The sequence below is a fragment of the Rahnella sp. WP5 genome, assembly GCF_000745615.1.
In the GTDB taxonomy this organism is placed as follows: domain Bacteria; phylum Pseudomonadota; class Gammaproteobacteria; order Enterobacterales; family Enterobacteriaceae; genus Rahnella; species Rahnella aceris.
This window is the reverse complement of record NZ_JQJR01000012.1, coordinates 1-57,671: the sequence shown is the minus strand read 5'-3', so window position 1 is coordinate 57,671 and position 57,671 is coordinate 1. Positions and strand designations below refer to the sequence as shown.

At 53.4% G+C, this 57,671-nt stretch carries 50 protein-coding genes, 1 rRNA gene and 1 riboswitch (1 of these 52 running past the window's edge); of the genes, 14 read left to right on the top strand and 37 right to left on the bottom strand.

Annotated features, from left to right (window positions below):
* Positions 1-120: the final stretch of an HNH endonuclease family protein gene (locus EX31_RS11980; RefSeq protein WP_037034975.1), read on the top strand. Its footprint begins 513 nt before the window's first position; the window shows 120 of its 633 coding nt (coding positions 514-633); the start codon falls outside the window, past its left edge; its stop codon occupies positions 118-120.
* A 63-nt stretch (positions 121-183) separates the two neighbouring features.
* On the opposite strand, the gene EX31_RS11975 is transcribed toward EX31_RS11980, so the two are convergent.
* Entirely contained in the window at positions 184-1,365 is a 1,182-nt protein-coding gene (locus EX31_RS11975; protein WP_037034974.1) for an esterase, read from the bottom strand.
* A 115-nt stretch (positions 1,366-1,480) separates the two neighbouring features.
* Complete coding sequence (locus tag EX31_RS11970) at positions 1,481-2,398, bottom strand: LysR family transcriptional regulator (protein ID WP_013577345.1); 918 nt, start codon at positions 2,396-2,398, stop codon at positions 1,481-1,483.
* A gap of 101 nt (positions 2,399-2,499) precedes the next feature.
* On the opposite strand from EX31_RS11970, the gene EX31_RS11965 reads away from it, so the two are divergent.
* Together EX31_RS11965 and EX31_RS11960 are read left to right on the top strand one after the other, a co-directional pair.
* Entirely contained in the window at positions 2,500-3,120 is a 621-nt protein-coding gene (locus EX31_RS11965) for a glutathione S-transferase (RefSeq protein ID WP_037034973.1), read from the top strand.
* A gap of 6 nt (positions 3,121-3,126) precedes the next feature.
* A complete protein-coding gene (locus EX31_RS11960) occupies positions 3,127-4,047 on the top strand; it encodes a pyridoxamine 5'-phosphate oxidase family protein (RefSeq protein ID WP_037034972.1) in 921 nt (306 codons plus the stop codon).
* On the opposite strand, the gene EX31_RS11955 is transcribed toward EX31_RS11960, so the two are convergent.
* The 7 genes from EX31_RS11955 to yihU all read right to left on the bottom strand — a co-directional run bounded on the left by EX31_RS11955 (position 4,029) and on the right by yihU (position 12,472).
* Positions 4,029-4,382, bottom strand: coding sequence for an MmcQ/YjbR family DNA-binding protein (locus EX31_RS11955; RefSeq protein WP_013577348.1), 354 nt, complete (start codon positions 4,380-4,382; stop codon positions 4,029-4,031). The genes EX31_RS11960 and EX31_RS11955 overlap by 19 nt on opposite strands.
* A gap of 77 nt (positions 4,383-4,459) precedes the next feature.
* The gene (locus EX31_RS11950; RefSeq protein ID WP_037034970.1) at positions 4,460-5,875 is read right to left on the bottom strand and encodes an MFS transporter; all 1,416 of its coding nucleotides are present in this window, start codon (positions 5,873-5,875) and stop codon (positions 4,460-4,462) included.
* Positions 5,876-5,921: 46 nt separating this feature from the next.
* Complete coding sequence (locus EX31_RS11945; RefSeq protein WP_037034968.1) at positions 5,922-7,307, bottom strand: MFS transporter; 1,386 nt, start codon at positions 7,305-7,307, stop codon at positions 5,922-5,924.
* A 56-nt stretch (positions 7,308-7,363) separates the two neighbouring features.
* Positions 7,364-9,400, bottom strand: coding sequence for an alpha-glucosidase (locus EX31_RS11940; RefSeq protein WP_037034965.1), 2,037 nt, complete (start codon positions 9,398-9,400; stop codon positions 7,364-7,366).
* Positions 9,401-9,417: 17 nt separating this feature from the next.
* Complete coding sequence (gene yihS / locus EX31_RS11935; protein WP_037034964.1) at positions 9,418-10,659, bottom strand: sulfoquinovose isomerase; 1,242 nt, start codon at positions 10,657-10,659, stop codon at positions 9,418-9,420.
* Between the two features lie 15 nt (positions 10,660-10,674).
* On the bottom strand, positions 10,675-11,553 hold the full coding sequence (yihT, locus tag EX31_RS11930) for a sulfofructosephosphate aldolase (RefSeq protein ID WP_037034963.1): 879 nt from the start codon (positions 11,551-11,553) through the stop codon (positions 10,675-10,677).
* Positions 11,554-11,575: 22 nt separating this feature from the next.
* A complete protein-coding gene (gene yihU, locus EX31_RS11925) occupies positions 11,576-12,472 on the bottom strand; it encodes a sulfolactaldehyde 3-reductase (RefSeq protein ID WP_037034962.1) in 897 nt (298 codons plus the stop codon).
* Between the two features lie 172 nt (positions 12,473-12,644).
* On the opposite strand from yihU, the gene EX31_RS11920 reads away from it, so the two are divergent.
* Positions 12,645-13,541, top strand: a complete 897-nt coding sequence (locus tag EX31_RS11920; RefSeq protein ID WP_037034961.1) for a sugar kinase — start codon at positions 12,645-12,647, stop codon at positions 13,539-13,541.
* A 36-nt stretch (positions 13,542-13,577) separates the two neighbouring features.
* The gene (locus EX31_RS11915; protein WP_013577356.1) at positions 13,578-14,363 is read left to right on the top strand and encodes a DeoR/GlpR family DNA-binding transcription regulator; all 786 of its coding nucleotides are present in this window, start codon (positions 13,578-13,580) and stop codon (positions 14,361-14,363) included.
* 103 nt (positions 14,364-14,466) lie between these two features.
* Here EX31_RS11915 and EX31_RS11910 read toward each other — a convergent pair whose 3' ends face one another.
* Positions 14,467-15,660 (bottom strand): amino acid aminotransferase, encoded by a 1,194-nt coding sequence (locus EX31_RS11910; RefSeq protein WP_037035117.1) that lies wholly within the window; start codon positions 15,658-15,660, stop codon positions 14,467-14,469.
* A gap of 225 nt (positions 15,661-15,885) precedes the next feature.
* Between EX31_RS11910 and EX31_RS11905 the strand changes: the two genes are divergently transcribed.
* Entirely contained in the window at positions 15,886-16,635 is a 750-nt protein-coding gene (locus EX31_RS11905) for a 3-oxoacyl-ACP reductase family protein (protein WP_037034960.1), read from the top strand.
* Between the two features lie 61 nt (positions 16,636-16,696).
* On the opposite strand, the gene EX31_RS11900 is transcribed toward EX31_RS11905, so the two are convergent.
* Positions 16,697-17,329, bottom strand: a complete 633-nt coding sequence (locus tag EX31_RS11900) for a YitT family protein (protein WP_013577359.1) — start codon at positions 17,327-17,329, stop codon at positions 16,697-16,699.
* Positions 17,330-17,574: 245 nt separating this feature from the next.
* Entirely contained in the window at positions 17,575-18,039 is a 465-nt protein-coding gene (locus tag EX31_RS11895) for an Lrp/AsnC family transcriptional regulator (RefSeq protein ID WP_013577360.1), read from the bottom strand.
* Positions 18,040-18,173: 134 nt separating this feature from the next.
* Between EX31_RS11895 and EX31_RS11890 the strand changes: the two genes are divergently transcribed.
* On the top strand, positions 18,174-18,953 hold the full coding sequence (locus EX31_RS11890) for a transporter substrate-binding domain-containing protein (protein ID WP_037034959.1): 780 nt from the start codon (positions 18,174-18,176) through the stop codon (positions 18,951-18,953).
* 3 nt (positions 18,954-18,956) lie between these two features.
* On the opposite strand, the gene alr is transcribed toward EX31_RS11890, so the two are convergent.
* A complete protein-coding gene (alr, locus tag EX31_RS11885) occupies positions 18,957-20,036 on the bottom strand; it encodes an alanine racemase (protein ID WP_037034958.1) in 1,080 nt (359 codons plus the stop codon).
* Positions 20,037-20,208: 172 nt separating this feature from the next.
* Positions 20,209-21,615, bottom strand: a complete 1,407-nt coding sequence (dnaB, locus tag EX31_RS11880) for a replicative DNA helicase (RefSeq protein ID WP_013577363.1) — start codon at positions 21,613-21,615, stop codon at positions 20,209-20,211.
* Between the two features lie 182 nt (positions 21,616-21,797).
* Between dnaB and EX31_RS11875 the strand changes: the two genes are divergently transcribed.
* Entirely contained in the window at positions 21,798-22,781 is a 984-nt protein-coding gene (locus tag EX31_RS11875) for a quinone oxidoreductase (RefSeq protein WP_037034957.1), read from the top strand.
* Between the two features lie 396 nt (positions 22,782-23,177).
* Here EX31_RS11875 and pspG read toward each other — a convergent pair whose 3' ends face one another.
* Positions 23,178-23,414: an envelope stress response protein PspG gene (gene pspG / locus EX31_RS11870; RefSeq protein WP_013577365.1), complete on the bottom strand. Its 237-nt coding sequence runs from the start codon at positions 23,412-23,414 to the stop codon at positions 23,178-23,180.
* A gap of 192 nt (positions 23,415-23,606) precedes the next feature.
* The gene (gene dusA / locus EX31_RS11865) at positions 23,607-24,614 is read right to left on the bottom strand and encodes a tRNA dihydrouridine(20/20a) synthase DusA (RefSeq protein WP_037034955.1); all 1,008 of its coding nucleotides are present in this window, start codon (positions 24,612-24,614) and stop codon (positions 23,607-23,609) included.
* A 263-nt stretch (positions 24,615-24,877) separates the two neighbouring features.
* On the opposite strand from dusA, the gene zur reads away from it, so the two are divergent.
* Positions 24,878-25,387 (top strand): zinc uptake transcriptional repressor Zur, encoded by a 510-nt coding sequence (gene zur / locus EX31_RS11860; RefSeq protein ID WP_037035116.1) that lies wholly within the window; start codon positions 24,878-24,880, stop codon positions 25,385-25,387.
* A gap of 158 nt (positions 25,388-25,545) precedes the next feature.
* On the opposite strand, the gene EX31_RS11855 is transcribed toward zur, so the two are convergent.
* The 4 genes from EX31_RS11855 to EX31_RS11840 all read right to left on the bottom strand — a co-directional run bounded on the left by EX31_RS11855 (position 25,546) and on the right by EX31_RS11840 (position 28,704).
* Complete coding sequence (locus EX31_RS11855; RefSeq protein ID WP_013577368.1) at positions 25,546-25,755, bottom strand: CsbD family protein; 210 nt, start codon at positions 25,753-25,755, stop codon at positions 25,546-25,548.
* 189 nt (positions 25,756-25,944) lie between these two features.
* The gene (dinF, locus tag EX31_RS11850) at positions 25,945-27,309 is read right to left on the bottom strand and encodes an MATE family efflux transporter DinF (RefSeq protein ID WP_037034954.1); all 1,365 of its coding nucleotides are present in this window, start codon (positions 27,307-27,309) and stop codon (positions 25,945-25,947) included.
* 298 nt (positions 27,310-27,607) lie between these two features.
* The gene (gene lexA / locus EX31_RS11845) at positions 27,608-28,216 is read right to left on the bottom strand and encodes a transcriptional repressor LexA (protein ID WP_013577370.1); all 609 of its coding nucleotides are present in this window, start codon (positions 28,214-28,216) and stop codon (positions 27,608-27,610) included.
* A 119-nt stretch (positions 28,217-28,335) separates the two neighbouring features.
* Entirely contained in the window at positions 28,336-28,704 is a 369-nt protein-coding gene (locus tag EX31_RS11840) for a diacylglycerol kinase (protein ID WP_013577371.1), read from the bottom strand.
* Positions 28,705-28,821: 117 nt separating this feature from the next.
* Here EX31_RS11840 and plsB point away from each other — a divergent pair, with 117 nt between their 5' ends.
* Positions 28,822-31,305: a glycerol-3-phosphate 1-O-acyltransferase PlsB gene (gene plsB, locus EX31_RS11835; RefSeq protein WP_013577372.1), complete on the top strand. Its 2,484-nt coding sequence runs from the start codon at positions 28,822-28,824 to the stop codon at positions 31,303-31,305.
* A gap of 100 nt (positions 31,306-31,405) precedes the next feature.
* Here the strand turns inward: plsB and ubiA are convergent, their stop codons facing one another.
* From ubiA to pgi, 4 genes are all read right to left on the bottom strand, one after another.
* Positions 31,406-32,272 carry a 4-hydroxybenzoate octaprenyltransferase gene (gene ubiA / locus EX31_RS11830; RefSeq protein WP_037034952.1) on the bottom strand — a complete coding sequence of 289 codons (867 nt, stop codon included), beginning with the start codon at positions 32,270-32,272 and terminating at the stop codon, positions 31,406-31,408.
* A gap of 41 nt (positions 32,273-32,313) precedes the next feature.
* The gene (ubiC, locus tag EX31_RS11825) at positions 32,314-32,853 is read right to left on the bottom strand and encodes a chorismate lyase (RefSeq protein ID WP_013577374.1); all 540 of its coding nucleotides are present in this window, start codon (positions 32,851-32,853) and stop codon (positions 32,314-32,316) included.
* A gap of 89 nt (positions 32,854-32,942) precedes the next feature.
* A complete protein-coding gene (gene psiE / locus EX31_RS11820) occupies positions 32,943-33,350 on the bottom strand; it encodes a phosphate-starvation-inducible protein PsiE (protein ID WP_013577375.1) in 408 nt (135 codons plus the stop codon).
* 251 nt (positions 33,351-33,601) lie between these two features.
* Positions 33,602-35,248 (bottom strand): glucose-6-phosphate isomerase, encoded by a 1,647-nt coding sequence (pgi, locus tag EX31_RS11815; protein ID WP_037034950.1) that lies wholly within the window; start codon positions 35,246-35,248, stop codon positions 33,602-33,604.
* A gap of 228 nt (positions 35,249-35,476) precedes the next feature.
* A riboswitch (Lysine riboswitch) is annotated at positions 35,477-35,666 on the top strand.
* A gap of 106 nt (positions 35,667-35,772) precedes the next feature.
* On the opposite strand from pgi, the gene lysC reads away from it, so the two are divergent.
* On the top strand, positions 35,773-37,161 hold the full coding sequence (gene lysC / locus EX31_RS11810) for a lysine-sensitive aspartokinase 3 (RefSeq protein ID WP_037034949.1): 1,389 nt from the start codon (positions 35,773-35,775) through the stop codon (positions 37,159-37,161).
* A gap of 90 nt (positions 37,162-37,251) precedes the next feature.
* Complete coding sequence (gene panS / locus EX31_RS11805; protein ID WP_037034948.1) at positions 37,252-38,169, top strand: ketopantoate/pantoate/pantothenate transporter PanS; 918 nt, start codon at positions 37,252-37,254, stop codon at positions 38,167-38,169.
* A 65-nt stretch (positions 38,170-38,234) separates the two neighbouring features.
* On the opposite strand, the gene EX31_RS11800 is transcribed toward panS, so the two are convergent.
* From EX31_RS11800 to EX31_RS11770, 7 genes are all read right to left on the bottom strand, one after another.
* The gene (locus EX31_RS11800; protein WP_013577379.1) at positions 38,235-39,887 is read right to left on the bottom strand and encodes a Na/Pi cotransporter family protein; all 1,653 of its coding nucleotides are present in this window, start codon (positions 39,885-39,887) and stop codon (positions 38,235-38,237) included.
* A 15-nt stretch (positions 39,888-39,902) separates the two neighbouring features.
* Positions 39,903-40,559: an HAD family hydrolase gene (locus EX31_RS11795; protein ID WP_013577380.1), complete on the bottom strand. Its 657-nt coding sequence runs from the start codon at positions 40,557-40,559 to the stop codon at positions 39,903-39,905.
* Positions 40,556-41,548, bottom strand: a complete 993-nt coding sequence (locus tag EX31_RS11790) for an ABC transporter ATP-binding protein (RefSeq protein ID WP_013577381.1) — start codon at positions 41,546-41,548, stop codon at positions 40,556-40,558. Before EX31_RS11790 ends, EX31_RS11795 begins: the two co-directional genes overlap by 4 nt.
* Before the next feature lie 2 nt (positions 41,549-41,550).
* Positions 41,551-42,336: an ABC transporter permease gene (locus EX31_RS11785; protein ID WP_013577382.1), complete on the bottom strand. Its 786-nt coding sequence runs from the start codon at positions 42,334-42,336 to the stop codon at positions 41,551-41,553.
* Between the two features lie 22 nt (positions 42,337-42,358).
* Entirely contained in the window at positions 42,359-43,201 is an 843-nt protein-coding gene (locus EX31_RS11780) for an ABC transporter permease (RefSeq protein WP_037034946.1), read from the bottom strand.
* 26 nt (positions 43,202-43,227) lie between these two features.
* Positions 43,228-44,025: an alkaline phosphatase family protein gene (locus EX31_RS11775; protein WP_013577384.1), complete on the bottom strand. Its 798-nt coding sequence runs from the start codon at positions 44,023-44,025 to the stop codon at positions 43,228-43,230.
* Between the two features lie 81 nt (positions 44,026-44,106).
* Positions 44,107-45,165 (bottom strand): ABC transporter substrate-binding protein, encoded by a 1,059-nt coding sequence (locus EX31_RS11770; RefSeq protein WP_013577385.1) that lies wholly within the window; start codon positions 45,163-45,165, stop codon positions 44,107-44,109.
* 204 nt (positions 45,166-45,369) lie between these two features.
* On the opposite strand from EX31_RS11770, the gene EX31_RS11765 reads away from it, so the two are divergent.
* The gene (locus EX31_RS11765) at positions 45,370-46,080 is read left to right on the top strand and encodes a UTRA domain-containing protein (RefSeq protein ID WP_037034945.1); all 711 of its coding nucleotides are present in this window, start codon (positions 45,370-45,372) and stop codon (positions 46,078-46,080) included.
* 149 nt (positions 46,081-46,229) lie between these two features.
* Here EX31_RS11765 and metH read toward each other — a convergent pair whose 3' ends face one another.
* The gene (metH, locus tag EX31_RS11760; protein WP_013577387.1) at positions 46,230-49,931 is read right to left on the bottom strand and encodes a methionine synthase; all 3,702 of its coding nucleotides are present in this window, start codon (positions 49,929-49,931) and stop codon (positions 46,230-46,232) included.
* Positions 49,932-50,178: 247 nt separating this feature from the next.
* On the opposite strand from metH, the gene iclR reads away from it, so the two are divergent.
* Entirely contained in the window at positions 50,179-51,021 is an 843-nt protein-coding gene (gene iclR / locus EX31_RS11755) for a glyoxylate bypass operon transcriptional repressor IclR (protein WP_013577388.1), read from the top strand.
* A gap of 45 nt (positions 51,022-51,066) precedes the next feature.
* Here iclR and aceK read toward each other — a convergent pair whose 3' ends face one another.
* From aceK to rrf, 5 genes are all read right to left on the bottom strand, one after another.
* Positions 51,067-52,779 (bottom strand): bifunctional isocitrate dehydrogenase kinase/phosphatase, encoded by a 1,713-nt coding sequence (aceK, locus tag EX31_RS11750; protein WP_037034944.1) that lies wholly within the window; start codon positions 52,777-52,779, stop codon positions 51,067-51,069.
* 52 nt (positions 52,780-52,831) lie between these two features.
* Positions 52,832-54,154: an isocitrate lyase gene (gene aceA / locus EX31_RS11745; RefSeq protein ID WP_013577390.1), complete on the bottom strand. Its 1,323-nt coding sequence runs from the start codon at positions 54,152-54,154 to the stop codon at positions 52,832-52,834.
* A gap of 40 nt (positions 54,155-54,194) precedes the next feature.
* Positions 54,195-55,793: a malate synthase A gene (gene aceB / locus EX31_RS11740; RefSeq protein WP_037034943.1), complete on the bottom strand. Its 1,599-nt coding sequence runs from the start codon at positions 55,791-55,793 to the stop codon at positions 54,195-54,197.
* 364 nt (positions 55,794-56,157) lie between these two features.
* Positions 56,158-57,087, bottom strand: a complete 930-nt coding sequence (gene metA, locus EX31_RS11735; RefSeq protein ID WP_037034942.1) for a homoserine O-acetyltransferase MetA — start codon at positions 57,085-57,087, stop codon at positions 56,158-56,160.
* Positions 57,088-57,379: 292 nt separating this feature from the next.
* A 5S ribosomal RNA gene (gene rrf, locus EX31_RS11730) occupies positions 57,380-57,495 on the bottom strand.
* Positions 57,496-57,671 lie beyond the last annotated feature (176 nt).

Below are 57,671 nucleotides of genomic sequence, written 5' to 3'. Positions count from 1 at the left end.
CTGGAGGACGATGATCTTTTGCGAGCGGTTATAGAAGATATCTCAGCACCCGCGGACGGTCATCTTGAGGCATTCTCCCCCGTAATGGTTAATATTTTAAGACAATGGATCACGGCCTGAATACCTCATTAAGCTGATTTGGATAAGTATAAACAACGCCACTTCCGCGACGTTGTTCATATGTTACTTAAATATCTTCTGCACAAACTCCGCATAGGCCGGGCGCCAGACGTCCATTTCATGGCCGAGATTCGGGAATTCGTGGTAATCGAATTTAATCTTTTTCTCTTCCAGCTCGGTTTTCAATCCGGCAATGTCCTTCCCTGTTACCACATCTTTCTCGCCGACAACCACGGTGAAGTTTTTCAGCTGTGCATTGATTTTTTCCGGTTCAGCGAAGCGTTTCGCCACATCCGCATTGGGTACGGTGGTGGTGCTGACACCGCTGAGTGTCGCCAGCCAGCCAAACTGGTCGAGATGCGTCATGCCACTGACCAGCGTCTGATAACCGCCTTGTGAAAGCCCGGCCAGCGCGCGTCCGGTTGCGTCATCACGCACACGGAAGGTTTTAGAAATCAGCGGGATAATATCACCGGTCAGCTCTTTATCTGCGGCGGCAGCATTGCGCGGATAAAACTCTTTGCGGCGATCTTTGGTGACGTAATCTTCCGGCACCACACCTTTGGCGTCGGTTTCGGTATCCGGAATGACCACCAGCATCGGCACGATTTTTTTCTCCGCCAGCAGGTTATCCATGATTTGCGGAATGCGCCCCTGATCCAGCGCCGAGCGACCGGTGTCGCCAAAGCCGTGATAGAAATACAGCACCGGCAACGGCTGTGAAGCATCGGTGTAACCCGGTGGCGTCCACACCGCGACCTGACGCTCGGAATTCAGCGCGGCGGAATGATAGGTCAGCGTGCGGACTTCGCCGTGCGGCACGTTTTTCACATCAAGAATACTGCCGGGCACCAGGATCAAACTGGTATTCACCTGACGCTGTGGCTTGGGCATTGCACTGCCCGGATCGGCAATCCTCAAGCCATCCACGTTGAAGAAATATTCATACAGATCAGGCTTCTGTGCACCCGATGTCCAGCTCCAGACACCTTTATCGTCCTTGGTCATCTGATGCGGAATGTAGGTCACCGGCGTGGCACCGGTCACCACATCGACATGTTCGGCAGTCGGCGCATACAGCCGGTAAGTGATGGTTAAATCAGGATTCACCGCCGTGATGTAATTTTTGGCAGGCACCGACGCATCAGGATCCTGCGGCAAGCTTTGCGCAGAGACGGTCAGCGGGAACGGCGCGCTGAGCGCCAGAATCAAAAGCGTGGCAAGATTCAGCCGGTTACGGGTCATCATCCTTTCCTTCTGGGTTGGCGTGAGCAAACGGACAACCTGTCCTCAAGTAACTCACTGTTTTTGCACAACTCTCAGAGTAGGTTATTTTTACCGCCCGCGAGCGTGATCGGCGTCACTGTTCCGAAGATGCATCTAAAGCATGAAGCTGCGGCAGTGCACTCAGCCGCTGATAAGCAAAATCCCAGAAAGTCCGTACCTTGCGTGGCATTTGCTGTACCTGCTGCGCCACCAGTTGTACCGGCAACGGCAAAGGTTCGAAATCCTTCAGCAGCCGCACCATACGGCCTGCCTGCACATCATCCCTGACCTGATACGACAATAACCGTGCGATCCCCTGCCCGCTGCGCACCGCCAGCAGTTGCGATTCCACATCGTTGGAAAGCAAACGTGGCGACAGCCGCACGCGCAAATCGTCCTCATTCGGCCCGAAACGCCATTCACGGATTTGGGTACGCAGCGTGCCCATCACCGTCTGATGAGAAGCGAGTTCCGACGGATGCTGTGGTTCGCCATGCTGCGCCAGATACGCCGGACTGGCGACCAGAACGCGGGTGACTTGCGCAACCTTACGGGCGACTTTGCCTGAATCTTCCTGATGACCGATGCGCACCGCCAGATCTAACCCTTCGTCAATCAGATCCAGATTACGGTCATTTAACATCATTTCGATTTGCATATCAGGATGTTGCGCCAGAAATTCCATCACCAGCGGCGCGACGTGTTTACGACCAAACTGTACCGGTGCGGTGATGCGCAGCAGGCCGCTGAGCTGGGTTTCCGCGGTATCTTCTACCGCGTTCTGATACTGGCTGAGCAGCAGTCGCGCTTTTTCCGCCAGCCGTGCGCCTGCTTCTGTTGGCGCCAGACTGCGCGTGGTGCGCTCGACCAGCCTTGCGCCGAAACGGTGTTCCAGCGAGGCAATGGCGCGGGTGATCGCCGGAGGAGAACGGTGAAGTTTACGGGCAGCTTCCGCCAGGCTGCCATACTGAAGTACAGCGACAAAAATCGCCATTTCGTCTAAACGGTCCATAGATTCTTCCACCAGGTGAAACGCTCAATTTCAATCTTCGTGGATCCCAATCATTTGATGCAAGAGTAATCTTGACGCCAGACCCATAAAGGAGACATTCCATGCCAGCCATTCAACTTTACAGCACACCGCTTTCCGGCCATTGCCACCGCGTAACTCTGTTGCTGAACATGCTCAGCCTGCCCTTTGAGAACAAAGACGGCGGCAAAGACATTCGTCAAACCGCCGAATTCGCGCAGTTAAATCCGCTGCAGCAGGTGCCGGTGCTGACCGACGGCGAACTCGTTGTCACCGACAGCAATGCGATTCTGGTGTATCTGGTGAAACGTTACGCGCCCGACAGCCACTGGTTGCCGGAAGATCCGGTGCAGGCCGCTGAGGTGCAAAAATGGTTGTCCCGCGCCGCCGGTGAAGTGCGTTACGGCCCGGCATCTGCCCGTATGGTGAAACAGTTCGCGGCCCCGGAATCTTATGAAAGCGCGCTGGCCGTGACAGCAAAGTTTCTGCCACAGCTTGAACAGCATCTGGAAAGCCGCGAGTTTCTGGCGACGGAGCGGGCAACGATTGCCGATCTGGCCTGTTACAGCTATGTGGCGACGGCACCGGAAGGCGGCGTTTCACTGGCGGATTACCCGGCGATTCGCCGCTGGCTGAAACGGGTGGAAAGCCTGCCGGGCTTTACGCCACTTCCGGCGTTGCCACTGCCTGAAATGGCGGGGTAAAACGCGATGAACAATCCTTTCCATGCAGACGAAATCCTGGCACAGGACATGGCAGGGTTTGATGTTTCCGCACACGGCATCCGCGATGCGATGCCGGAACAGCACCGGCTTTTTTTCGCCGCGCTGCCGTATCTGTTTATCTCAACACTGGACGAAAACGGCTGGCCGGTGGCAACTCTGCTGACCGGCCCCGCCGGGTTTATCAGTACGCCGGATGACATCCATTTGCGGATAAATGCGCCGCGACGGGCGGACGATCCGGCCCTGGCCGCTTTACAGCCGGGGAAACAGATTGGCGGGCTGGGGATCGATTTTTCCAACCGGCGGCGTAACCGCGTGAACGGCAGGATCGGGCGCATGGATAAAAACCGCATTGAGATCGTCGTCGATCAAAGTTTTGGTAATTGTCCGCAGTATATCCAGATACGCAAACTGGCCGATGTGCCCGTCAGTTTGCCGCTGGCTGCGCGGGAGGATATGACCGAACCGGATGCTGACGCCCGCGCACTGATTGCCCGCGCCGATACGTTTTTTATCGCCAGCCACGCGCACGGCGGTGCCGATGTGTCGCATCGCGGCGGCCAGCCGGGATTTGCGCATCTGGTGGGAAACCGCTTGTGGGTGCCTGATTTTCGCGGCAACCGTTATATGAATACGCTGGGGAATTTGCTGGCAGAACCGCGTGCAGCGCTGCTGTTTATCGATTTCGAAAACGGTGACCTGCTGCATCTTCAGGGACACACGCTAATCCACTGGCAGCCGGAGGATATTCCCGGGCCAGCAGGCGCAGAACGTTACTGGAGTCTGGACATCACCCGCGTGTGGCGCTTTCGCGGCGCACTGCCGTGGCGGGCAGAGGTGGCGGACTTCTCTCCTGCAACCCTCAGCAGTGGCAACTGGCCGGATAATCAGCGGCCAATTTCCTGACGCACCGCCTCCGGCAGACCGGATACCACCAACTGGTAGGAATCATCAATCAGATAATAAAACTGTGAATCGGGCAGCGAGCCGTCGAGGAACACGGTATTCCAGTGCGCTTTGTTGAGATGATCTCCCGGCACAATATCCGGATGTGCTGCCCGTAATTGCTCTGCCAGTTCAGGGCTGGTTTTCAGCGAAATAGCCTCGCGGCCATCAATTTCACACACCATGGCAAACATCGCGTCGCCCACTTTTACCTGATTTGCACCGCGCTGATTTTCAACACTTTGCTCCGCACCGGGTTTTCCCATGCAATAGGTCAGCAATTCCGAACTGGTCATGTTTGGGTTTCTCCTTGTAACGTGATGGCTACGTAGCACGAAAGTGCCCTCGGTTAACCATAGCAAACCTGAACGATTTACAGGCTTAACACAGACGTCTTTTCTTTGCCGGTGACCGGATCTGAAATCTCCCCTTTTTTGCGCGCACCGATTTCCTCAATGATTCTGGCAAAGCGTTCCTCATTGAGTTTGTAAAATACGCCCATAATGATCGCCGCACTGATAGCCAGTGCACAGGGCCAGATAAAGATCAGCTGACGCAAACCGAGTAAGGTCGCGCTGCCCTGCACCACATTCGGGATATAACCGATTTGAGTCAGCATAATTCCCGGCAGGAACCCGGCAAGCGCGGCAGATATTTTCCGTGAAAAGGTATAACCGGTATACACCGAGCCTTCGGCACGAATACCGGTTTTCCATTCGCCGTAATCCACGGTATCTGGCACCAGCGCCCAGTTCAGGCTGTTGACAAATGCGGTGCCAAAAAATGCCATGCAGGAAAACAGCACAAAGCTTAACGAGCTGTTTCCCCACAGGAAATTAAGCATATCGCCGGTTGCCCATAACAGTAATCCCCCCAGGTACACCTGTTTTTTGCCAAAGCGTTTCACGCAACCCGGCACCAGAAAGACACCGACCAGAATGCAGCCCATGCTGAAAAACCCCATCCACGACAACAGATGAATATCATTAAGCACGTACTGCGTGTAATACACCTGGATCGCCAGTTTGATGTTAAACGCCGCCAGCGTACACAGATTGGCGAGGCACAGTACCAGCAACGGCGGATTACGAAATATGGCGCGAAACGACCGCAGGATGCCGGATTTATGTCCCGCAGGCGTGAGTTCAACGTAACGTTCCCTGACGCCGCGATAGCACCAGCCCATACACAGAATGCCGCAGGTGGCGAAAATCAGGGCAGCGGAGAAATACCCCACCGAAGGGGAATTGCCGAACAACGCCTGTACCGGCATAAACCCGACGGTACACAACAATAATCCGAGCGTGGCACCGCCCTGGCGCCACGCGGCAAGCTGCGCCCGTTCATGGGGATTTTTGGTGATAGCGGGCACCATCGCGCCGTATGAACAATTCATCAGGCTGTAGAACAAGCCGAACAACATAAACAGTACGGTGGCGAGTGCCGTTTTCACCGGCAGGCCAAAATCATTCGCCATAAACTGCGCCGTCGCGATCAGCCCTACCGGGACGGAGGCATACAAAATGAACGGTCTGAACTTACCCCGCGCACCAATATGACGGCGGGAATCAAGTAACACGCCCGTCAGCATATCGGTGAAAGCGGTGAAAAACTTCGCCACCAGGAAGATGATGCCGCCATAAAACGCCGGCATGCCCAGTTCATCGGTATAAAACTTCAGGAGATACAGCGTCCCGATACATAACATCAGGTTCGAGCCAAAATCGCCCATTCCATAGGCGCACTTCTCACGCAACGTCAGCGGATCAGGGTGATGACAATCCTTCATAGGCGATCCTCAAAGCGCCCCGCAGGGCGCTGTTACAGTGAATGCATTATGCCGTCTGCTTACGCTGCTCAATTTCCGCAACGATGCGCACGTACATTTTCTCGTTGAGGTTATAGAAACAGCCCATCGCCACGATGGTGATTGCCGCCAGCGCACAGGGATAAATGAAGATCAACTGGCGCAGCCCTTCCTGCGTGTGCGCCGACTGCACCACGTTAGGCACATAGCCGATTTGCGTCAGCATCAGGCCGGGGAAGAACCCCGCCAGTGCCTGTGAAACTTTGCGAAAGAAGGTGAAACCGGTGTAGACCGTGCCTTCCGAACGCACGCCGGTGCGCCACTCGCCGTATTCCACCGTGTCGGACACCAGCGCCCAGTTCAGGCTATTGACGAACGCCGATCCGAAGAACGCCAGACAGGAGAACGCGACAAAGCTGACCGAGCCGCTGCCATAGAAGTAGTTAAGGATGTCGCCGACAATCCACAGCGTCAGACCGCCGATATAGACTTTTTTCTTACCGAATCGCCGGACGGCGGCAGGCATCAGGAACACGCCAATGAAAATGCATCCCATGCTGAAAAAACCCATATAAGAGAGCAGGATCGGGTCATTCAGCACGTACTGTGTGTAATACACCTGAATCGCCAGTTTGACGTTAAACGCCCCCAGCGTGCAGAGATTGGCGATGCACAGAATGAACAGCGGACGGTTACCGGCAATCGCCCGGAATGACGGCAACAGCCCCGGTTTTTGCGTATCACTGGCGGGCTGCGCCTCGACATAACGCTCTTTCACCCCGGCATAACACAGCCACATAAACAACAAGCCCACCAGCGAGAACAGCGTCGCCGCAAAGATATAACTGCGCTGCGAACTGCCTTCGAGCAGATTCATCACCGGCACAAATCCAACGGTACACAACAACAGCCCCAGCGTAGCACCACCCTGCCGCCATGCCGCGAGTGACGCCCGCTCGTCCGGGTTTTTGGTGATATCAGGCACCATCGCGCCATACGAGCAATTCATCATGCTGAAAAACAGCCCGTACAACATAAACAACAGTGTTGCCACGACGGTTTTACCGGTGATCTCAAACGGTGTGCCGACGAAATTGGCGACGGCCAGCAACGTCACCGGAAACGCGGCGTACAATACGAAGGGGCGGAATTTGCCCTTTGGCCCGATCTTACGGCGCGAATCCAGCATGATGCCGGTGCCCATATCGGTAAATGCGGTAAAGAATTTGGCGATCAAAAAGATAATGCCGCCGTAAGTCCCCGGCAGGCCGAGCACGTCAGTGTAAAATTTCAGCAGGTACAGCGTGCCAATATCGAGCAGGATATTGGAGCCTAAATCCCCCATGCCGTAGGCCAGTTTCTCCCTGAAAGGCAGGCGCAGGGTCGCGGGGTTTTCCGATGTTGTCTGACTCATTATTATTCTCCTTCACCCGCCGGGGCGATGTATTCCCCCCCGGCGGGCAAGCCTTATCAGAGGTGACGTAATGCACCGAACAGCGCTGCCCACTCGCTGTCTGCACGATAAAAGACCGGCGGCTGTCCTAACGGCGCGGCCACCGTAATATCGCCGCCGTGATGCGTTTCCCCGGTCCAGGCGTTGATCCACGTATCCTGCGGCAGATACAGCGACCAGTCGCTGCGCCCTTCTTCATGCACCGGTGCCACCAGCAGATCGCGGCCAAACAGGTACTGATATTTCAGGGCATACGTGCGGGCATCGTCTTCGTAATGCAGGAACAACGGACGCATCACCGGTAAACCGCGCTGACTGTTTTGTTGCACGGCCTGCCGGATATACGGTTTGAGATGAGTGAACACGCCGGTCATGCGGGCGAAATGCGCAATGGTTTCCGCGTCGCCGTCAAACTGCCAGTTATCGCCCGGACGGTTGCCTTCGTGAGTGCGCATCATCGGGGTGAAGGCGCTGAAATCGCACCAGCGCAGCAGCAGTTCTTTGCTGCGTTTCATCTCGAACAGCGTGGTGTAACCGCCAATATCGCTGTGATGCAGACCGTGGCCGCTCATTGCCAGCGACAAGGCCGCCGGGATCACCGAGGCCAGCCCGTCGTCCAGGCTCCAGTCAACGTTCTGATCACCCGCCCACATCATCGTCGAATATTTCTGGCTGCCGGTGTAACCGGCGCGCATAAAGAACAGCACCTCGCCGAGCTTGCCGGTTTCCTGCAAGGCTTCGTAGTTACATTTCGCCCACAGTGCGGGCCAGGCGTTATGCATGATTTCCGCACTGACGCCGTTGTGCAGGAAAGTATCGGTTGGCAGATATTCACCGAAATCCGCCATCCAGCCGCCACATCCCAGTTCAATCAGGTTCTTTTTGATGACGTTTTTGAACCAGTCATAGGCAGCAGGATTGGTCAGATCGACCACGCCTGCGTAAAACTCGCCGAACTCGACGTGATAATCGCCCCCCGTGGCATCTTTGGTCAGATAGCCTTTTTTTGAGGCTTCGGCACACAAATCCCGATCGCTGGCGACATACGGATTGATGTAAGAAAGGAACTGCACGCCCTCTTCTTTCCACTGAGGAATACGCTGGTCGAGTTGCGGATACAGCTCACTGTTCCACTTCCAGTTCCACATCACGCGTTTGCCGAATGAGGTCATGCGGATACCGGACCAGTCCTGCGCCCAGATGCCGTTGACCTTCACGCCGCCTTCGCGCATCACGTCGAGTTTCTGCTGGCAGACTTCCGTGCCGCCCTGAATACCCAGCGTCACGCCGTCGTATACCCAGTCCGGTAATTCCGGCTGGCGGCCCAACAGCGCAGTGAGTTTTTCCAGCAGGCTGATATAGTCGTCGGCGCATTCAAAACGCAGCGTGGCGCTATCTTCCCAGAAGGCCAGTTCGTGGTAGTCCGGCGCGCTGAAATCGAAATTCATATAACCGCTGTTTTCAACATGGCAGTAAACCTTCTGCGTGCTGACAAAGGTCGGCTGGGGGAAGAACGTCCAGTAATAGTCGCCGCCTGCGTTCTCTTTGCAGTCGGCCTGCCAGGTCACATAGGTTTGTTTGTTGCGCCCGACGCCCTGCTCGCTGGTCCACAGCGGGAAAGGTTTGCCGCGCAAATCAAAGTAAGAGAATTGTTCACCGCAGCCGTAAATATGATCTTGCGGTTGCGCTGCCAGCCGCAGCCAGATGCGGTTATGTGCGCGGTTATCATTTTGCAGGTTGAGCTGTAAACGCCCGTTATCATCGGTGGTGATAACCAGCGTGGCGCTGAGCGTATTGCCACGGCTGAAATGTAAGTGCCATCCCGCGGGTTGCGCAGTGATCTTAACGTCTGTCAGGGCGACCTTTTCATTCAGACGATCTTTAATACTGAAATTACCGCGAAACATATCGATATCCGCTTCGCCGCCGCCAATCCACAAACAAGGCGCTTGCGCGGTATGACGTAAAATCAGACGCTGCTGATAAATCAGCGAAAATTCGTTATTACCGGCGATAAATTCAATCTGAGTATTTTTATTTTGTAGGGTACTCATGATGGTCTCCGTGATTTTTATTTTGCATTAACGTCCAGCAGACCCGCAGCCACGGCAGGCGCCAGCCCAGGTGCCAGCGGCAGACGCGGGATCACCAGACAGTGCAGCAGATGATAAATATCCTGTTTGCCGTCCCAGACTTTGGTGGTGACGTTGTTGTCAGTGTCCAGCTCCTGCCACCACGAACCATTTTCGTAGTCCATCAGGTATTTCACGCAGTAATCCCACCAGGTCTGATACCAGGTTTCGTATTGCGCCTCACCGGTCACGCAGTGCAGTGCATACGCGGTGCCCATTGCCTCAACAACCGGCCAGCGCACGCGTTCACGCACGATGGGTTTCCCGTCCCAGTCAACGGAATAAACAAAACCGTCTGCGCCATCCGGTGCCCAGGCATCGCGGAGGGTGGCGTGGAACAGCCCTTTGGCATCTTCCAGCAACCAGGCTGGTGGCGTTTCAAAACGGGCTTCCAGCGCGGCATGCAGATGCAGCATCAGCCGTCCCCATTCGATCCAATGCCCCGGCGTGCCGCCGTAAGCGCGGAAACGGTGCGCCGGATTATCTTTGTTGTAATCGCGGATCGGGTTCCACTGCGTATCGAAATGTTCATTAACGCGATACTCGCCAGGCCGGGCGACGTCATGAATAATGACCGAGGCAATTCTCAGTGCGCGATCCAGCCATTTGCGTTCGTGCGTGACGTCATAAACAATCAGGAAAGCTTCGACGGCGTGCATATTCGCATTGCCGCCGCGATAGGCTTCGGTTTCGCTGAACGCTTCATCCCACGACTCGAGACACATCTGTTCGTCTTCACTCCAGAAATACTTTTCGATCACGCCGATGGCCTGATCGAGTAACGCTCCGGCCTCAGGATGGCCGGTGGTGACCGCGCTGGCGGCGCCCAGCAAAACAAAGAAATGCTGATAACCTTGTTTCGAGGCATCCACCACGCCTTCATCATTTACGCAGGCGTACCAGCCGCCGTATTGTTTATCCGCCAGCGCGCCATTGAGGGCACGAATGCCGTGATCCACCAGCGCATACGCACCGGGACGCCCCATGCCTGCGGCAACGGAATAGACGTGCAGCATGCGGGCAGTGATCCACAAATGGGTGCCCATCTCTGCCCGGACCTGGCCGTTATTGCCCAGCCAGCCAAAGCCGGTGGCCACAGCGGCATTTTTGCCAAAATCGAAGATCCGGTCGGTTTCCTGCTCAAGCCAGCGATGGTGGCTCAACGTGTTAAACCATTTCATTTTCCACTCCTTTCGTTAGCGGCGGCGCGCCATCATCTCGTCCACAATGTCGCCCAGACGCTGTAATTTCGGCGCGGAAACATCCCTGAGCATGAGTTCGGTATCAGGTAAACCGACCACGGATGACCAGACCGCACGGCCTGCGAGGAAACCGGACGCGCCCGCCGTCATGGCGACGCTGACCGCGCGCGGGAAGAGTTTTTCATCAACGCCGGAGGAGAGGATCACCCACGGCATATGAATATGTTCATTGAGGTGTTGCGATGCACGTAGCAGTTCAGCCTGCGTACCGCGTCCGCTGAGTGGCATTTCGACTTTATAAAGATCAGCGCCGCTGTCGCCGAGTTCTTTTGCGGCATCGATAATCGCCTGTTCGCGGTCAAATTTATCGCCACGGCGCGGCGGCCTGACCACCGGCTCGATAATGCTCAGCAGCCCGTGTGCATGGCAGCGTTGATTGAAGGCTTTCACCATCGCCAGACGTTGCTGCGGATCTTCATCGCTGCGCCACAGCACCAGTAATTTCAGCGCCTTACCGCCGTTTTCCCGGACCTGTTGCGGATCCACACTTTTATCGATCACCACGCTGTCCACCGGAATGCCGTTGCCCGGAATAAATTCGTCAGCCGCGACAATCATGGCGCAGCTTTTCGCGATGGCCTGTTGCTCAACAATCTGGCGGTAACAGAACTGCTGATCGACCAGAATCGCGGAGGCGTACGGCGATAAAATCCGCGCGGCATTGACTTTAAAATCAGTCAGCACCTGATCGGCGACCGGGGCTTTTGCGCCTGCGGCCATGAACATTAAGCGCATCGCTTCCCGCTGATCGACCGCCAGCATGGCGAAGCCGCCGGACGGACGGGTGATATCGTTAAGGCTGTAATGAGTCATTTAACTTTCCTTGGTTAATGCGTTACGGATGTGTTTTCTGAGCCAGACCGGCGCTGGTGCGCACCTGCTCAAGAATGGCGGTCCAGTCCTGACGCCCGCGCCCGGCGGCACGCGCCTGGTTGTACACTTCGCGGGAAGCCGCACCGAGCGGCATCGGCACATGTAGCTGATTAGCGACGTCCAGCGCGATACCGAGGTCTTTATGGGCGAGGTCAATCATGAAGGCCGGTGACAAATCGCCTTTCAGCACTTTGTTCGGCCACGAGGTGGTGAAGTGACCTTTTCCGGCCGGGGTGCCGCTCATTACCTGCAGCGCCACATCAAAAGAGAGATCCAGCGCTTCGCACAGCACGGCGGCTTCGGCGGAGAGCGCATTCAGGGCGATACTCATGTAGTTATTGATCAGCTTGACGCGGATACCTTTGCCCGGCCCGCCCGCATTAATCAGCTCCGAGCCCATCGCCATCAACACTGGCCTCGCGCGCTCAACCTGTTCTGCCGTGCCGCCTGCCAGTAGCAGTAAGGTACCGGCCACTGCGTGATCAGAGGTTCTGCCCACCGGCACATCCATCATGCTGAAACCTTTTTCATGCATCTGCGCAATCAGCTTGTCGGTCTGTAACGGATGGATAGTCGACATATCAATAACCAGCGCGGACGGGCTCAGGGTTTCGCAAATACCATCACGGCCAAATAAAACCTCACTTACCAGATCGCCGTTGGGCAGCATAGTAATGACAAATTCTGCGCCCGCCGCCGCTTCTGCCGCGCTCTTGCTGCCCGTTGCCCCCTGCCGTATCAGTGAGTTAACCGTCTGCGGGTTGAGGTCGAACACCGCTAACCGGTGTCCCTGTTTAATCAGATTGGCCGCCATCGGAGCGCCCATTTGCCCCAGACCAATAAATGCCACGTTTGCCATCCGTCTCTCCTTTGTGCTGATCAGGCATGTCACTTTTTGATAATCAGCGGTGTCTGTGTTTGTCGTTTTTTGATCGTATTTGTAATTTAAGGTCAAAAAATTGACAGCCATCACTTTTTTAACAATTCGCTAAATTAAAATAACCCCATCAAAACACGCTTAAGGAATAGCCATGATTCGTATCGCCTGTGTCGGAATTACCGTGATGGACCGGATCTATTACGTTGAAGAACTGCCTGCGGAAGGAGGGAAGTATGTCGCTGAAAAATATCATGAAGTGGGTGGCGGTCCGGCGGCCACGGCTGCGGTGGCGGCGGCCAGACTGGGCGCACAGGTGGACTTTATTGGTCGCGTGGGCGATGACGATACCGGCAACCGGCTGCTCGCGGAGCTGGAATCCCTGGGGGTAAATACCCGCTATGTCCGTCGCGTTGAGCAGGCCCGTTCTTCGCAATCCGCCATTCTGGTGGACAACAAAGGTGAGCGGATCATCATCAATTATCCCAGCCCGGATTTACCCGTTTCCGCCACGTGGTTACAAGCCATCGACTTTTCCCAGTGGGATGTGGTGCTGGCTGATGTGCGCTGGCATGACGGCGCGAAGCAGGCGTTTACCCTGGCGCGCCAGGCCGGTGTGCTCACCGTGCTGGATGCCGATGTGACGCCACAGGATATCGCCGAACTGGTGGCGTTAAGCGACCACAGCGCCTTTTCCGCACCCGGTTTGCAGCGGCTGACCGGAAATAAGGACGCCGGTGCTGCGTTAGTTGACGCCAAAACGCTCACAAATGGTCATGTGTATGTCACGCAGGGCGGGCAAGGTTGTCTCTGGCTGGAAAATGACCGTCTGCATCATCAGCCGGGTTTTGCCGTCAACGTAGTGGACACCACCGGCGCAGGGGATGTTTTTCACGGCGCACTGGCGGTCAGTCTGGCCCAGGGAGCGTCGCCCGCCGAAGCCGTGCGCTTTGCCAGCGGTGTTGCTGCACTGAAATGTACCCGGCCGGGGGGCCGTGCGGGGATACCTGACTGTGATCAGGTCCGGTCTTTTTTGTCACTTTCTGTATAGAATACGACTCAGACGCTCATTTTAAAGGATGTATCCATGAGTCTTACTGAACTGACCGGTAATCCGCGCCACGATCAACTGCTCGCATTGATTGCCGAGCGTGGTTACATGAACATTGAAGAACTGGCGGCGTTACTGGATGTCTCGACCCAAACCGCCCGCCGCGATATCCGCAAACTCAGCGATCAGGGGCTGATCACGCGCCATCACGGTGGCGCGGGGCGGGCCTCAAGTGTGGTCAATACCGCCTTTGAGCAACGTGAGATTTCCTGGACGGAAGAGAAAAAAGCCATTGCGGAATCCATCGCCGATTACATCCCCGACGGCTCAACGGTGTTTATCACCATTGGCACCACAGTCGAGCAGGTCGCGCATTCACTGCTCAATCATAACCGGTTGCGGATTATCACCAATTGTCTGCGCGTCGCGCATATTTTGTATAAGAACCCGCGCTTTGAGGTGATGGTGCCTGGCGGCACGCTGCGCCCGCATAATGGTGGCATTATCGGCCCGGCTGCCACGGCTTTTGTCGCCGGCTTTCGAGCCGACTATCTGGTGACCAGCGTCGGCGCAATTGAAAGCGACGGTGCCCTGCTGGAATTCGATGTCAACGAGGCCAGCGTGGTGAAAACCATGATGGCGCATTCACGCCATATCCTGCTGGCTGCTGACCACACCAAATATCATGCCTCAGCGGCGGTCGAAATCGGCAATGTCTCACAGGCCACGGCGCTGTTCACCGACGAACTTCCGCCCGCCGGATTGCTCAAGGTGCTGAAAAACCATCAGGTCGAAGTGATAAAAGTCAGTACCGCGGAATAAAAAAGGCCGACATTTCTGTCGGCCTTAATCAACATCTTATCCCCTAAATAATTCGGGTTGCGGGAAGGCGGTAAGCTCACGCAGCCCGAAGTATGACGGGGATTTACTGAACCGCGGCGAAAGCCTCAGCCACTTGCTTCACATTGTGGTGATTCAGACCGGCCATGCAGACGCGGCCGCTGAGTATCAGGTAAACGCCAAATTCTTCACGCAGACGGACAACCTGCGCTTCGCTGAAACCGGTGTAGCTGAACATCCCGCGCTGTTGCAGCAGGTAGTCAAAATTACGGCCCGGCAAGGCGGTTTTCAGGCTGTCGACCAGCGTGTGGCGCATTTCGAGAATACGGGTACGCATTTTCTCGACTTCGGCTTTCCACTGGGCATTCAGCGCGCTGTCGCTCAGGACTTTCGCCACTACTTTTGCGCCGAAGCTTGGCGGGCTGGAGTAGTTACGGCGCACGGTGGCTTTCAGTTGCCCCAGTACACGTCCCGCCGCATCGCTGTCTTCACAGACCACAGACAGACCACCGACGCGTTCGCCGTACAGGGAGAAGATTTTTGAGAAGGAGTTGCTGACGAAGCAGTTCACACCTGCCGCAGCCATCGCCCGGATGGCGTAAGCGTCATCGTCAATGCCCGCACCAAAGCCCTGATAAGCGATGTCGAGGAACGGGATCAGCTCACGCTGTTTGGTGATTTCAATCACCTGATCCCACTGCGCTGGCGTCAGGTCAGAACCGGTCGGGTTGTGGCAGCAAGGGTGCAGCAGCACAATGCTTTGCGCTGGCAAGGTTTTCAGGCGGTCAATCATCGCCGGGAAATTTACCCCCAGCGTCTCCGGGTCAAAGTACGGATAGGTATGCACTTTGAAGCCTGCGCCTGCAAAGATAGCCACGTGGTTTTCCCAGGTCGGGTCGCTCACGTAAACTTCTGAATTCGGGAAATAAAACTTCAGGAAATCAGCACCGACTTTCAGTGCGCCGGAACCGCCGACGGTCTGAATGGTCGCAATACGCTGTTGTTTCAGCGCCGGATGATCGGCACCAAACAGCAATTCCTGAATGCCTGCGCGGTATGCGGGCAGACCTTCCATTGGCAGATAGACTGACGCGGCCTGTGGCCCGGCGTTCAGTTGTTGCTCTGCATTTTCCACCGCCGCCAGTTGCGGAATAATACCCTGCTCGTCGTAATAAAGACCGATGCTCAGGTTTACCTTATCTTGTCTCGGATCGGTCTTGAAGCTTTCCATCAGCGACAAAATCGGGTCACCGGCATAGGCATCGACATGTTGGAACACGGTATACATCTCCTTGGTTTGGTTAAGTGGCGCTGCGATCCACATCCGGCAACCCGGCGCATCGCAACTGTTTCACAGACTATCAAAGTTCGTTAAAAAAGATGACAACTATGTTGTCGATTTTCGGGCACTCATTGCGTATCAAACCGTCCGTTCGCCTGAGATGCTGATCCGCTCACATCAACTACGATCAAATGGACATCTCATTCTTCCCGGAGCAAACCAATGACAACTCAACACTCACTGCAAGGTAAAGCCGCTTTCGTTCAGGGCGGTTCACGCGGCATCGGTGCCGCCATCGTTCAGCGTCTGGCCCGAGAAGGCGCCAGCGTGGCCTTCACCTACGTTTCTTCTGAAGAAAAAGCGCAGGCGCTGGTGAAAACCATTGAAGCCAGCGGCGGCAAAGCGCTGGCGATAAAAGCCGACAGCGCCGATGAAAGCAGCGTCCGTACTGCAATCGACAACGCGGCGAAAACGTTCGGTAAAATCGATATTCTGGTGAATAACGCCGGTGTGCTGGCGTTCGGCGAAATCGATGTGCTGACGATGGATGATTTCGACCGTACCATCGCCATTAATGTACGAAGCGTGTTTGTCGCCAGCCAGCAGGCGGCGCGTCACATGCCTGACGGCGGCCGCATCATCACCATCGGCAGCGTCAACGCCGACCGTATGCCGTTCCAGGGAGGCGCGGTGTACGCCATGAGCAAATCCGCCATCGTCGGCCTGACCAAAGGCCTGGCACGGGATTTGGGCCCGCGCGGCATTACCGTGAACAACGTACAACCCGGTCCGGTCGATACCGATATGAATCCGGCCGACGGCGAAATGGCTGACGGCATGCGTTCATTTATGGCACTCAACCGCTACGGCAAAGACAGCGAAATCGCCAGCTTTGTGGCCTATCTTTCCGGCCCTGAAGCGGGGTATATCACCGGCGCAAATCTGACGATTGACGGCGGTTTCGGCGCGTAACACTTGCCGGTTCATTCATAAAAATGGCGCAGCTCCCTGCGCCATTTTTTTATCCATTTCGTCAGACGCTGTAGCGCCCCGGACGGTGATTCATCGCAATGATCAGGTTGACGATCACCGCGCCCAGCACCGAAGCAATCAGCATTTCAAGGCTGACCACAAACAGCGATGCCAGCACGATGCAGCAGTCCACACCCATTTGCAGTTTACCGGCTCGGATGCCGTATTTGTCCTGCAGGAACAGCGCCAGAATGTTCACGCCACCCAGACTGGCTTTGTGGCGGAACAGCACAATGAAGCCGATGCCCATAATCACATTGGCAAACAGCGTGGCGTAAAACGGCTGAAGATGATCGAAATGAACAAACAGCGGATGCAAATCAGAAAACACGGAAACCAGCGCGACAGCAGCAAAAGTTTTCAGTGTGAACTGCAAACCCATGCGACGAAAAGAGAGGTAATAAAAAGGTAAGTTGATGATAAAAAAGGCCGTACCGAACGATACCTGCGTTACGTAATGCGCCAGAAACGCCATTCCCGCCGTGCCGCCGGTCAGTGCGCCGACCTGACGCAACATCACCACACCAAAAGAGACCATCAGCGTACCGATAATGATCGCCAGCGCATCTTCAACCAGCGTGTGCCCGATGCGTGGCTGCTCAACCGGCTGTTTGATGTCGTCTACACTTGCCATAATTCCCTGTACCTCAAAATAATAATACTAAAGACTGATTTTGAGATAATTAATGAGATGGAGAGTTAAGGCAATATTCACGCATAGAATTTGCATTAAAAATCGAAAATAAGATTTTATGACGCGTTAATTATTCTTTACATGCACAGATCACGCATATTAATTCAAAATATTGCACCATTAAAGTGAGTCTGCACCAAAATAAATCACCCAAACAGTGCACCTGAAATACGCCCTTATTTTTCTCAGCTCAGCGTCAATAAGCCGTTTTCTTTTAAACGGTTAAGCACTACCGATGTTTTTACGTGGGCGACACTTTTATGGACTGACAGAATTTGGCTGATCAACATGCTTAAACCGGCTAAATCTTTCACCGCAACTTTCAGCAAATAATCCGCATCGCCAGTGGTTTTATAGGCATCAATAATGGAATCGACTTCGCCCAGCATGCTGTGAAATGCATCGACCTGTGCGGGCAAATGATTGATAAGCCTGACTTCAATCAGACCAATCATGCCTAAGTCGAGGGCTTCCGGTGCCAGACGGGCATGATAACCGAGAATGAGTTGTGCCTGTTCCAGACCAATCCGGCGGCGTGAACACTGTGATGCTGACAGTCCGACCAGCTCGCTTAGTTCCTGGTTAGTCAGTCTTCCGTTGGTTTGTAATAAGGTCAGAATTTTCAGATCGTAATCATCAATGCTGTACATGGCAGTGTTCCTGTCGCTTTAATTTTTACATGTGGATTCTTATTGCAAAAAACATTCCCACTATAACCAGTTATAAATACTTTTCGGCCGTTTTTTCTTATACTTGCGCATGATTTAAACGCAAGGAAAAAATAATGAAAAAAGTATTCTACTCTCTCGTTTTGCTGTCAGTTTTGCCCGGTCTCGCAATAGCAGAGCCGGCATCTTCACGCCTTGAACGCGTATTACAGAAAGGCTCGCTGAATGTCTGCACCACCGGCGACTATAAACCGTATACATTCTTGAAAGAAAACGGTGAGTATGAAGGCATTGATATTGCAATGGCGGAATCGCTGGCGGCGAGTCTGGATGTGAAAGTGAACTGGGTACCGGTCACCTGGAAATCTCTGCCGGACGAAATGAGCGCAGGGCATTGTGATATCGCGATGGGCGGGATTTCGGTCACGCTGAAACGCCAGCAAAAAGCCTGGTTTGCCAACGTACTGGATCAGGACGGCAAAATCCCCCTGGTGCGCTGCGAAAATGTGCGTCAGTACCAGACGGTTGAGCAGTTAAACCGTGCCTCCGTGCGCCTGATTGAACCGGCAGGCGGTACCAATGAAGCCTTCGTACACAGCCATCTGCCAAAAGGCACGCTGACCCTGAGCGATAACGTGACCATCTTCCAGAAACTGGTGGATAAGAAAGCGGATGTAATGATTACGGATGCTTCGGAAGCGCTGTTTCAGCAGAAACATTACCCGAAACTCTGTGCTGTAAACCCGAAGAAGCCGCTGCAATATGGCGAAAAGGCTTACATGCTGCCGCGTGATGACGTGAGCTGGAAGATGTATGTCGACCAGTGGCTGCACCTGAGCAAAGCCACTGGTGAATATCAGAAGATCGTCAGCCAGTGGCTGGCCGTGAAAAAGTAAGACTTAGTCGCCAATATAAACGCGGGCAACGCGCTCGCTGAGCTGGGTAATCAGCTCATAAGCACTGATACCGGTTGCCTGCGCAATGCGCTCAACCGGTAATTTTCCACCCCAGAAAATCACTTCATCGCCGACCTTATCGGTCGCATCTGGCCCTAAATCGACAGTGATCATATCCATCGACACACGCCCGGCAACCGGCACTTCCCGACCATTGACCAAAACCGGCGTGCCGTTCGGCGCACTGCGCGGATAACCGTCGCCATACCCCATCGCCACCACGCCCAGGCGGGTATCACGGTTGCTGACCCAGGTACTGCCATAACCGACCGGCTCACCGGCAATATGTTCACGCACGGCGATCAGGCTGGAAGTCAGTGTCATTGCCGGTTGCAGCCCAAAATCGCTGGCTGTACCGGTTTCCATCGGCGATACGCCGTACAAAATAATGCCGGGGCGAACCAGGTTCATATGCGATTCCGGCCACAACAAAATACCGCCGGAAGCCGCAATAGATTTTTGTCCCGGCTTGCCTTCGGCAAATTCATTAAAACAGTTCAGCTGTTTCGGTGTGGCGTCGCTTTCCGGTTCGTCCGCGCGGCAGAAATGGCTCATCATATTGACCGGCTGAACCACGTTTTTGCAGGCACTCAGACGCTGATAAAATGCATCGGCCTGTGCCGGATGAACGCCCAACCGGTGCATACCGGTGTCGATTTTCAGCCAGACATTCAGCGGACGCGCAAGGTCAGCACTTTCCAGCGCATCAAGCTGTTCGAGGCTGTGAACAGCGGTATCAAGCTGATGTTCAATCAGCAACGGTAATTCGCTGGCGGAGAAAAAGCCTTCGAGCAGGAGGATGGGTTTTACCACACCGGCTTTACGCAGCATCAGCGCTTCGCTAAGCCGGGAAACGCCGTAATAATCGGCATCCTGCAAACTATGCACCGTCTCCAGCAGACCGTGCCCATAAGCGTTTGCTTTCACTACCGCAACCAGACGACTTTGTGGCGCCAGATGACGCACCCGTTGCAGATTGTGTCGCAGAGCGCGGCGATCAATGACAGCCGTAGCCGCTTTCATTTTGAGTCCTTTGCATGAATTTGAGAGTGTTAACCTAACCGCTAATGCTTAGGGGCGTCAGCGTCGCGGCCAGTTTGGACACGGCCAGCGCGGAAAAACCGGAGCGTACACAAAGTACGTGAGGATTTTGAGCACTGCCCGGGTTCAAAATGGCAAGTAAGCTAGCTCCGCACTAGTCTTCGTCGTATTGCGGGCCGCCATAGTTATCAAACCGCGACCACTGACCGTTAAAGGTCAGGCGGACGGTACCTATCGGGCCGTTACGTTGCTTACCGAGGATGATTTGCGCGATGCCTTTTTCTTCACTGTTATCGTGATAAACCTCGTCACGATAGATGAACATGATCAAGTCGGCGTCCTGCTCGATGGAGCCGGATTCACGTAAGTCGGAGTTGACCGGGCGTTTATCCGCACGTTGCTCCAGGCTTCGGTTCAGCTGCGACAGCGCCACCACCGGTACCTGTAATTCTTTCGCCAGCGCTTTGAGCGAGCGGGAGATTTCGGCAATTTCCAGCGTACGGTTATCGGACAGCGCCGGAACGCGCATCAGCTGGAGGTAGTCGATCATGATCAGGCTCAGGCCGCCGTGCTCACGGAAGATGCGTCGGGCGCGCGAACGGACTTCGGTTGGCGTCAGGCCGGACGAATCATCGATATACATGTTACGTTTTTCGAGCAGAATCCCCATGGTGCTGGAAATACGTGCCCAGTCTTCATCATCGAGCTGGCCGGTACGGATTTTGGTCTGGTCGACGCGCGAAAGCGACGCCAGCATACGCATCATGATCTGGTCGCCGGGCATCTCAAGGCTGAAGATTAAGACCGGTTTATCCTGCATCATCGCGGCATTTTCTGCGAGGTTCATCGCAAAAGTGGTTTTACCCATCGACGGACGCGCCGCCACAATGATCAGGTCGGATTTTTGCAAGCCTGCGGTTTTCTTGTCGAGGTCAGCATAGCCGGTTGAAACGCCGGTTACGCCGTCATGCGGGCGCTGGAACAGCTCTTCGATACGGGAGACCGTGCTTTCCAGAATACGGTCGATACTTTTTGGACCTTCGTCTTTACTGGCGCGGCTTTCGGCGATCTGGAATACGCGGGATTCGGCTAAGTCCAGCAGGTCTTCGCTGCTGCGACCTTGCGGATCATAGCCCGCGTCGGCAATTTCATTGGCGACGGAGATCATTTCCCGGACAACAGCACGTTCGCGCACAATGTCAGCGTAAGCGCCGATGTTCGCCGCACTGGGGGTGTTTTTAGAGAGCTCTGCCAGATACGCAAAACCGCCGACGGAATCCAGATCGCCTTTCTGTTCCAGCGATTCGGAAAGCGTGATCAAGTCGATTGGTTTGCTCATTTCCAGCAAACGCTGCATTTCGGTAAAAATCAGGCGGTGCGGGCGGCTGAAGAAGTCATTGCTGACCACCCGTTCGGCCACATTATCCCAGCGTTCGTTATCCAGCATCAGCCCGCCCAGAACGGATTGTTCAGCTTCCAGCGAATGCGGCGGAAGTTTCAACCCTTCCATCTGGCGATCGCGGTTTTCGTTCTGTTGATTGGTCGGTTTTTTTGCTGCCATCTGTGGATTATTTCCTGCTCTAAGCGCCTGTTTTATGAGCGTCGGGTTTCCAAAAATCGGAGCCTGACTCGCGCGACAGTATAAACCATTTCAAAAGGGTATTAACCCTTAGTGCCGAAAATCTGGATTGTCCCTGACATTTAGCCTAGGGTTGAAATCAGACTCCATCACGAGGAAAAAACATGGCAAAGCGCATCCAGTTTTCTGAAACAGGCACCCCGGACGTTCTGCAATACGTTGATTATCAGCCACAAGATCCGCGGGCAGACGAAGTCCAGGTCGAGAATAAAGCCATCGGTATCAACTATATCGATACTTATGTGCGCAGCGGTCTGTACGCACCAGCCAGTTTTCCGGCGGGTTTAGGCACGGAAGCGGCGGGCATAGTCAGTAAAGTCGGTAGTGGCGTAACGGACATCAAACCTGGCGATCGTGTGGTTTACGCACAATCCGCGCCCGGTGCTTACAGCGAATTCCATAACGTACCACAGGAAAAAATCGCCCTTTTGCCGGACGCGATAAGCTTTGAACAGGCCGCAGCCTCCTTCCTTAAAGGGCTGACAGTTTATTATTTACTGCGCAAAACCCATGAAGTACAGGCCGGTGAAACCATTCTTTTCCATGCCGCAGCCGGTGGCGTAGGCCTGATTGCCTGCCAGTGGGCGAAAGCGCTGGGTGTAAAACTGATTGGCACCGTGGGCTCTGATGAAAAAGCCGAACGCGCCAGACAGGCCGGTGCATGGGAAACCATTAACTACCAGAAAGAAGATATCGCGACCCGCGTGGCGGAACTGACGAACGGCGAAAAAGTCGGTGTGGTTTACGATTCCGTCGGCAAAGATACCTTTGAAAAATCGTTAAACAGCCTGAAACGTCGCGGTTTACTGGTCAGTTTCGGCAATGCGTCCGGCCCGGTAAAAGGTGTGGATCTGGCGATACTCAATCAAAAAGGTTCGCTGTTTGTGACGCGCCCTTCCCTGAATGGCTACGTGACTAACCGTAAAGAACTGCTGGAGGCGAGCAGCGAGCTGTTCTCAATGATCGCCAGTGGCGCGATAAAAGTGGATGTCAGTGACGCGCAGAAATTCCCACTGTCCGAGGCAAAACGCGCGCATGAAACGCTGGAAAGCCGCGTGACACAGGGTTCAAGTTTACTCATCCCATAAAAGTTTCCCTGAACCAATGCAAAAAAGGCTTTCACAGTTGTGAAAGCCTTTTTTACTGCCTGACTCAGACGACCTCTGATTTCAGACGGGTACTGCTGTAGGGTACTGCCGGGTAAATCCACAGGGCGATGTCACTTAAGCGACTATTGTGTGCCTCAGCGGACTTGATGAATTCGGTTTACAGCCTGCTGGCTGCCAATGAATTCCATCCTAACAGTCACCCATGTTAAAAAATATGATTTATGCATTTTGACCGCACATTCTGACCTAGCTTGTGATCGCTAGCACATAAGCAAAAGTTATCACTGCAACGGTTACATTTTTTTGCGCTCAGAATACGGTCAGCAATCCCCATCATTTCATGCAGTTACGGAAACCGATAAAGTGAAGCTGTTATTACGGCAAGCGACGGCGACGGTATTTTGGCTCATCAGGCCGGAAAAATGTCCGGTAAATCCAGACCGCAAGCACGGCCAAAAGCAGCCACGGCAACATTTTTACAACAATCGCCAAAAACCCACCCAACATCATCAGAGCAAATGCCACGACCAGCGCCGCAACCATACCCAGTAAAGAAATGCCGGTCAGCATCAGCATAAAGAAAAAACCAAGCACGAAGAGAATTTCCAGCATCGGGTGCTCCTTAATAAGCCATGTGCGATAAGACGTAGCGTCCAAACACGCATTAACCATTACAAGAAACATGCCAGTGTGATGGGATAAATAATTGATTGAATGATAAGGAAAAAATAATTCGCAGGCACGAATGGCCTGCGAAAAGATAGTAAATTTGACTAACAGATAGCGATTTTACTCACCCTGTTTTTATGCCTGTGCCACCACTTCCTGCGGCTGAGCAACCATCTGCAACGCCTGTTCGACCACATCGATGCCCGCGCCGGCTTTATGCGCATTCTCACTCAGATGACGACGGAACTGACGCGCGCCCGGCACACCCTGGAACAGACCAAGAATATGGCGGGTAATGTGGCCGAGGTAAGTACCTTTGCTCAGTTCCGCTTCGATATACGGATACAGCGCGCGGATAATATCCGGCCCGGTTTTCAGCGGCGCATCAGAGCCGAACAGCTCGCGATCCACATTCAGCAACAGGCCCGGATTCTGGTAAGCCTCACGCCCCACCATCACGCCATCCATATATTGCAGGTGCGTTTTGGCTTCTTCGAGGGTTTTGATACCGCCGTTAATTGCCATGGTCAGGTGCGGAAAATCTCGCTTGAGCTGATATACGCGCGGATAATCCAGCGGCGGAATTTCACGATTTTCTTTCGGACTGAGGCCCGAAAGCCAGGCTTTACGTGCATGAATAATGAAGGTGTCGCAACCGCCGTTTTCTGAAACCTGACGGATGAAATCACACAGAAATTCGTAGCTGTCCTGATCGTCAATACCGATTCGCGTTTTAACCGTGACCGGAATTGAGACTACGTCGCGCATGGCTTTGATGCAGTCAGCCACCAGCGACGCCTGACCCATCAGACAGGCACCAAACATGCCGTTCTGCACGCGATCTGACGGGCAACCGACGTTGAGGTTAATTTCGTCATAACCACGTTCTTCCGCCAGTTTTGCGCAATGCGCCAGATCAGCCGGATTGCTGCCACCAAGCTGCAAAGACACCGGATGTTCTGCATCGCCAAACCCGAGATAATCCCCTTTGCCGTGAATAATGGCGCCGGTCGTGACCATTTCGGTATACAGCAACGTCTGGCCGGTCATCAGCCGGTGAAAATGACGGCAGTGGCGATCGGTCCAGTCAAGCATCGGCGCAACGGAAAAACGCTGGGCGGAAAAGGGAGTGGTCTGGGGCATTACGTGTTGAGTTTCTGACATCGGCCTGACATTCGCTGAAGGGGTTCGTGACGCTCCCCCCGGCTTCGCGCCAGAGGGAAGGTAATCGCTGATTATACCACAGAACAAAGATTCGGCATCTTGTGCCGCTGAGCAGGCGGATGCCGACGTTGCATCACATCTGAATGGCGCATAATTCGTCGTTTTGGTGCAAGCATGATAAAATCATCGGTGGTCGCATGATGTGGCCTATTCATTCCAATCTGCGCTCAGAGACCGTTGCTATGACCCTGAATAATCCGGAAAAATTACTTTCACAAGCTGAAGAACTTTGCCAGCAGCGCAATGTTCGCCTGACGCCGCAGCGGCTGGAAGTACTGCGCCTGATGACGCAACAACCCGGTGCGATCAGCGCCTATGACTTGCTGGATCTATTGCGCGTAAGCGAACCTCAGGCGAAACCACCGACCGTTTACCGGGCGCTGGATTTTCTGCTGGAACAGGGATTTATTCACCGTGTTGAATCCGCAAACAGCTATGTTCTCTGCCATCATTTTGAAGAGCCAAGTCATACTTCTGCGCTGTTTATCTGCGACCGCTGCGGGTTAGTTACCGAAAAAACCACCGACGGCATTGAAGAGCGTCTGGCAAAACTGTCATTAGAATCCGGATTTGAGCTTCGCCATTCCGTCGTTGAAGCGCATGGCTTATGTGCAGAGTGCAAAGTAGTAGAAACCTGCGACAGCCATGACCATTGCGATCACGACCACAGTATTGTGGTGAAAAAACGCTGAATGATCGGGTTTTAAGGTTTTGAAGGTGACTCGTAAGAGGGGGATGTTTTGTACAGAGAAGAGGTTGGGTACATCCGTGTACCCGTATCCTGAAGCGTTCCGGGTAGGAGCAGCTAAATCTCAGGATACGTCACTGGCACGCGAGGGGGAGTCGCGTCTTACCAGTGATATTTGTTTTTGGTTTCCCATTCATTGAGCTCTTTCTCGGCCTGATCTTTTTGATAGCCGTAACGCTCCTGAATTTTACCGACTAACTGATCACGTTTACCTTCAACCACTGTCAGGTCGTCATCAGTCAGTTTGCCCCATTGTTCTTTCACTTTCCCTTTGAACTGCTTCCAGTTACCGTCGGCTTGGTCCTTATTCATAAAATATCTCCTGTTACCTTGGGTTTTATGAACTGCATTTCGTCTTGCAGCTCGTCCTTAACACTTTAAAGGTTAGTAGAGAATCTCGATTAATCCTCCCTAAACAGGGATAAAAACCACTATTAGGATTAATCTAAAGCATGAAATAACGACAAAGCTGCGCTTATTTCTTTGAAAATAGCTGAAAAATCAGTGCGACGGAGACGAAAACCATGTGTCATGCCGCCAGTAACGACGCCATATCCAGCCCAGTGAAATCCCGCGTAACCCGAGGAATACCGTCAGCGCCAGCCACAACGCATGATTGCCCAGCAGCGGTAAAGTGAACAATGTCAGCCCGTACCCCAGCGCCGCCACCAGCATGCTGTTTCGCATATCCCGCCCACGCGTTGCGCCGATAAACATGCCATCAAGCAAATAGCACCAGACAGCCACCAGCGGCAGTATAATTTGCCAGCCAAGATATCGGTCCGCCAGCTCACGCAATTCCGGTAATGATGTCAGCGCATCAATGATCGCCCCACCCGCCAGCGCGTAAACCAGAGCAAAAAACAGCGCAACCAGCCCAGCCTGACGACACGCGGCATGCCAGACATTCAGCAGTTTTTCGCGGTTGCGGGCACCGAATGCCTCACCGGAATGCGCTTCGATAGCATAAGCAAAACCGTCAAGTGCAAACGCGGTAAATGTCAGCAGGTTCATCAACACGGCGTTGACCGCCACAATGTGGCTGCCCAGCCGCGCGCCCAGAACGGTCAGCGATGCAAAGCAAAGCTGTAACAGTAATGAGCGCAGCATGATGTCGCGGTTAAGCCCGAGAAGACGGCGCAAATTACCACGCCACGCGGAGGTGATTTCTGCGCCGGTGATACCGCGTCGTTTCATCACCCGCCAGACGAAATACAGCCCGATGAGTAGCGTGAAATACTCGGAGCTTGCCGTCGCCATGGCTGCGCCACGCACGTTCCAGCCCAGCCCGATCACCAGCCACAGATCCAGAATGATATTCAGCAAATTCCCGGCAATCAGCAAAATCACCGGCCCGCGAACGTACTGAATGCCGAGCAGCCACCCGAGGATCACCAGATTCGCCAGTGAAGCCGGGGCGCTGAACCAGCGGATTTCGATAAACAGCCTCGCCTGTTCAAGCACGGGCTGACTGCCGCCGACAATGTGAAACGCCAGCTCCATCAGCGGATGACGGAATACCACAATAATGACGCCCGCCAGCACAGCCAGAAGAAAGGGTTGTACAAAAGCACGCGCCAGAAGCTGGTTATCTTTCGCGCCCAGCGCCTGAGCGGTCATGCCGGTGGTACTCATCCGCAGAAACAGTAAGAGCATAAAAAGGAAAGTGGTGATCATCGAACCCACAGCCACGCCGCCGAGATAATCCGGGCTGTTGAGATGACCGATCACTGCGGTATCCACCAGGCCGAGGAGCGGCACCGTGATATTGGAAAAAATCATCGGCAACGCCAGCATCCAGAGCGCTTTATCGGCAGGGCTTAAAAAGGTGTTTTTGAGTGTGTGTCGCAGGGAATGATGTTGCATAGAGAATCTCATGCCGGAGGTTCAGGTTATGCCTGTAAATGACATCGCCCCGAAAGGGGCGATGATGAGAGAAACGCATTTCTCTTTGAATTCACATGGATGCCAGAGGCGGCCGCCATCCATATTCAATTAGTTTTAGTCTTGTCTATCTGACACAGCAATTTCTGACTTAGTCATATCTGACCGAGTAATTCGCGTTATATCAAGGCGGCAACTAAGCGAACGCCGGGAGCATACACAAGTATGTGACCGGGGTTCGCGAAGGCAGCCAACGCAGAGATAGCTCGAAGTACGAAGGTCAGATCCAGTCGCCGTTGCGGATAACACCTACGGCTAAGCCTTCAATGCTGAAATTCTGCTCGCGCAAATCCACCACGATCGGCTGAAACTCGCTGTTCTCTGGCAATAACTGCACCACACTGCCTTGTTTTTTCAGGCGTTTCACGGTGACCTCATCATCGATACGGGCCACCACAACCTGACCATTACGCACGTCTTGCGTTTTATGCACGGCCAGCAGATCGCCGTCAAGGATACCAATATCACGCATCGACATACCGCTGACACGCAGCAGGAAATCGGCGCTCGGCTTAAACATTGCCGGATCGATCTGATAGTGCCCTTCGATATGTTGCTGCGCCAGCAGCGGTTCACCGGCGGCAACGCGGCCAATCAGCGGTAAACCTTCTTCTTCTTCCATCAGCAGACGAATGCCGCGTGATGCACCGGAAACAATCTCAATAACACCTTTACGCGCCAGCGCTTTAAGATGCTCTTCCGCCGCATTGGGAGAACGGAACCCCAGACGTGATGCAATCTCTGCGCGGGTTGGTGGCATACCGGTGGTGGAGATATGATCGCGAATAAGGTCGTAGACCTCTTGTTGTCTGGTCGTTAAAGCTTTCATTCCGCCCCCTGGTTGTTTATACAGTCTTGCTGTGAGTATATACAGCTAAACGGTCAATGAAAACCTAAGATTGAATAAAAACAGGGCATAACGTTGATTCCTGGAATGCAGATTCCAAATCAGAACCATCGCGACCAAAAGATGCTGACCCAGACAAAAATCGCCAATATGATGGTCAGAAGTACGGCAGCAGAGCCGATATCTTTTGCGCGACCAGAAAGCACATGAAACTCAGGCCCGATGCGGTCTATTGCACATTCCACCGCGCTGTTGAGCAATTCCGTGACACAGACCAGCACGACGGATCCCACCAGCAGGATACGTTCAATGGTGCTGACATCAAGCCAGAAAGATAGCAAAATTAACGGGATAGCGACGCTGGCCTCCTGGCGAAATGCCGCTTCGTTTTGCCATGCCGCTTTGAATCCTTTCCAGGAATAGCCGGCCGCTTTATAAATTCGGGTAAATCCGGTGACTTGGTTCGCCATTTGGGGTACTGATCCTTAGAGTGTTTGCAGCATTTTAGCTTTTATATGACCACAGATCTCCACGGATCTTTCTGGTATCCTTGCGGCGAAATTGCTAACAAGAGGCTTCACGTTTTTATGTCAGGTTGGCGTAGACTTTATTACACATTATTGAATTTACCACTCTCATTGCTGGTAAAGAGCAAGGTCATACCTTCAGATCCGGTTACCGAGTTGCATTTAGACCCGACGCGGCCGATTTTGTACGTATTACCTTATAATTCCAAAGCCGATTTGCTGACGTTGCGTGCGCAATGTCTGGCGCAGAATCTGCCTGATCCTCTTATTCCGCTGGAAATTGACGGCACCCTGCTACCAAGCCATGTCTTTATAGCCGAAGGCCCGCGCGTATTCTCTTATTACACGCCGAAGCAGGAATCCGTAAAGCTGTTCCACGACTACCTTGATTTGCACCGCAATAATCCGGATTTAGACATTCAGATGTTGCCGGTGTCGGTAATGTTTGGTCGTGCACCGGGCCGTGAAGGTCAGGACGACACACCGCATCTGCGCGTGCTGAACGGTATCCAGAAATTTTTCGCTGTGCTGTGGCTGGGGCGGGACAGTTTCGTCCGTTTCTCCAATACCGTTTCCCTGCGTTATATGGCGACGGAACACGGCACAGATAAGACGATTGCTCAAAAACTGGCACGTGTGGCGCGGATGCATTTCTCCCGTCAGCGTCTGGCTGCGGTTGGTCCGCGTCTTCCGGCACGTCAGGATTTATTCAATAAATTGCTGGCCTCAAAAGCCATTGAGAAAGCGATTGAAGACGAAGCCCGCAGCAAGAAAATTTCCCACGAAAAAGCCCAACAAAACGCCATCGCCCTGATGGAAGAGATTGCCGCTGACTTCTCTTATGAAGCCGTGCGCCTCTCTGACCGTGTGCTGAGCTGGACGTGGAACCGTTTGTACAAAGGCATCAACGTCAATAATGCCGAGCGTGTACGCCAGTTAGCGCTGGACGGTCAGGAAATTGTGTATGTGCCTTGCCACCGCAGCCACATGGACTATCTGCTGCTGTCTTACGTGCTCTATCATCAGGGTCTGGTACCGCCGCATATTGCCGCCGGTATCAACCTGAATTTCTGGCCGGCTGGCCCGATTTTCCGCCGTCTGGGTGCGTTCTTTATTCGTCGAACCTTTAAAGGCAACAAGCTCTATTCGACAGTTTTCCGTGAATATCTGGGCGAACTGTTCAGCCGCGGTTATTCGGTGGAATACTTTGTGGAAGGGGGGCGTTCGCGAACCGGGCGTCTGCTGGAGCCGAAAACGGGCACGCTGGCCATGACCATTCAGGCCATGCTGCGCGGCGGTTCACGTCCGATTACGCTGGTACCGATTTACATCGGTTATGAGCACGTCATGGAAGTGGGTACGTACGCGAAAGAATTACGCGGTGCGACCAAAGAGAAAGAAAGCCTGACGCAAATGCTTAACGGGTTGCGCAAGCTGCGTAACCTCGGCCAGGGTTACGTGAACTTCGGTGAGCCGCTGCATCTGACCACTTACCTGAACCAGAACGTGCCAACCTGGCGTGAAGCCATCGACCCGATCGAAGCACAACGTCCAAGCTGGCTGACGCCGACAGTGCAGGATTTGGCAGAACAGATCATGGTGCGCATCAACAATTCAGCGGCAGCCAATGCCATGAACTTGTGTTGTACCGCGCTGCTGGCCTCCCGTCAGCGTTCACTGACACGCGAACAGCTGACCGAGCAAATCGACTGTTATCTGCAATTGCTGCGTAACGTGCCTTACAACGCGGATTCGACGGTGCCTGATCTGACCGCTGACCAGTTACTTGATCACGCGCTGAACATGAATAAGTTCCAGGTTGAGAAAGACAACATTGGCGACATCATCGTTCTGCCTCGCGAACAGGCCGTGCTGATGACGTATTACCGCAACAACATCCATCATATGCTGGTGTTGCCATCACTGATTTCAAGCATTGTGATGCACCACCGCCAGGTCAGCCGCGCGGAATTACTGCATCAGGTCGAACTGATTTATCCGATGCTCAAAGCCGAACTGTTTATGCATTTCGATACGCCTGAGCTGCCACAAGTGCTGGATGTTCTGACGCTGGAACTGGCGCGTCAGCAAATCATTCACCTTGAAGATGATGAGCTGACACTTAATCCGGCCCGTATCCGCACCCTCCAGTTGCTGGCGGCTGGCGTACGTGAAACGCTGCAACGTTACGCGATTACCTTCTCCCTGCTCACCAATAACCCAAGCATCAACCGCGGTGCACTGGAAAAAGAGAGCCGGATTATGGCGCAACGTTTATCCGTGCTGCACGGTATCAATGCCCCTGAATTCTTCGATAAAGCTGTGTTCTCGACGCTGGTCGGCACACTGCGCGCAGAAGGCTATATCAGTGACACCGGCGATGCCATTCAGGAACAAACGCGTGAGATTTACCTCATGCTCAGCGACCTGATGACACCGGATATCAAGCTAACTATCGAGAGTGCGGGAATGCCTTCTGAGCTGCCGCAAGCAACGGAGCCACCGGCTGAACCGAAGATGGATGTACGCGATACCGATCATTAACCCGTATTAGCGCCAGACATCAGATTAAAAAAAACAAAACGCCCGGACTTTTTACAGAGTCCGGGCGTTTTTTTAATTGTTGTCGCGCAGGCTAACTCACTTAAAAATTGAAGCCTGACAGGCTCATCAGAATACCGAGGAACAACACCAGCCCGACATAATTGTTCTGGCGGAAAGCCAGAAAACAGGCATCACGTTCACGTTTAGCAATCAGCTTTTGCTGATGCACAAACAGCGCAGCAGCCAGCAGCAACGACCAGTAAAACGGGGCGCTGAGCTGGGAAAGATGACCGACAATCCCCATCAGGATCAGCGTTGCCAGTTGCAGAAGGCCGATGATCAGCGTGTCAAAACGACCAAACAGAATCGCTGTCGATTTCACGCCGATCTTCAAATCATCGTCACGATCGACCATCGCGTATTGCGTATCGTAAGCCACCGTCCAGCAGATATTTGCCACGAACATTAACCAGCAGCTAAGCGGCACGCTTTCGCTCACAGCGGCATACGCCATCGGAATTGCCCAGCCAAATGCCGCGCCCAAAACCACCTGCGGCAGATGGCTGACGCGCTTCATGAACGGATAAATCCATGCCAGCGCCAGTCCGGCCAGAGACAGCCAAATGGTCATGCGGTTAAGCAACAGAACCAGCAGGAATGACACCAGCACCAGTCCGGCGAATAATATTTTCGCCTGCTTGCCGGTGATCGCCCCGCTCGGCAATGGCCGGTGAGCGGTGCGTTTAACGTGACCATCAAACTTACGGTCAGCGTAGTCATTCACCACGCAACCGGCGGCACGCATGAAGAACACGCCCAGCACGAAGACCAGCAAAATCTTCGCAGACGGCATTCCCCCCCCCGCGACCCACAATGCCCATAACGTTGGCCACAACAGCAGCAGTGAGCCAATCGGCTTATCAATGCGCATCAGGCGGCAGTAATCACGCCATGTGCCCTGCGTCATACTTCCTGACACTCTCTGTTCTCCTTGTTGATTAGTCTGACTCATGCCTTGCTCACTTTGCCCTCAGGGCGGTGAACCGGCGAATCCGGGAGGAAAATTTCGGTCAGCAGCAGCGGCTTGTCAGACAAACGCAGGCGGGAACGGCGCGCCCATAATTCTCCCTGTTCACTGTGTAACTGGCCTAAGTGAATGTAATCGCGGGACAAGTTGTTCCCGCTAAACAGATAGCGCCCCAGCGGCACCGTGCCTAAATCGACCAGCGCCAGATCCGGCCCGGTCAGCGTTTCTTCAGGAATGACCGTGCGCCCCAGTAGCCAGGGTTCGGCATCGCCAAACAGCACGATTTCTCGGATCCAGTAACGGGCACTTTCCGGCAACTGCTGTGCTTCGCTTTCACCCAGTTCTTCGCGACTGACAAAACATTCATTTTGCGGTTTCACGGTGACGGTAACACCCTGCTTTTCAAACCGGCGGGTCATGGATCCCATTTCCATCAGCCAGTCAGCCACATCCGCAGGCACCTGCGAAGGGTCGTCAAACCAGTGGATCGGGGATGGTTCGGGGGAATGGGGATCAGACATCAACGGCTCCGTAATGAAGGCATTCATACCTCCAATGAATTATCTGCCTCGCATTCTAGCGCATCAATGCGAGGCAGTAATTGCCTGATTTATTCGCGGCGCAGACGTTCGCTATTGGCCAGAAACAGTGTCACGACCAGCACAAGGATCGCGCAGGCGTAAACCAATGTGTCATAAGGACTTTTGTGGTCGACGATGATCAGGCGGATAATCGCGGTGATGCCGATGTAAATAAAATACCGTAACGGGAAATGATAGCCCGACGAAAAATATTTAATAATCAGGGCAATAAACTCAAAATAGAGGAAGTAAATTACAATCCCTTCAATGAGCAGATATGACGAAGACTGATCGTTATTCACGAACAACACCATTGCTAAATGATAGGTTTCGCGCCCGATAAAAATCATCAGAATCGCGGCCAGTCCTAATAAGAATACGTTCAAAATTCGCTGCATAATGACGGATATCATTAATGCCCGTTTTGATCCTGCCATGTGATCTACATCCCACTTTTGTTATTAATCCCCGCAGAATACCACAGAGTCAGCACAGGAAAAGCGCCATTAAAAAAGGGCCAGCCGGTGAAGGCTAACCCTTTTATTGAGAAATATTTCGACCTGTCCCTCTAAATCATTCGGGCTGGATCAAGGCGGCAAGGGAACGAAGCCCCGGGAGCTTACATAAGTAAGTGACCGGGGTGAGTTCACGCAGCCAACGCTGAAACAGTCTGAAGGATGACGAGGGATTAGCGCCAGTTTTTGAAGCGGTTGATTAAACCGTTCGTGGAACTGTCGTGGCCTGTCACTTCTGAGCTACCTTCCAGTTCTGGCAGGATACGGTTTGCCAGCTGTTTGCCCAGTTCTACGCCCCATTGGTCGAAGGTGTAGATGTTCAGGATCACGCCCTGGGTGAAGATTTTGTGTTCGTACATCGCGATCAACGCACCCAGGCTGTAAGGCGTGATTTCACGCAGCAGGATGGAGTTGGTCGGACGGTTCCCTTCGAACACTTTGAACGGCGCAACGTGTTTAACGTCTTCTGGTTTTTTACCCTGATCGGCGAATTCTTTCTCGACAACATCCAGAGATTTACCGAATGCCAGCGCTTCGGTCTGGGCGAAGAAGTTAGACAACAGTTTCGCGTGGTGATCGCTCAGCGGGTTATGGCTGATGGCCGATGCGATGAAGTCACAAGGGATGATTTTAGTCCCCTGGTGAATCAGCTGATAGAACGCGTGCTGACCGTTAGTGCCCGGTTCGCCCCAGATGATCGGGCCAGTCTGGTAATCCACCGGGTTGCCGTTACGGTCAACGAATTTACCGTTAGATTCCATGTTGCCTTGCTGGAAGTAAGCAGCAAAACGGTGCATGTACTGGTCGTATGGCAGGATAGCTTCGGTTTCGGTGCCGTAGAAATCGTTGTACCAGATGCCGATCAGCGCCAGCAGTACCGGCAGGTTTTTCTCAGCCGGCGTATTCGCGAAGTGTTTATCCATCGCGTGCGCACCGCTCAGCAACTGTTCGAAGTTATCGAAACCGACAGACAGCGCGATAGACAGACCGATTGCGGACCACAGAGAGTAACGGCCACCGACCCAGTCCCAGAATTCGAACATGTTATCGGTGTCGATACCAAACTCGCTCACCGCTTTACCGTTGGTGGACAACGCCGCGAAGTGTTTCGCCACGTGTTGGTTATCGCCAGCGGTTTTCAGGAACCAGTCACGCGCGCTGTGGGCGTTGGTCATGGTTTCCTGCGTGGTGAAGGTTTTTGATGCAACCAGGAACAGCGTGGTTTCCGGAGACAAATCTTTCAGCGTTTCAGCGATGTGCGTGCCGTCAACGTTGGAGACGAAATGCATATTCAGGTGGTTTTTGTACGGACGCAGCGCTTCAGTGACCATGAACGGACCGAGGTCTGAACCGCCGATACCGATGTTCACCACGTCGGTGATGGCTTTGCCGGTATAACCTTTCCATTCGCCACCGATAACACGTTCGGTGAAGCCTTTGATTTTCGCCAGAACCGCATTCACTTCCGGCATCACATCTTTGCCGTCCACGACGATTGGCGTGTTGCTGCGGTTACGCAGTGCAACGTGCAGAACAGCACGGTCTTCGGTGCGGTTGATCTTCTCGCCAGAGAACATCGATTTGATTGCGCCCTGAAGGTCAGTCTCTTTCGCCAGCGCCTGCAGCTTATCCAGCGTCTCTGCGGTGATGCGGTTTTTGGAGAAATCGACCAGCATCTGGTCTTCAAACGTGGCAGAGAATTTGGAGAAACGATCACCATCTTCAGCAAACAGATGGCTAATCTGCACATCTTTCATCTTGTCGAAATGCTGCTGCAGGGCTTGCCAGGCAGCGGTCTGAGTTGGATTGATATTTTTCATAGCAATGCTCTTAGGCTGAGAATAAATATGAGGTAACTGTCCCGATTGTAGCCTGAAGTTCCCGGGAAGAGATGCCTTTTCTTGCGATAGGTTAGATCTGCTTAATCACAATGACAGAGAACAATATTAGATGAGAATCGCTCAAAATGTGGCGCATGCATTGCCTGACCGTTGACAGACGGGCGATAAACGGCTATTCCTAAGCGCCTAACTCGCGCGCTCGATGCGCGAGCCAGAAGAGGCGCGTCGCCCAGGCAGTGTATCGGAGGAGCCGAAATCCTACGAAGATACATCAGGGGGAGCGGCGCCGAGATCATAAGCCCGCGGCAGGCAAATGATCGACTACAGGGGCTGAATCCCCTGGGTTGTCACCGGAACACCCAACAGGGTGTCGGCTAGGTGGGGCGCTTCTGGGTGTATCGTAGTATCTCTACGCCTGCTCCCGTTTCCCGCTCTTCCCTTTGTGCCAATTCTTATGGAATCGATGGCCGTCATGATATGGCGACCCGGACACGAGGTTTTACATGAATCACGCAGTATCCCGCAACGCCAGCCAGCAGCCTTTGGGCAATGTCATCGTCGCCAAATTCGGCGGCACCAGCGTGGCGGATTTCGACGCAATGAACCGCAGCGCGGATATCGTGCTGTCGCGCCCTGAAGTGCGTCTGGTTGTTCTCTCCGCCTCTGCGGGCGTCACCAATTTATTAGTTGAGCTGGCAGAAGGTAAAGAAACCGAACGCCGGGTGTTCCTGCTTGATGAAATTCGCCGCATCCAGAGCGCCATTATCGACCGCCTCGATAATCCCACCGTGATCCGCGAAGAAATCGGCCGCATGCTGGAAAATATCGCCATGCTGTCAGAAGCGGCGAGCCTTGCGACCTCTACCGCACTGACCGACGAACTGGTGAGCCATGGCGAACTGATGTCCACCCTGCTGTTTGTTGAAATCATCCGCCAGCGCAACGTGCCAGTGGAATGGTTCGACGTACGTAAAATCATGCGTACCAACGATCGCTTTGGGCGCGCGGAGCCGGATACGCAGGTATTAAGCGAGTTAACCGTTCAGCAGCTACAACCGCGCTTGCAGGACGCCCTGGTAATCACACAAGGTTTTATCGGCTCAGAAGGCAAAGGCCGCACCACGACGCTTGGCCGTGGCGGCAGCGATTACACCGCCGCATTGCTGGGTGAAGCGCTGAGCGTTTCCCGTGTGGATATCTGGACTGACGTTCCGGGGATTTATACCACCGACCCGCGTCTGGTGCCGGCGGCAAAACGTATTGACCGCATTGCGTTTGAAGAAGCCGCTGAAATGGCGACATTTGGTGCCAAAGTTCTGCATCCAGCCACTTTGCTGCCCGCGGTGCGTCGCGGTATCCCGGTGTTTGTAGGCTCGAGCAAAGACCCGTCAGGCGGCGGCACCTTAGTGTGTGATACCAGCGATAATCCGCCGCTGTTCCGCGCGATAGCCCTGCGTCGCAGACAAACGCTGGTCACGCTGCACAGCCTGAGCATGTTGCATTCACGCGGTTTCCTCGCCGAAGTGTTTGGCATTCTGGCACGCCACAGTATCTCTGTGGATCTGATTACAACATCCGAAGTCAGCGTAGCGCTGACGCTGGATACCACCGGTTCGACCTCTTCTGATGCCAGCCTGCTGACCACCTCGCTGCTGACAGAATTATCCTCACTGTGCCGCGTGGAAGTGGAAGAAAATCTGGCGCTGGTCGCCATCATCGGCAACAAACTGTCCCAGGCCTGTGGCGTCGGCAAAGAAGTGTTCGGCGTGCTGGACCCGTTCAATATCCGCATGATTTGCTACGGCGCAAGCAGCTACAACCTGTGCTTCCTGGTGCCGGGCAACGATGCCGATCAGGTCGTTAAAACTCTACACCGCAACCTGTTCGAATAATGACGGGCGCGGTATGTGAGAAGACCGGGCCATGTGCCCGGTCTTTTTTTGTCTGTACTTTTGCAAACAACAAAGACAAGGATCACCTCAATGTTAGCCAAAATAACCCGCCTGTTCCCGTTGTGGGCCGTGCTGTTATCCGTCGCGGCCTATTACTCGCCCGGTACGTTCACGCCGATCGGCCCGCATGTTTCTACCCTGCTGATGCTGATTATGTTCGCGATGGGTGTCACTCTCGAATTCGGTGATTTCAAACGCGTGCTTTCCCGACCTGGCCCGGTTGCTGCCGCCACGTTCCTGCATTATCTGATCATGCCGCTGGCTGCGTGGGTGCTGGCAAAGCTGTTCCATATGCCCGCCGATCTGTCTGCGGGCATGATTTTAGTCGGCAGCGTCGCCAGCGGAACGGCATCTAACGTGATGATTTACCTTGCTAAAGGTGATGTCGCGCTTTCCGTGACGATTTCTGCGGTGTCCACGCTGGTCGGCGTTTTCGCCACGCCACTGCTGACGCGTCTGTATGTCGATACGCACATTAAAGTGGATGTGGAAGGCATGCTGTTAAGCATTTTGCAGATCGTCGTCATCCCGATTTTAGCCGGTCTGATCATTCATCATCTGTTCACGAAAACCGTGAAACGTATCGAACCGCTGCTGCCGCTGTTCTCGATGGTCTGCATCGTGGCGATTATCAGCGCCGTGGTGGCGGGCAGTCAGGGCTTTATCGGTTCTGTGGGGCTGATCGTGATTGTGGCGGTGATCCTGCACAACGGCATCGGTCTGCTGAGCGGTTACTGGGGCGGGAAACTGTTTGGCTTTGATGAAACCACCTGCCGCACGCTGGCGATGGAAGTCGGGATGCAGAACTCAGGTTTAGCGGCGACGCTGGGGAAAATCTATTTCACCCCGCTGGCCGCACTGCCGGGCGCATTGTTCTCGGTATGGCACAATCTGTCAGGTTCTTTGCTGGCCGGTTACTGGTCCGGTAAGCCGGTCAAAAAAGACTGATTTCCAGACGAAAAAGAAGATGAAAAAGAAACGGGCGCCTTCCTCAGCGCCCGTTTTGATTCGTCCTACACCCGTTGCACATCATCATTCGGTTCGCGCTGCTCATCTTCCTGCTCATCCTGATCCAGCACGTTATAGGCCACCGCACAGAACAGTGAGTTCAGACGTTTCATATCCCCCAGCAACCCGAGGTGCAGCGAGCTGGTTTCGATACTCTGCACATTATGCTGATGCAGGCGATCGACGTGCGCATGCGCATAACGGCGGTCGAGAATGCGGAAACGGTGTTTGGAGCGGCGCAGACGGCGCGCACTGGTCAGATCGTTCGACAGGAAAACGCCCAGACTCAGGCGCAGGTTATCCTGCAATTTTTCATGTAAGGCATCCAGTTCCACCAGTCCTTCCGGCGAGAACGCGCGGCGGGTAGCGTGGGATTTGGCGGTGATATCGCCGGTCATGCGCTCGATAATGTCACCGGCCTGTTCGAGGTTCAGCGCCATTTCGATGATTTCAGCCCAGCGACGGGAATCATCTTCGCCAAGTCCTTCCTTGTTGATTTGCGCCAGATACAGCTTGATGGCGGTATAGAGCACATCAACGTCATCGTCGAGACGCCGCACTTCGCGATCCTGCGCCAGTTTACCGTGCATCACTTCGCGGTTGAGGATCAGCATATGTTCGACCACGTCGCCCATGCGCAAGGTTTCACGGGCGGCATTGGCCAGCGCCAGCGTCGGGGTATCAATTGCGCTGACATCCAGATGGCGCGGACGCAGACGGGGATCATCTTCAGGCACATCGGCAATCATCATCTCGCAAACCTTGGCCATCGGCGCCGTCAGCGGCACCATCGCCAGACAACGGATCAGGTTGTAGAACATGTGGAAGTAGATCACCAGTTCTTCATCCGGAATGCCAAGCCGCGCCAGTTGCGTCGACAACAGTCCGACAAACGGCAGCACAATCACCAAACCAATCAGTTTAAACAGCGTACTGCCGAGCGCCACGCGGCGACCGGCGGCATTCATTTTACTGGCGTTAATCATCGCCAGCAGCCCGCTGCCGAGGTTGGCACCGATGACCAGACAAAGTGACACTTTAAGCGAAATCACGCCGGTCGCGGCAAGGGTTGCTGTCAGCAACACAGCCGCCAGACTGGAATAGCTGATGATGGCAAACACTGCGCCGGTCAGGGCATCGAGCAGCACATCACCGGTCAGGGACGAGAATAAAACTTTAACGCCGGAGGCCTGCATGATCGGCGTCGCTGCGCCCACAATCAGTTCCAGCGCCAGTAAAATCAGCCCCAGCCCGATACCGACACGACCCATTTGCCCCGCGCGGGTCTGTTTACGACTGAGGAAGAACGCGACACCGACGAAAATCAGCAGCGGAGAAAGCCAGGAGAGATCGAAGGTCAGAATACGCGCCATCACGGCGGTCCCGACATCTGCACCGAGAATAATCACCAGTGCCGGAGCCAGTGCTACCAGCCCCTGCGATACAAACGACGTGACCAGCAGCGCGGTAGCATTACTGCTTTGCACCAGCGCAGTAACGCCAATGCCCGCCACAAACGCCAGCGGTTTTTTCTCGACACTGTTACTCAGAACACGGCGCAGATTGGCGCCAAAGACACGCATGATGCCGGTACGCACGATGTGCGTACCCCATACGAGCAGAGAAATAGCAGACAACAAATGCAAAAGGGTTAACACGAAAGAACAGCTCCATTAACGCCAGGCATAGACCGGCCATCCTGCCTGCCGGGCGTGCTGGAGCAGGATAGCGTCTGGATTCACCGCCACCGGCTGGCCCACGCGGGTCAGCAACGGCAGATCATTATGGGAATCAGAATAAAAACTGGCTGATTGCAAAAGGGATGCGTCCTGATTGATGAGCTCCAGCAACCGCGAGACTTTTCCCTCGCGATAGGTCATCGTCCCTCGTGTGGCGCCGGTAAAACGCCCGTCTTTCATTTCAACACCAATCGCCAGCGTTTCATCAACACCGAGGAAGCGGGCAATCGGCTGCACCAGATGTTCACCGGACGCGGAAATAATTACCGTCCGGTCGCCCTGTGCACGGTGAGCAGCCAGACACTCACGCGCCTGCGTGTAAACACGCGGGGCAATCACATCCTGAATATAATTCGCGACCATTGCCGCGACATCACGTTGACTGCGGCCGGACAGCGGCACCAAAGTACAACGCATGTACTCCTGCATATCCATCTGACCGACAGCATATTGCTGCATCAGCGCGGCATCTTGTTGCAGAAAAGCCTGCTCATCGGCCACCCAGCCATTTGCCACCATGTAGGCTGACCACAAACTCGAACAGTCGCCGCTAATCAGGGTTTCATCGAGATCAAACAGCGCCAGTTTCATGCAACTTCCCGTAACGTAACAAGATCTAACTGTAGACCAATATCGCTGCCATCGGCACGAAGTGAGGCCACAGAACGGTTTAAGACATCCACAGAAAGCTCAACTCCGTGTGCTAAAACGCGATAACGCACGACGTTGCCAAGCAGACTGTGGCTGATAATTTTAGCCGGAATGCCTTCAATCAGCTCGCATATTGTGACCGACTCCGGACGGATGGCGACACGGCCCGTGTAAGTTATGCCGGTCAGCGCCATCGCCTGTTCAGGGCTTAGCAGGTTGTAGCTGCCGATAAAGCCCGCAGCAAACGCATCCACCGGTTCAGTATACAGGGTTTCAGCATCGGCATTTTGGACGATTTGCCCTTTGTTCATCAGCACAATCCTGTCGGACATGGTCAGCGCTTCTTCCTGATCGTGGGTCACGAAAATCGCCGTCAGATTCATTTCACGCTGAATACGGCGGATTTGCTCACGCAGATGCTTACGGATACGGGCATCGAGCGCGGAAAGGGGTTCGTCGAGCAGCAACAGGCGCGGCTGCGTAACCAGTGAACGCGCCAGTGCCACACGCTGACACTGACCACCGGAAAGCTGATGCGGATAACGTTTTGCGTAATCGTTCATTTCCACCAGTTCCAGTACTTCACCGACGCGCCGGTGCAGCTCTGACGCCGGTATCTTTTGCATTTTCAGGCCGAACGCGACATTGGCTTCAACCGTCATATTAGGAAACAGCGCATAGCTCTGGAAGACCATGCCGATGCCGCGCTGTTGTGGCGGCAGCGGCACAATATCCTGCCCCTGAATCAGAATTTTTCCGCTGTCGACGGAAGTCAGACCGGCCAGACAGCGCAGCAACGTGGATTTTCCGCAGCCGCTTGGCCCCAGCAGTGTGACGAATTCTCCCTCTTCTGCTGAGAAATCGATGTTGTTGAAAATCTGCGTCGGACCGTAAGACTTGTTGAGTTGAGTAACCTGCAAATACGACATAATCAGCTCTTTCCTTTGTTCAGCATGTTCGCCACCCAGGTGAAAATCAGGACGACCATGAAATAGGAGATGACCAATGCGCTGGTAAAATGGCCGCTGCCATTACGCATGTTATAGAGGTAAACCTGAACCGTTTCATAACGGCTGCCCGCCAGCAGATTGGCGAACACAAACTCCCCGATCAGGAAGGAAAACGACAGCAGGACGGCAATCATTCCGCCTTTGCGTAAGTTAGGCAAAACCACCAGCAGCGCCGCTTTCCAGGTGCTGGCGCCGAGCAGATGTGCAGCATCCATCAGGTCACGCAGGTTGATCGCCTGCATGTTGTTAGAAATGGCGCGATAGATAAACGGCAGCGCGATGGTGAAGTAACAGCCAATCAGGATCCACGGCGTACCGGTGAGCGCCAGCGGTTCAGCGGAATAGAGTTGCATCAGGCCCACCGATGACACCACCGGCGGCACGGCGAACGGCAGCAGGATCAGGATGTTCATCAGTGCATCGAGCTTAGGGAAATAGTAAGCAATCACAAACATTAGGGGCAGGATCAGCACCAGCGACAGAAAAAGTGTGCCGAAACACACCAGCAGCGAATGCCAGAGCGCAATCAGGAAGCGCGGATCGCTCCACAATTCCACCAGCCATTTCAGCGTAAAGCCGCTCGGTAAAATGGTCGCCCCCCATTCCAGCACCAGCGCATAGACCAGCGTCGCCAGCAGCGGCAACATCAGGACAATCAGTAAAATCCAGATCACCACACGGTGGTAAATCGCTTCAGACCGCGACATCTTACGTTCCTTTTTCTGCCCGTCAGCTGCGCTGACTGAGATAACTTTTACGCAATAACCACTGATGGATCAGCGTGATAAAGGCCATCAGCACCACCAGCAACATCGCCAGCGCGCTGCCCATATTCGGATCGAGAGAAATATCCCCCGAGACCAACGCCGCGATACGCACCGGCACCACGTTAAAGTTACCGGTGGTCAGCGCATACACCGTGGCATACGCGCCAAGGGCATTGGCGAGCAAAATAACGAAGGTACCGAGCAAGGCCGGGAACAGTACCGGAATACCGATATGACGCCAGTAACGCCAGCGTCCCGCGCCCAGCAAGGCCGCTGACTCGCGCCAGTCCTCCCGTAACGCATCAAATGCCGGATACATCAGCAACACGCCGAGCGGGATCTGGAAATAGGTATAGAGCACAATCAGGCCATCTTTTGAATAGAGGTCGAAGTGTTCCATCAGGCCATATTTTTTCAACAGCAGCGTCAGGCAACCATTCAGGCCAAGCAGGATAACGAAGGCGAAGGCCAGCGGTACGCCCGCAAAGTTGCTGGTCATGTTAGTAAACGACATCACAAAGTCGTGCAGCTTTGTCGGGCCAAGCTGGCGAAGTGAGTAACTACCCACTAACGCAATAAGCAAACCGTATAAACTCGACCAGATGGAAATATCCAGTGAGAAACGCATAGCCTGTAAATAGAACGGTGATGTCAGAATGTCGGTGTAATTGCCCAGTCCCCAGGCTTCATAGGTTTCGCTGTAAAAGCTGCTCACCGCAATCCATGTCAGCGGCGCCAGCTGAAAAGCGATGAAAAACACCAGAAACGGCAGCATAAACAACGCCGCAATCCACTTAGCTTTCATCGGGTATCCTCTAAAAGTGACGGGATTCAGGCCAGTAATGCCGCGCAATGTGGCTTGTCGTGGGCAATATTGAGGATCTGACAAACAGTTCCGCATAACTCCGTCTGCAACGGTGCGGCCTCTTTGAAGCTGAACGCACTGCCGAAGACGAACAGCGGCACCTGACGCTCCTCCGGCAAAATACCGCCGTGGCTGCGGTCATCATTCATACCGTGATCCGCAGTCACGATCACCTGATAACCGGCGTCCAGCCAGTCGCCCAGATAGCGCGACAGGATGCCGTCTGCGGTGCGTGCTTTGTTGCGGTATTGGGGCGTCGACAGGCCAAATTTATGCCCGGCATCATCAATGTTCATCGGGTGGATCAGCAGGAAGTCGGGATCATGACGACGACGCAGGCTTTCGGCGTCATCGAACAGATGCGAATCAGGGTAACTATCATCGTAATAAAAATGGCCGTGCTGGATGGTCAGCGAGTCATCGCTGGTGTGGCGGTCACGCGGCGGGTCAAACGGCGTGCGGTTATACAGCTCACTGACCCAGTGATAAGCCGCAGCAGCCGTCGTCAGGCCAGCGTCACGGGCATAGTGGAAAATACTACGTTGAGTCGATAACCGGTCAACGTGGTTGTGAACAATGCCACTCACCACCGGCGTGATACCGGTGAGAATGCATTCATAAAGTGGCCGGGACAGCGAAGGCAATTCGCATTCCAGTTGATACAAGCGGCCGCGTCCTGCGGCACACTGGGCTTGCAGATAACCCATTGCGTCGCGGCCGACCTGATAATTCAGCCCGTCGAGTACTACCAGAATGCTCTTCATACCATGTATACCTTTCATTTCTTACAGGTGTTGTTATTAACCAATGCTTTCGCTGTCCGGTTTTTCTTATTTTTTAATCAATTACTGCTGCATGTTGATCATGACGTTTTCCTGCCACAGACGCGGCAAGGTTTTCGCGCTCTTATCCCAGGCAGCCGGATCTGCAATCGGGTGCGCATTTTTGTATTCGCTGGAAGGCAGCAGTTTGGCTTTTGCATCGTCTGGCAGCGTGATGTGATCGGCACGGATTGGACGGGCATAGCCTTGTGCCAGATTGATCTGACCGGCATCAGAGAAGATGTATTCACGCGCCAGTTTGGCGGCGTTCGGGTGTTTGGCGAATTTGTTGATGATCGTGGTGTAACCGGACGTGATAGTGCCATCAGATGGGATCACCACGTCGAAGCGGGTTTTGTCGATTTTGTCGCGATAGCTCAGACCGTTGAAGTCCCAGACTACGCCAACCTGCACTTCACCTTTTTCCAGAGACGCGATGACCGGGTTAGTCAGGCTCAGACGCCCTGCTTTCGCCAGTTTGCCAAAATATTCCAGACCTGGTTTCAGGTCCTTTTCATTGCCGCCCATCGCGTAAGTTGCCGCCAGCACGCCGTTTGCGGCCTGCGCTGCGGTGCTCACGTCACCGATAGTCACTTTGTATTTGCTGTTTAGCAGATCAGCCCAGCTGTGTGGCTCATCTTTCACCTGCGATTTATCAATGATGAAGGCGATAGTGCCGGTATAAGCAAGTGCCCACATACCCTCTTTATCTTTTGCCCAGTCTGGCACCTGATCCCAGGTGGTCGGTTTATAGGGCTGAGTCACGCCTTTTTGCACGGCAACGGGTCCAAAAGCTGCACCCACGTCGCCAATATCAGCACTGGCATTGTCTTTTTCTGCCAGGAATTTCGCGATCTCCTGTGCCGAACTCATGTCGGTATCGCTGTGTTTCAGGCCATACTTGGTGCTCAGATCACTCCAGGTTCCTTTCCAGTTCGCCCAGTCATCAGGCATACCGACACTGTTTACCGTTCCTTCGGCTTGTGCCGCTTTCAGGAGTGCAGCAGGAGGTTCAGCGGCAAATGCCGATGAAGCGGAGAGGACAAGCGCGCTGGTTAACACAGAAGCGAACAACTGTTTCATAACGGATGCTCCGGATGGTAGTGTGTGTGAAGTGCTGGTCTAGTCCAGCAAGAACCAAGCCAATCTAACGCTCAATTGTGATAATTATATGTCAGCGCGAAAAAGCAGCAGTTTTAAGCTTATTGCTGTTAACAAGCGCACATTATTTACACGATGAAAGTTCAGATTGGTGCAAAAACGCACTGAAATGAGGCTTGCTGACCGATGAGTGAATCGCAGACTACCCTTGCCGTTATCTGCAAGGCATTAAGCGAAAGTATTGCGGCCGGGGCATTTTCTGCCGAGGGAAGGCTGCCTTCTGAGCGCACGTTGAGTGAACAGTTTTCCACTACCCGTATTACATTACGGGAAGCATTGAGCCAGCTTGAGGCCCAGGGTCTGATTTACCGGGAAGTACGCCGGGGCTGGTTTGTCTCCCCGCCACGCATTGTCTACAACCCGCTACAAAGAAGTCACTTTCACGCAATGGCGAAAGATCAGGGGCGCAGCGCAAAGACCACAGTGATTGATGCGAAGCACTGTATTGCCAGCGATACGGTGTGTCAGAAGTTATTGTTGCCGTCAGAGAGTGAGGTCATTTGCATCCGGCGGTTGCGTTATATCGATAACCGCCCGGTTTTGTACGTCGAGCACTATCTTAATCCGCTGTATTTTCAGGGCATTCTTGACGCGGATCTCACGACATCGCTGACTGATTTGTACGCATCCCGCTATGACATCCATTACGGACGCGTGCGTTTCGACATGGTGCCGACATTGCTGCCTGAAGAGGCGTCACATGCACTGAAAGTGGCTCCCGGCAGCCCGGCGTTGTTTATTACGCGGACCAACCGTGACCAGCATGACCGGGTCATCGACTGCGATTTAGAATACTGGCGCTATGACGCGCTGCACATTGATGTGGAAGTGAGTTGATTTAAGTGGAAAAAAAAACCGATGGGATACCCTAAATCATTCGAGATGAATTAAGGCGGCAACTGAATGAACCCCAGGAGCTTACTGAAGTAAGTGACTGGGGTTCGTGATGGCAGCCAACGCAGAGTCAACTTGAAGGATGACGGGTATTAGTCGGCGTCGTAACCTAAGTTCGGCGCCAGCCAGCGCTCCACTTCGGCGACCGGCATATTTTTACGTGCCGCGTAATCTTCGACCTGATCACGCTGGATCTGTGCCACGGCGAAGTATTTGCTGTCAGGGTGGCTGAAATACCAGCCTGACACCGCAGCACCCGGCCACATCGCAAAGGATTCGGTCAGTTGCATACCGGTATTGGCTTCCACATCCAGCAGCTTCCAGATTTGCCCCTTTTCAGTGTGTTCAGGACAGGCCGGGTAACCGGGCGCCGGACGTATTCCCTGATAATTCTCGCGGATCAGCTCTTCGTTGCTCAGATTCTCGTTGGCGGCAAAACCCCAATACACCTTGCGCACTTTCTCATGCAGGTATTCCGCAAACGCTTCTGCCAGACGGTCAGCCAGCGCCTTGATCATGATTTTATTGTAATCATCATGCTGTTTGTCATACGCCTCGGCCAGCGCATCCTCCTCCAGCCCGCCGGTTACAGCAAATGCCCCCATGTAATCTTTCTTGCCGCTGGATTTCGGCGCGACAAAGTCAGCCAGGCAATAGTTGGCGAAATCGGTTTTTTCCGTTTGCTGACGCAGATGATGGCTGACCACCAGCACGTCTTCGCGGCGTTCATCGCTGTAGATTTCGATGTCATCGCCTTTGCGGTTTGCCGGGAAGAGGCCGACGACGCCGCGTGGGTTGAGCAATTTCTCAGCGCAAAGTTTATCGAGCAGGTCATTGGCATCTTTGAACAGGCGTTTCGCTTCTTCGCCGACAACTTCATCTTCAAGAATGCGCGGATATTTACCTGCCAGCGACCAGGTCATGAAGAACGGCGTCCAGTCGATGTAATTGCGCAGTGTTTCAATGCTGGCTTCGACTTTCTGGATGCCCAGACGATGGACCACCGGTGGCGTGTAAGCTTCCCAATCGATAAAAGTAGCGTTGTCGCGGGCCACTTCAAGACTCACTGGCGGCGTGCGCGGCTTTTTACGACCATGCTGGATACGTACAGTGTCGTACTCTTTACGTGTACGTTCGATAAACGCGTCCCGCTGATCTTTTGACAGCAACGCAGACACCACGCCGACAGAACGCGAGGCGTTTTGCACGTAGCAGGTCACACCACTGTAATTTTTTTCGATTTTCACCGCAGTGTGCGCTTTCGATGTGGTTGCGCCGCCAATCAGCAACGGCATGGTAAAACCACGCCGCTCCATTTCTTTCGCGACGTTGACCATTTCATCGAGTGACGGCGTAATCAGCCCGGAAAGCCCGATGATATCGACGTTTTCTTCGATGGCGGTTTTCAGGATTTTGTCCGTCGGCACCATTACACCGAGATCGATAATCTCGTAGTTATTACATTGCAGCACCACGCCAACGATGTTTTTACCGATGTCATGGACATCGCCTTTGACCGTGGCCAGCAGGATTTTGCCGTTGGTCTGGCCCTTTTCCTTGCTGGCTTCAATGTATGGCTCCAGATAGGCCACAGCCTGTTTCATCACGCGCGCGGATTTCACCACTTGCGGCAGGAACATTTTACCGGCACCAAACAGGTCGCCGACGACGTTCATACCGTCCATCAGCGGGCCTTCGATCACTTCGATAGGACGCGCGGCCAGCTGACGGCACTCTTCGGTATCCAGTTCGATAAATTCGGTAATACCTTTCACCAGCGAGTATTCGAGGCGTTTTTTCACGTCCCAGCTGCGCCATTCCGCCTGCTGCTTATTCGCTTCTCCATCGTCCTTGCTGCCACGGTATTTTTCAGCCAGTTCAAGCAGGCGCTCAGTACCATCATCGCGGCGGTTGAGGATCACATCTTCGACGGCGTCGCGCAGTTCAGCCGGTAAATCATCATAAATCGCCAACTGACCGGCGTTGACGATGCCCATATCCATACCGTTGCGGATGGCGTGATACAGGAAGACGGCATGAATGGCTTCACGTACCGGTTCGTTACCGCGGAAAGAGAATGAAACATTGGAAACACCGCCGGAAATCAGCGCATGCGGCAGTTGTGCTTTGATATCGGCGCAGGCTTCGATGAAATCGACGGCGTAGTTGTTGTGTTCGTCAATGCCGGTCGCCACCGCAAAGATATTCGGGTCAAAAATGATGTCTTCCGGCGGGAAGCCGACTTTTTCAGTCAACAGCTTGTAGGCACGGCGGCAGATTTCAATTTTGCGGGCGCGGGTATCCGCCTGCCCGGTTTCATCGAATGCCATGACCACAACGGCCGCGCCGTACCGGCGTACCATACGGGCGTGGTGCAGGAAGGCTTCTTCGCCTTCTTTCATGGAAATGGAGTTAACAATCCCCTTGCCCTGAATGCATTTCAGGCCTTTTTCGATAACATCCCATTTGGAGGAGTCGATCATGATCGGCACGCGGGCGATATCCGGTTCACCGGCAATCAGGCTGAGGAAACGCACCATTGCCGCTTCGGCGTCGAGCATCCCTTCATCCATGTTGATATCGATGATTTGCGCGCCACTTTCTACCTGCTGACGGGCTACAGCCAGCGCTTCCGCATACTTTTCTTCTTTAATCAGTCGCTTGAAACGAGCAGAACCGGTCACATTAGTACGTTCACCGACGTTCACAAACAGCGTCTGTGGATCGATGGTCAGCGGTTCCAGCCCTGCCAGACGACAGGCAACAGGAATGGTCGGTAAAGCGCGGGGCGGTACGCCTTCCACGGCTTTCACCATCGCCGCGATATGCGCAGGCGTGGTACCACAGCAGCCACCGACAATGTTCAGAAAGCCCGAGCGTGCCCATTCGGCAATATGTTCAGCCATTTCTTTGGCTTCGAGATCGTATTCACCGAAAGCATTAGGTAAACCGGCGTTCGGGTGCGCGGTGACATAACATTCTGCAATACGAGATAACTCAGCGACATACTGACGTAACTCATCCGGACCCAGCGCGCAGTTAAGGCCAAAGGTGAGCGGTTTAACGTGACGCAGCGAGTTATAAAAAGCTTCGGTTGTCTGGCCAGATAAGGTGCGGCCGGAAGCATCAGTAATCGTGCCGGAAACCATGACAGGCAATACGATGCCCATTGCTTCGAATTCACTTTCTACTGCGAACGTCGCGGCTTTGGCGTTGAGAGTGTCAAATACGGTTTCGATCATGATCAGATCGGCACCGCCTTCGATCAGTGCCCGGGTGGATTCGCGGTAGGCTTCAACCAGCTGATCGAAAGATACGTTACGAAATGCGGGATCGTTAACATCCGGGGAAATCGACGCCGTCCGGTTGGTCGGGCCTAAAACCCCGGCAACATAACGCGGTTTATCCGGCGTACGGGCGGTCCACGCATCGGCACATTGACGCGCCAGTCGCGCAGCTTCATAGTTAATTTCAGCCGACAGCGATTCCATATGGTAGTCAGCCATTGCAATCGTGGTGGAGTTGAAGGTGTTGGTTTCGAGGATATCTGCACCAGCAGCAAGATAACCGTTATGGATCTCGACGATCACGTCGGGTTTGGAGAGCACCAGAAGATCATTATTGCCTTTAAGATCGCTTTCCCAGTCAGCAAAACGCTCACCCCGGTAATCTTCTTCTTCCAGACGATAGCTTTGGATCATGGTGCCCATGCCGCCATCCAGAACCAAAATGCGCTGTGCCAGCTGCTTATGTAGCGCCTCAACTCGATTAGTCACTTTCACCTCATCACCCATCACGCACACCCGGCAAATTGTTCATTCATGCGCCGGAAATCATGGTCAACATCCTAGCATACCTTCCTCAGCCAAAAGCCCGCACCGACGTGAGACTTTTTCAATTCGGGAAGACATCCCGCAAACGCAGTGCAACACATCGGATGAGCGTAAAGGCAGGTTGCGATCCATACTGTAAAAACGAAAACCAATTCCAAAAATGATTTTTCTTCGCCAGCTTTTGGCGCATCTTACAAGGAACAGGCTCATGGCAACGTCCGTAACGGCTCCGGCCAAACGTGCTAAGAAAACCAAAGCCGCGGCTGTAACCGGCAGCGCCGCGACCGGGCAGGTACAGTCCCTGACACGTGGCCTTAAGTTGCTGGAATATATCGCTGAAGCCCAGGGCAGCGTGGCACTGACCGATCTCGCCCAGCAGGCGGGTTTACCCAATTCCACCACCCACCGCCTTCTGACCACCATGCAACAGCAGGGATTTGTCCGTCAGGTCGGCGATTTGGGCCTGTGGACCATTGGCTCACATGCTTTTATCGTAGGAAGCAGTTTTCTGCAAAGCCGGAATTTACTGGCAATGGTGCATCCGATGTTACGCCGCCTGATGGAAGAATCCGGCGAAACGGTGAATCTGGCGGTGCTGGATCACAGTGATTATCAGGCGATCATCATCGATCAGGTGCAGTGCAATGCCCTGATGAGGATGTCCGCGCCGATTGGTGGCAAATTACCGATGCATGCGTCGGGTGCCGGTAAAGCATTTCTTTCGACGTTGCCGGAAGAGCGTCTGGCAAAACTGCTGCATAAAATAGGCCTGCACAGCTATACGCCCCTGACAAAAACGTCTCCTGTGAATCTGAAGCAGGAGTTGGCGGATACCCGTAAACGCGGCTATGCCTTTGATGATGAAGAACATGCGCTCGGGCTGCGTTGTGTGGCGACCTGCATTTACGACGAACACAACGATGCCTATGCGGCGATTTCAATTTCGGGCCCGGTTTCACGAATCACCGATGACCGCGTGACGGAACTGGGTGCGCTGGTGATTCATGCGGCGAAAGAAATCACACAGGCCTACGGCGGTGGAAAACACTGAGAAAGATGCTGAAATCCCACCATTATCCGGGAGGATTTCAGCAAATTAACGCTGGCTAAAACGCCGGGAACGGCGATAAGCAAAAACATCTTCGACGTGCCCTTCACGGATACGCTGTTGCAAACCGCGCCAGTAACCGGCGCTAAACAAATCGTCGTGTAGCGTTTCAAAGATTTGACCGAGGCGTTTGTCGCTGCAAAGGAAATGCCGGAATTCTTCCGGGAAAACATCGCCCGGTGCAATGCTGTACCAGGGTTCGCTGGCCAGTTCATCCTCCGGGTAACGGGGTGCGGGAATATCGCGGAAATTAACTTCAGTCATGTAGCAGATTTCATCGTAGTCATAAAACACCACACGACCATGACGGGTCACGCCAAAATTCTTAAACAACATGTCGCCGGGGAAGATATTCGCCGCAGCCAGTTGTTTGATCGCATTGCCGTATTCTTCAATCACGTCATGAAGCTGCGTATCGCTGGCCTGTTCCAGATATAAATTCAGCGGCGTCATACGCCGTTCAATATACAGATGCCGGAGCGCAATGCTGTCCCCCAGATCTTCTATTTTGGCAGGGACTTCGCGCTGTAGTTCAGCCATCAGTTCGGGGCTGATGTTATTCTTTGGCAGAACAAAGTGCTCAAATTCCTGGGTATCGGCCATCCGCCCGACGCGGTCATGCTCTTTCACCAACTGATAGCAGGCTTTGACCTGTGCCTCCGTCACTTCTTTCTGCGGCGCAAAATTATCTTTTATCACCTTGAACACGCGGTCACTGCCAGGCAGGGTAAATACCAGCATGACCATGCCTTTGACCCCCGGCGCAATAATAAAAGACTCGTCGGTTTGCGCCATAAAGTGCAAATACTCACGGTAACATTCTGTTTTTGCATGCTTTTGACAACCGATAGCGCTGTACAGCTCAGCCGTGGTTTTGGCCGGTAAAATCTCACGTAACCATTCAACCAGCGCACCGGGCTGCGGGGCATATACCATAAAATATGAGCGGGCAAAGCCAAAGACTATGCTGGCATCGTTGCTTTCCGTCAGACAGGCATCAACAAATAACTCATTCTGATGACTGAGATGCACCGGCAATAACAGCGGAAATACCTGTGAAGCGCATCTGATTTTGCCGATTATCCACGCGGCTTTATTGCGATAAAAAATCTCGGTAGCGATCTCAATATCAGCATCCGCAAGCCACTCTGCGGGGAAGCGTTGCTTTAATGCAGTGGCAATATAATCCACATCACGGTTCGCATCCTCCCACGGTAAGCGCACCGGCAGGTCATCAAGGACTTTTACCAGCGTGGTAACGAAATTACCCTGAACCGGGTAGAGGCGTGACAAAGGACGGGCACAATGTTGCTGACGCCGGGAGGACTGCTCACTGAAAATAAAAAGTTTGTCCGCTGTCAGATCGCGATGTTTGAAAATCCGGCAATAGACTGAATTAAAAAAGCTTTCAGCGATTTCAGCCCTCGGATAATCAGGCAGTAATCCGGAGTAACATTCCTTTATGCGGATCAGAAACGCGGCATCATAAAAACGCTGGCCGGTAATGCATTTGAGCTGGGCGACAACCAGACCGACATGGTGGTCATACAAATGGATACGTTGCTTCATCGCTGCCTGTACTGCTGACCAGTCGGCATTTTCAAAGCGTTGCTGCGCCCCCGATGTCACTTCGAGAAAGCGGCCATACTGGGCGTCGAACCCCTGTAAAATAGTCTGCGCAATCAACAGCTCTAGAGGCATAGTGGCGACTCCCTGAGGAAAGAGACCCGGCTTTCACCAGGTCTGATGAGCATCAGTGTGACGTCGGAGAAAACTGCTGTTCTTCGGTAGAGCCGGTAAGTGCGGTGACCGAGGAGCGACCGCCCTGAATAATGGTGGTGACTTTGTCGAAATAGCCGGTTCCGACTTCCTGCTGATGAGAAGCAAAGGTATAGCCGCGATCTATGGCTGCAAATTCCGGCTCCTGCACTTTATCCACGTAGTGCTTCATCCCCTCGCCCTGTGCATAAGCATGGGCAAGATCGAACATGTTGAACCACATGCTGTGAATGCCCGCCAGCGTAATGAACTGATACTGGTAACCCATCGCGGCCAACTGGTCCTGGAAACTGGCGATGGTTTTATCGTCAAGATTCTTCTTCCAGTTAAACGATGGCGAACAGTTATAGGCCAGCAATTTGCCTGGGAATTTAGCGTGGATGGCCTCAGCAAAACGCTGAGCCAGTTTCAGATCAGGCGTCGATGTCTCGCACCACACTACGTCGGCATAAGGTGCATACGCCAAACCGCGACTGATGGCCTGCTCAATACCGGCGTTCGTCCGGTAGAAACCTTCATGTGTTCTTTCGCCGGTAATAAACTGGCTGTCATACGGATCGCAGTCTGACGTCAGTAAATCTGCCGCATCGGCATCGGTACGTGCCACCAATAACGTCGGCACACCAAGAACATCGGCGGCAAGACGCGCGGAAATCAGCTTCTGTACGGCTTCCTGTGTCGGCACCAGAACTTTGCCGCCCATATGCCCGCACTTCTTCACCGCAGCAAGCTGATCTTCAAAATGAACGGCGGCAGCACCGGCTTCAATCATGGATTTCATCAGTTCAAAGGCATTGAGTACGCCACCAAAACCGGCTTCAGCGTCCGCCACAATCGGCAGGAAATAGTCGGTATAGCCAGGCTGCCCGGGCTCAATGTTATTGGCCCACTGGATCTGATCAGCGCGACGAAAAGTGTTGTTAATCCGCGCCACAACTTCAGGCACCGAATTCACAGGATACAAAGACTGGTCGGGATACATACTGGAAGCCGTATTGGCATCCGCGGCAACTTGCCATCCCGAGAGATAAATGGCTTCGATACCCGCTTTTGCCTGTTGTAAGGCCTGGCCACCCGTCAGCGCGCCGAGGCAATTCACATACCCTTTACGCGATGCGCCGTGGAGTAAATTCCACAGGCGGGCGGCTCCGTGCTGAGCCAGCGTACACTCCGGATTGACTGAACCCCGCAGGCTGATCACTTCTGCCGCCGTGTAAGGTCGGGTGATATTTTTCCAGCGTGGTTGGCTCCACGTTTCTTCAAGCTGCTGAATTTGCTGAGTACGGTTCGTTTTCATGGCAAATACTCCGGTCTTTTTATGTGTAGGGTAAGAAGGATCAGGCCAGCAGCTGATAGCCCGGCAGGGTCAGGAAGTCGATTAACTCATCTTGTGTGGTGATTTTTTCCATCAAGGCAGCCGCCTGCGTGAAACGACCGGCACTGAAACGTTGTTCGCCCAACTCCTGCTGAATAACCAGCATTTCTTCGTTCAGCATGCGGCGGAATAACGGCTTGGTGACGGGTTGTCCGTCATTAAGCGTTTTGCCGTGGTGGATCCATTGCCAGATGGATGTGCGGGAGATTTCAGCCGTGGCAGCATCTTCCATCAACCCGTAAATCGGGACGCAGCCGTTGCCAGAAATCCAGGCTTCAATGTATTGCACTGCGACGCGAATATTGGCGCGCATTCCCTCTTCAGTACGCTCGCCGGAACAAGGTTCGAGTAATTGCTCTGCAGTAATTTCGGCATCTTCTTCACGTAGTACATCCAGCTGGTTTGAACGGTTACCCAGCGCTTTGTCGAACACTTCAAGCACGGTGTCAGCCAGCCCAGGGTGTGCAATCCAGGTACCATCATGTCCGTTATTCGCTTCCAGCTCTTTATCTGTCCGGACTTTGTTCAGCACCCATTCGTTGCGTTTAACGTCTTTGCTGGGAATAAAGGCCGCCATTCCGCCCATCGCAAATGCCCCACGCCGGTGACAGGTTTTAATCAGCAGCCGGGAATAAGCATTTAGAAAAGGCTGAGTCATCGTTACGGACTGACGGTCAGGTAATATACGGTCAGCATGATTCTTCAACGTTTTGATATAACTGAAGATGTAATCCCAGCGACCACAGTTCAGTCCGACAATGTGATCGCGCAAGTGGTAAAGGATTTCGTCCATCTGGAAAACCGCAGGCAGAGTTTCAATCAGCACCGTGGCTTTAATCGTGCCCCGCGCCAATCCCGCATAATCCTCGGCAAAACTGAAGACCTGACTCCACCAGTCAGCCTCATGATAAGACTGCATTTTTGGCAGATAGAAATAGGGGCCACTGCCTTTTGCCAGTAATGCGCGATAGTTATGGAAAAAGTACAAAGCGAAATCGAACAACGAACCGGGAATAGCTTCACCCTGCCAGTTCACATGCTTTTCAGGTAAATGCAGGCCACGTACACGACAAATCAGAACGGCAGGATCAGGTTTGAGCTGATAAATTTTCCCGGATTCATTGGTGTAGCTGATACTCCCGTTCACCGCATCGCGTAAGTTAATCTGCCCTTCTATAACTTTCTGCCAGTCCGGTGCCAGAGAGTCCTCAAAATCCGCCATAAAGACTTTTACATTGGCGTTCAGCGCATTGATCACCATCTTGCGTTCGACAGGACCAGTGATTTCTACCCGGCGATCCAGTAAATCAGCCGGAATGCCCCGTACCTTCCAATCTGAATTTTTTATGGAATTCGTTTCCGAAATAAAATCAGGCAACACCCCCTGATCTATCTTCTGCTGTACGGCAATGCGATCGGCCAGTAATCGATTTCGCAGCGGGGTAAAACGGACAACCAGTTCGGATAAAAAATCCACGGCTTCTTCGGTCAGAATTTGCGCTTCGTTTTCACCAAAACGGCGCGTAAAACCAAGCTGACTGCGGGTAATTTGCTCAGACATCGTTTATCTCCTGATTTATCTGCTTAATCTGCCAGACCGCCTCACTGAACAGATGCTATTACGGTCGAAAACATACCCGAGATACGCTCATGATCCTGAGGTGGCTTTTCTCTGGTTATTTATTGCCCGATAGATTTAAGCGTAATCAGTAATTTCATAAAATCAAAAACGATTTCCATTTTATTTCAAAATTAAAAAAGTTCTGATTTTAATCAATCAGATAGAATTAGATAAATTTTCCATAAAATGGGAATGAATTTCGAATCTAAGAAAAATGTATGCAGAAGGAAGAAGATCAGAAAAAAGATCGCAGGGAGAAAAACAGACGACCGGTAAGATCGTCTGCTGGAAGCGGAGGGGGTATTTACTCGAGTGTCGGATTCATCTGGCGCAGATCAAACGGCGTGATCTGATAAACATAGTAATTCAGCCAGTTAGTGAACAGCAGATGTCCGTGGCTTCGCCAGGTCGCCTTCGGTGACAGCTCGGCGTTATCCTGCGGGAAATAGTTGTAAGGCATTTCAGGTGATAACCCCGCCGCCACATCACGCAGATACTCTCCTGCCAGCGTTCCCGCATCATATTCAGGGTGCCCGGTCACAAAAGCCATCCGCTTATCTTTTGTCGCAAAGAGATAGGCGCCGGCTTCGTCGGATTCAGCAAAGATCTCCAGATCCGTGTGCTGGCGGAGCACATCAGCCGGAAAATCTGCATAACGGGAATGGGGTGCCAGGAAGCTTTCATCAAAGCCACGGGTCAGTAATGCCAGCGGTTGCAGCGTCTGATGAGGATACACACCCGAAAGCTTCGCTTCGCGGGTCATTTTAGGTAGTCCATAAAGCACATTCAGAGCAGCCTGAACCGCCCAGCAAACAAAAAGTGTGGATGTTACATGCTTTTTCGCCCAGTGGATCACGCGCTCAATTTCCGGCCAGTATGCTACATCACAAAAATCGACCAATCCTAAAGGCGCACCGGTAACGATCAGGCCATCATAGTTGTCATGCTGAATGTCTTCAAAGTCACAATAGAAATTATTCAGATGCTCTGCAGGGGTGTTTTTAGATTCACGACTGTCAATGCGCAGCAGCTGCACATCTATCTGCAGAGGAGAGTTGGAAAGCAGCCGTAAAAACTGATTTTCGGTCTCAATTTTCTTCGGCATCAGGTTGAGAACCAGCACCTTAAGAGGACGGATCTCCTGCGTTTTCGCACGTGATGACGTCATGACAAAAACGTTCTCATTGCGCAGGAAATTCACGGCTGGTAATTCATCTGGAACCCGGATCGGCATAACAACTTCCTCACTACATCCATTTATACGTTTAGACTTCTAGATAGCCGAAGATAACGGGTTTTGATTGAGATGTCGAGCCTGCAAGCGGTAAGTGAAAATGTTTCAGCTTAAGCTATTAATTTAGACGTTCTGGTTATAAAGGAGAGCAGATCAGGGCGCAGGAGAGATAAAAACGGCGAGTTAAGTTGTGGATCCTGACGGTTTTTAGGATAGATAATGTACAGAACATTTCAAATTTCCCATAGCAAAAAGCCCCGTACTTTCGTACGGGGCTTTCCACTTATTTGATGCCTGGCAGTTCCCTACTCTCGCATGGGGAGACCCCACACTACCATCGGCGCTACGGCGTTTCACTTCTGAGTTCGGCATGGGGTCAGGTGGGACCACCGCGCTACTGCCGCCAGGCAAATTCTGTTTCATTCATAACGCTCACCTTACATCAGGCTTGCACTACGAACCAATCTCGGAACTTCAGCTGAAAATCTACTTCAAGTCTCTAAAAACACCTTTGGTGTTGTAAGGTTAAGCCTCTCGGGTCATTAGTACTGGTTAGCTCAATGCATCGCTGCACTTACACACCC

Bases quoted from the DNA above. Each gene is read 5' to 3' on its own strand.
- EX31_RS11975 (WP_037034974.1), bottom strand. From the start codon at position 1,365: ATGACCCGTAACCGGCTGAATCTTGCCACGCTTTTGATTCTGGCGCTC.
- EX31_RS11970 (WP_013577345.1), bottom strand. From the start codon at position 2,398: ATGGACCGTTTAGACGAAATGGCGATTTTTGTCGCTGTACTTCAGTAT.
- EX31_RS11965 (WP_037034973.1), top strand. From the start codon at position 2,500: ATGCCAGCCATTCAACTTTACAGCACACCGCTTTCCGGCCATTGCCAC.
- EX31_RS11960 (WP_037034972.1), top strand. From the start codon at position 3,127: ATGAACAATCCTTTCCATGCAGACGAAATCCTGGCACAGGACATGGCA.
- EX31_RS11955 (WP_013577348.1), bottom strand. From the start codon at position 4,382: ATGACCAGTTCGGAATTGCTGACCTATTGCATGGGAAAACCCGGTGCG.
- EX31_RS11950 (WP_037034970.1), bottom strand. From the start codon at position 5,875: ATGAAGGATTGTCATCACCCTGATCCGCTGACGTTGCGTGAGAAGTGC.
- EX31_RS11945 (WP_037034968.1), bottom strand. From the start codon at position 7,307: ATGAGTCAGACAACATCGGAAAACCCCGCGACCCTGCGCCTGCCTTTC.
- EX31_RS11940 (WP_037034965.1), bottom strand. From the start codon at position 9,400: ATGAGTACCCTACAAAATAAAAATACTCAGATTGAATTTATCGCCGGT.
- yihS (WP_037034964.1), bottom strand. From the start codon at position 10,659: ATGAAATGGTTTAACACGTTGAGCCACCATCGCTGGCTTGAGCAGGAA.
- yihT (WP_037034963.1), bottom strand. From the start codon at position 11,553: ATGACTCATTACAGCCTTAACGATATCACCCGTCCGTCCGGCGGCTTC.
- yihU (WP_037034962.1), bottom strand. From the start codon at position 12,472: ATGGCAAACGTGGCATTTATTGGTCTGGGGCAAATGGGCGCTCCGATG.
- EX31_RS11920 (WP_037034961.1), top strand. From the start codon at position 12,645: ATGATTCGTATCGCCTGTGTCGGAATTACCGTGATGGACCGGATCTAT.
- EX31_RS11915 (WP_013577356.1), top strand. From the start codon at position 13,578: ATGAGTCTTACTGAACTGACCGGTAATCCGCGCCACGATCAACTGCTC.
- EX31_RS11905 (WP_037034960.1), top strand. From the start codon at position 15,886: ATGACAACTCAACACTCACTGCAAGGTAAAGCCGCTTTCGTTCAGGGC.
- EX31_RS11900 (WP_013577359.1), bottom strand. From the start codon at position 17,329: ATGGCAAGTGTAGACGACATCAAACAGCCGGTTGAGCAGCCACGCATC.
- EX31_RS11895 (WP_013577360.1), bottom strand. From the start codon at position 18,039: ATGTACAGCATTGATGATTACGATCTGAAAATTCTGACCTTATTACAA.
- EX31_RS11890 (WP_037034959.1), top strand. From the start codon at position 18,174: ATGAAAAAAGTATTCTACTCTCTCGTTTTGCTGTCAGTTTTGCCCGGT.
- alr (WP_037034958.1), bottom strand. From the start codon at position 20,036: ATGAAAGCGGCTACGGCTGTCATTGATCGCCGCGCTCTGCGACACAAT.
- dnaB (WP_013577363.1), bottom strand. From the start codon at position 21,615: ATGGCAGCAAAAAAACCGACCAATCAACAGAACGAAAACCGCGATCGC.
- EX31_RS11875 (WP_037034957.1), top strand. From the start codon at position 21,798: ATGGCAAAGCGCATCCAGTTTTCTGAAACAGGCACCCCGGACGTTCTG.
- pspG (WP_013577365.1), bottom strand. From the start codon at position 23,414: ATGCTGGAAATTCTCTTCGTGCTTGGTTTTTTCTTTATGCTGATGCTG.
- dusA (WP_037034955.1), bottom strand. From the start codon at position 24,614: ATGCCCCAGACCACTCCCTTTTCCGCCCAGCGTTTTTCCGTTGCGCCG.
- zur (WP_037035116.1), top strand. From the start codon at position 24,878: ATGACCCTGAATAATCCGGAAAAATTACTTTCACAAGCTGAAGAACTT.
- EX31_RS11855 (WP_013577368.1), bottom strand. From the start codon at position 25,755: ATGAATAAGGACCAAGCCGACGGTAACTGGAAGCAGTTCAAAGGGAAA.
- dinF (WP_037034954.1), bottom strand. From the start codon at position 27,309: ATGCAACATCATTCCCTGCGACACACACTCAAAAACACCTTTTTAAGC.
- lexA (WP_013577370.1), bottom strand. From the start codon at position 28,216: ATGAAAGCTTTAACGACCAGACAACAAGAGGTCTACGACCTTATTCGC.
- EX31_RS11840 (WP_013577371.1), bottom strand. From the start codon at position 28,704: ATGGCGAACCAAGTCACCGGATTTACCCGAATTTATAAAGCGGCCGGC.
- plsB (WP_013577372.1), top strand. From the start codon at position 28,822: ATGTCAGGTTGGCGTAGACTTTATTACACATTATTGAATTTACCACTC.
- ubiA (WP_037034952.1), bottom strand. From the start codon at position 32,272: ATGACGCAGGGCACATGGCGTGATTACTGCCGCCTGATGCGCATTGAT.
- ubiC (WP_013577374.1), bottom strand. From the start codon at position 32,853: ATGTCTGATCCCCATTCCCCCGAACCATCCCCGATCCACTGGTTTGAC.
- psiE (WP_013577375.1), bottom strand. From the start codon at position 33,350: ATGGCAGGATCAAAACGGGCATTAATGATATCCGTCATTATGCAGCGA.
- pgi (WP_037034950.1), bottom strand. From the start codon at position 35,248: ATGAAAAATATCAATCCAACTCAGACCGCTGCCTGGCAAGCCCTGCAG.
- lysC (WP_037034949.1), top strand. From the start codon at position 35,773: ATGAATCACGCAGTATCCCGCAACGCCAGCCAGCAGCCTTTGGGCAAT.
- panS (WP_037034948.1), top strand. From the start codon at position 37,252: ATGTTAGCCAAAATAACCCGCCTGTTCCCGTTGTGGGCCGTGCTGTTA.
- EX31_RS11795 (WP_013577380.1), bottom strand. From the start codon at position 40,559: ATGAAACTGGCGCTGTTTGATCTCGATGAAACCCTGATTAGCGGCGAC.
- EX31_RS11790 (WP_013577381.1), bottom strand. From the start codon at position 41,548: ATGTCGTATTTGCAGGTTACTCAACTCAACAAGTCTTACGGTCCGACG.
- EX31_RS11785 (WP_013577382.1), bottom strand. From the start codon at position 42,336: ATGTCGCGGTCTGAAGCGATTTACCACCGTGTGGTGATCTGGATTTTA.
- EX31_RS11780 (WP_037034946.1), bottom strand. From the start codon at position 43,201: ATGAAAGCTAAGTGGATTGCGGCGTTGTTTATGCTGCCGTTTCTGGTG.
- EX31_RS11775 (WP_013577384.1), bottom strand. From the start codon at position 44,025: ATGAAGAGCATTCTGGTAGTACTCGACGGGCTGAATTATCAGGTCGGC.
- EX31_RS11770 (WP_013577385.1), bottom strand. From the start codon at position 45,165: ATGAAACAGTTGTTCGCTTCTGTGTTAACCAGCGCGCTTGTCCTCTCC.
- EX31_RS11765 (WP_037034945.1), top strand. From the start codon at position 45,370: ATGAGTGAATCGCAGACTACCCTTGCCGTTATCTGCAAGGCATTAAGC.
- metH (WP_013577387.1), bottom strand. From the start codon at position 49,931: ATGGGTGATGAGGTGAAAGTGACTAATCGAGTTGAGGCGCTACATAAG.
- iclR (WP_013577388.1), top strand. From the start codon at position 50,179: ATGGCAACGTCCGTAACGGCTCCGGCCAAACGTGCTAAGAAAACCAAA.
- aceK (WP_037034944.1), bottom strand. From the start codon at position 52,779: ATGCCTCTAGAGCTGTTGATTGCGCAGACTATTTTACAGGGGTTCGAC.
- aceA (WP_013577390.1), bottom strand. From the start codon at position 54,154: ATGAAAACGAACCGTACTCAGCAAATTCAGCAGCTTGAAGAAACGTGG.
- aceB (WP_037034943.1), bottom strand. From the start codon at position 55,793: ATGTCTGAGCAAATTACCCGCAGTCAGCTTGGTTTTACGCGCCGTTTT.
- metA (WP_037034942.1), bottom strand. From the start codon at position 57,087: ATGCCGATCCGGGTTCCAGATGAATTACCAGCCGTGAATTTCCTGCGC.